The sequence below is a fragment of the Moheibacter stercoris genome (genome assembly GCF_040545805.1).
Lineage (GTDB): Bacteria > Bacteroidota > Bacteroidia > Flavobacteriales > Weeksellaceae > Moheibacter > Moheibacter stercoris.
On the sequence record NZ_JBEPMO010000011.1, the window covers coordinates 1 to 57,671 of the forward strand.

The 57,671-nt window shown below is 34.8% G+C and carries 52 protein-coding genes (1 of these 52 running past the window's edge); 26 read left to right on the plus strand and 26 right to left on the minus strand.

Features of this window, described 5'->3' with window-relative positions:
* Positions 1–93 precede the first annotated feature (93 nt).
* Positions 94–615, minus strand: a complete 522-nt coding sequence (locus tag ABID46_RS09405) for a gamma carbonic anhydrase family protein (RefSeq protein ID WP_354509412.1) — start codon at positions 613–615, stop codon at positions 94–96.
* A gap of 57 nt (positions 616–672) precedes the next feature.
* Here ABID46_RS09405 and ABID46_RS09410 point away from each other — a divergent pair, with 57 nt between their 5' ends.
* Together ABID46_RS09410 and ABID46_RS09415 are read left to right on the plus strand one after the other, a co-directional pair.
* Positions 673–1,551 carry a NifU family protein gene (locus ABID46_RS09410; RefSeq protein ID WP_354509546.1) on the plus strand — a complete coding sequence of 293 codons (879 nt, stop codon included), beginning with the start codon at positions 673–675 and terminating at the stop codon, positions 1,549–1,551.
* 91 nt (positions 1,552–1,642) lie between these two features.
* The gene (locus ABID46_RS09415; RefSeq protein ID WP_354509414.1) at positions 1,643–2,941 is read left to right on the plus strand and encodes a M28 family metallopeptidase; all 1,299 of its coding nucleotides are present in this window, start codon (positions 1,643–1,645) and stop codon (positions 2,939–2,941) included.
* Here the strand turns inward: ABID46_RS09415 and ABID46_RS09420 are convergent.
* From ABID46_RS09420 to ABID46_RS09435, 4 genes are read right to left on the minus strand one after another with little or no spacing between them, the layout of a single operon-like run.
* Positions 2,925–3,722 (minus strand): class I SAM-dependent methyltransferase, encoded by a 798-nt coding sequence (locus ABID46_RS09420; protein ID WP_354509416.1) that lies wholly within the window; start codon positions 3,720–3,722, stop codon positions 2,925–2,927. The two genes, ABID46_RS09415 and ABID46_RS09420, sit on opposite strands and share 17 nt — an antisense overlap.
* A gap of 6 nt (positions 3,723–3,728) precedes the next feature.
* Positions 3,729–4,454 carry a lipoyl(octanoyl) transferase LipB gene (lipB, locus tag ABID46_RS09425; protein WP_354509418.1) on the minus strand — a complete coding sequence of 242 codons (726 nt, stop codon included), beginning with the start codon at positions 4,452–4,454 and terminating at the stop codon, positions 3,729–3,731.
* The gene (locus ABID46_RS09430) at positions 4,451–4,840 is read right to left on the minus strand and encodes a putative signal transducing protein (protein ID WP_354509420.1); all 390 of its coding nucleotides are present in this window, start codon (positions 4,838–4,840) and stop codon (positions 4,451–4,453) included. Before ABID46_RS09430 ends, lipB begins: the two co-directional genes overlap by 4 nt.
* A gap of 3 nt (positions 4,841–4,843) precedes the next feature.
* Entirely contained in the window at positions 4,844–5,581 is a 738-nt protein-coding gene (locus tag ABID46_RS09435; protein ID WP_354509422.1) for a hypothetical protein, read from the minus strand.
* Positions 5,582–5,689: 108 nt separating this feature from the next.
* Here ABID46_RS09435 and ABID46_RS09440 point away from each other — a divergent pair, with 108 nt between their 5' ends.
* The 5 genes from ABID46_RS09440 (at position 5,690) to ABID46_RS09460 (ending at position 14,519) form a co-directional block, all read left to right on the plus strand.
* Positions 5,690–7,735: an Ig-like domain-containing protein gene (locus ABID46_RS09440; RefSeq protein WP_354509424.1), complete on the plus strand. Its 2,046-nt coding sequence runs from the start codon at positions 5,690–5,692 to the stop codon at positions 7,733–7,735.
* Positions 7,736–7,836: 101 nt separating this feature from the next.
* Positions 7,837–9,990 carry a S46 family peptidase gene (locus tag ABID46_RS09445; RefSeq protein ID WP_354509426.1) on the plus strand — a complete coding sequence of 718 codons (2,154 nt, stop codon included), beginning with the start codon at positions 7,837–7,839 and terminating at the stop codon, positions 9,988–9,990.
* A 73-nt stretch (positions 9,991–10,063) separates the two neighbouring features.
* The gene (locus ABID46_RS09450; protein WP_354509428.1) at positions 10,064–11,920 is read left to right on the plus strand and encodes a hypothetical protein; all 1,857 of its coding nucleotides are present in this window, start codon (positions 10,064–10,066) and stop codon (positions 11,918–11,920) included.
* Between the two features lie 6 nt (positions 11,921–11,926).
* Entirely contained in the window at positions 11,927–13,816 is a 1,890-nt protein-coding gene (locus ABID46_RS09455) for a tetratricopeptide repeat protein (protein WP_354509430.1), read from the plus strand.
* Positions 13,817–13,844: 28 nt separating this feature from the next.
* Positions 13,845–14,519, plus strand: coding sequence for a DNA-binding response regulator (locus ABID46_RS09460; protein ID WP_354509432.1), 675 nt, complete (start codon positions 13,845–13,847; stop codon positions 14,517–14,519).
* A gap of 312 nt (positions 14,520–14,831) precedes the next feature.
* Here ABID46_RS09460 and ABID46_RS09465 read toward each other — a convergent pair whose 3' ends face one another.
* The 3 genes from ABID46_RS09465 to ABID46_RS09475 all read right to left on the minus strand — a co-directional run bounded on the left by ABID46_RS09465 (position 14,832) and on the right by ABID46_RS09475 (position 17,700).
* Positions 14,832–15,230, minus strand: a complete 399-nt coding sequence (locus ABID46_RS09465; protein ID WP_354509434.1) for a 2-dehydro-3-deoxyphosphooctonate aldolase — start codon at positions 15,228–15,230, stop codon at positions 14,832–14,834.
* A 67-nt stretch (positions 15,231–15,297) separates the two neighbouring features.
* Positions 15,298–16,272 (minus strand): deoxyhypusine synthase family protein, encoded by a 975-nt coding sequence (locus ABID46_RS09470; RefSeq protein WP_354509436.1) that lies wholly within the window; start codon positions 16,270–16,272, stop codon positions 15,298–15,300.
* A gap of 6 nt (positions 16,273–16,278) precedes the next feature.
* Positions 16,279–17,700, minus strand: a complete 1,422-nt coding sequence (locus ABID46_RS09475) for a type III PLP-dependent enzyme domain-containing protein (RefSeq protein ID WP_354509438.1) — start codon at positions 17,698–17,700, stop codon at positions 16,279–16,281.
* A 279-nt stretch (positions 17,701–17,979) separates the two neighbouring features.
* Between ABID46_RS09475 and ABID46_RS09480 the strand changes: the two genes are divergently transcribed.
* A complete protein-coding gene (locus tag ABID46_RS09480; protein WP_354509440.1) occupies positions 17,980–18,468 on the plus strand; it encodes a thioredoxin family protein in 489 nt (162 codons plus the stop codon).
* A gap of 79 nt (positions 18,469–18,547) precedes the next feature.
* On the opposite strand, the gene ABID46_RS09485 is transcribed toward ABID46_RS09480, so the two are convergent.
* Positions 18,548–19,498 carry an NAD(P)H-dependent flavin oxidoreductase gene (locus ABID46_RS09485; protein ID WP_354509442.1) on the minus strand — a complete coding sequence of 317 codons (951 nt, stop codon included), beginning with the start codon at positions 19,496–19,498 and terminating at the stop codon, positions 18,548–18,550.
* A 155-nt stretch (positions 19,499–19,653) separates the two neighbouring features.
* On the opposite strand from ABID46_RS09485, the gene ABID46_RS09490 reads away from it, so the two are divergent.
* The 4 genes from ABID46_RS09490 (at position 19,654) to ABID46_RS09505 (ending at position 27,176) form a co-directional block, all read left to right on the plus strand.
* Complete coding sequence (locus ABID46_RS09490) at positions 19,654–19,875, plus strand: DUF2795 domain-containing protein (RefSeq protein WP_084016193.1); 222 nt, start codon at positions 19,654–19,656, stop codon at positions 19,873–19,875.
* A gap of 103 nt (positions 19,876–19,978) precedes the next feature.
* Positions 19,979–23,362, plus strand: coding sequence for a preprotein translocase subunit SecA (secA, locus tag ABID46_RS09495; protein ID WP_354509445.1), 3,384 nt, complete (start codon positions 19,979–19,981; stop codon positions 23,360–23,362).
* A gap of 339 nt (positions 23,363–23,701) precedes the next feature.
* On the plus strand, positions 23,702–26,440 hold the full coding sequence (locus ABID46_RS09500) for a S8 family serine peptidase (protein ID WP_354509447.1): 2,739 nt from the start codon (positions 23,702–23,704) through the stop codon (positions 26,438–26,440).
* 4 nt (positions 26,441–26,444) lie between these two features.
* The gene (locus ABID46_RS09505; protein WP_354509449.1) at positions 26,445–27,176 is read left to right on the plus strand and encodes a T9SS type A sorting domain-containing protein; all 732 of its coding nucleotides are present in this window, start codon (positions 26,445–26,447) and stop codon (positions 27,174–27,176) included.
* Positions 27,177–27,286: 110 nt separating this feature from the next.
* Here ABID46_RS09505 and ABID46_RS09510 read toward each other — a convergent pair whose 3' ends face one another.
* On the minus strand, positions 27,287–27,697 hold the full coding sequence (locus ABID46_RS09510) for a DUF1573 domain-containing protein (RefSeq protein ID WP_354509450.1): 411 nt from the start codon (positions 27,695–27,697) through the stop codon (positions 27,287–27,289).
* 188 nt (positions 27,698–27,885) lie between these two features.
* Between ABID46_RS09510 and ABID46_RS09515 the strand changes: the two genes are divergently transcribed.
* The 3 genes from ABID46_RS09515 (at position 27,886) to ABID46_RS09525 (ending at position 31,111) form a co-directional block, all read left to right on the plus strand.
* Positions 27,886–29,151, plus strand: coding sequence for a sensor histidine kinase (locus ABID46_RS09515; protein ID WP_354509452.1), 1,266 nt, complete (start codon positions 27,886–27,888; stop codon positions 29,149–29,151).
* Positions 29,144–29,830 carry a response regulator transcription factor gene (locus ABID46_RS09520; RefSeq protein ID WP_354509454.1) on the plus strand — a complete coding sequence of 229 codons (687 nt, stop codon included), beginning with the start codon at positions 29,144–29,146 and terminating at the stop codon, positions 29,828–29,830. The genes ABID46_RS09515 and ABID46_RS09520 overlap by 8 nt, the downstream gene beginning before the upstream one ends.
* 90 nt (positions 29,831–29,920) lie before the next feature.
* Positions 29,921–31,111, plus strand: coding sequence for a putative outer membrane beta-barrel protein (locus tag ABID46_RS09525; RefSeq protein WP_354509456.1), 1,191 nt, complete (start codon positions 29,921–29,923; stop codon positions 31,109–31,111).
* A 144-nt stretch (positions 31,112–31,255) separates the two neighbouring features.
* On the opposite strand, the gene ABID46_RS09530 is transcribed toward ABID46_RS09525, so the two are convergent.
* The 6 genes from ABID46_RS09530 to ABID46_RS09555 form a co-directional block, all read right to left on the minus strand.
* Complete coding sequence (locus ABID46_RS09530; RefSeq protein WP_354509458.1) at positions 31,256–32,422, minus strand: vWA domain-containing protein; 1,167 nt, start codon at positions 32,420–32,422, stop codon at positions 31,256–31,258.
* 288 nt (positions 32,423–32,710) lie between these two features.
* On the minus strand, positions 32,711–33,346 hold the full coding sequence (locus ABID46_RS09535; protein WP_354509460.1) for a response regulator: 636 nt from the start codon (positions 33,344–33,346) through the stop codon (positions 32,711–32,713).
* Positions 33,339–34,100, minus strand: coding sequence for a sensor histidine kinase (locus tag ABID46_RS09540; protein WP_354509462.1), 762 nt, complete (start codon positions 34,098–34,100; stop codon positions 33,339–33,341). Before ABID46_RS09540 ends, ABID46_RS09535 begins: the two co-directional genes overlap by 8 nt.
* Entirely contained in the window at positions 34,081–34,692 is a 612-nt protein-coding gene (locus ABID46_RS09545) for a hypothetical protein (RefSeq protein WP_354509464.1), read from the minus strand. The genes ABID46_RS09540 and ABID46_RS09545 overlap by 20 nt, the downstream gene beginning before the upstream one ends.
* An 18-nt stretch (positions 34,693–34,710) precedes the next feature.
* Positions 34,711–35,256 carry a hypothetical protein gene (locus ABID46_RS09550; protein ID WP_354509466.1) on the minus strand — a complete coding sequence of 182 codons (546 nt, stop codon included), beginning with the start codon at positions 35,254–35,256 and terminating at the stop codon, positions 34,711–34,713.
* Positions 35,257–35,431: 175 nt separating this feature from the next.
* A complete protein-coding gene (locus ABID46_RS09555; RefSeq protein WP_354509468.1) occupies positions 35,432–36,253 on the minus strand; it encodes a LamG domain-containing protein in 822 nt (273 codons plus the stop codon).
* Positions 36,254–36,397: 144 nt separating this feature from the next.
* Between ABID46_RS09555 and mtaB the strand changes: the two genes are divergently transcribed.
* Both mtaB and ABID46_RS09565 read left to right on the plus strand, forming a co-directional pair.
* Positions 36,398–37,732: a tRNA (N(6)-L-threonylcarbamoyladenosine(37)-C(2))-methylthiotransferase MtaB gene (gene mtaB / locus ABID46_RS09560; RefSeq protein ID WP_354509470.1), complete on the plus strand. Its 1,335-nt coding sequence runs from the start codon at positions 36,398–36,400 to the stop codon at positions 37,730–37,732.
* 3 nt (positions 37,733–37,735) lie between these two features.
* A complete protein-coding gene (locus ABID46_RS09565; protein WP_354509472.1) occupies positions 37,736–38,386 on the plus strand; it encodes an alpha/beta hydrolase in 651 nt (216 codons plus the stop codon).
* Here ABID46_RS09565 and mnhG read toward each other — a convergent pair.
* The 8 genes from mnhG to ABID46_RS09605 all read right to left on the minus strand — a co-directional run bounded on the left by mnhG (position 38,383) and on the right by ABID46_RS09605 (position 46,969).
* Positions 38,383–38,763, minus strand: coding sequence for a monovalent cation/H(+) antiporter subunit G (mnhG, locus tag ABID46_RS09570; protein WP_354509474.1), 381 nt, complete (start codon positions 38,761–38,763; stop codon positions 38,383–38,385). The two genes, ABID46_RS09565 and mnhG, sit on opposite strands and share 4 nt — an antisense overlap.
* Positions 38,756–39,040, minus strand: a complete 285-nt coding sequence (locus tag ABID46_RS09575) for an MrpF/PhaF family protein (protein WP_354509476.1) — start codon at positions 39,038–39,040, stop codon at positions 38,756–38,758. The genes mnhG and ABID46_RS09575 overlap by 8 nt, the downstream gene beginning before the upstream one ends.
* Positions 39,040–39,522: a Na+/H+ antiporter subunit E gene (locus tag ABID46_RS09580; RefSeq protein ID WP_354509478.1), complete on the minus strand. Its 483-nt coding sequence runs from the start codon at positions 39,520–39,522 to the stop codon at positions 39,040–39,042. Before ABID46_RS09580 ends, ABID46_RS09575 begins: the two co-directional genes overlap by 1 nt.
* Entirely contained in the window at positions 39,519–41,036 is a 1,518-nt protein-coding gene (locus ABID46_RS09585; RefSeq protein WP_354509480.1) for a proton-conducting transporter transmembrane domain-containing protein, read from the minus strand. The genes ABID46_RS09580 and ABID46_RS09585 overlap by 4 nt, the downstream gene beginning before the upstream one ends.
* Positions 41,033–41,386: a Na+/H+ antiporter subunit C gene (locus ABID46_RS09590; RefSeq protein WP_354509482.1), complete on the minus strand. Its 354-nt coding sequence runs from the start codon at positions 41,384–41,386 to the stop codon at positions 41,033–41,035. Before ABID46_RS09590 ends, ABID46_RS09585 begins: the two co-directional genes overlap by 4 nt.
* Positions 41,387–41,845: a Na+/H+ antiporter subunit B gene (locus ABID46_RS09595; RefSeq protein ID WP_354509484.1), complete on the minus strand. Its 459-nt coding sequence runs from the start codon at positions 41,843–41,845 to the stop codon at positions 41,387–41,389.
* Positions 41,829–44,135, minus strand: a complete 2,307-nt coding sequence (locus tag ABID46_RS09600; protein ID WP_354509486.1) for a putative monovalent cation/H+ antiporter subunit A — start codon at positions 44,133–44,135, stop codon at positions 41,829–41,831. Before ABID46_RS09600 ends, ABID46_RS09595 begins: the two co-directional genes overlap by 17 nt.
* Positions 44,136–44,347: 212 nt before the next feature.
* Complete coding sequence (locus tag ABID46_RS09605; RefSeq protein ID WP_354509488.1) at positions 44,348–46,969, minus strand: valine--tRNA ligase; 2,622 nt, start codon at positions 46,967–46,969, stop codon at positions 44,348–44,350.
* A gap of 103 nt (positions 46,970–47,072) precedes the next feature.
* Here ABID46_RS09605 and ABID46_RS09610 point away from each other — a divergent pair, with 103 nt between their 5' ends.
* The 4 genes from ABID46_RS09610 (at position 47,073) to ABID46_RS09625 (ending at position 51,030) form a co-directional block, all read left to right on the plus strand.
* Positions 47,073–47,492 carry a DUF1573 domain-containing protein gene (locus tag ABID46_RS09610; protein WP_354509490.1) on the plus strand — a complete coding sequence of 140 codons (420 nt, stop codon included), beginning with the start codon at positions 47,073–47,075 and terminating at the stop codon, positions 47,490–47,492.
* A gap of 70 nt (positions 47,493–47,562) precedes the next feature.
* On the plus strand, positions 47,563–48,984 hold the full coding sequence (locus ABID46_RS09615) for an MATE family efflux transporter (RefSeq protein WP_354509492.1): 1,422 nt from the start codon (positions 47,563–47,565) through the stop codon (positions 48,982–48,984).
* Complete coding sequence (locus ABID46_RS09620; RefSeq protein ID WP_354509494.1) at positions 48,956–49,189, plus strand: DUF8828 family protein; 234 nt, start codon at positions 48,956–48,958, stop codon at positions 49,187–49,189. Before ABID46_RS09615 ends, ABID46_RS09620 begins: the two co-directional genes overlap by 29 nt.
* 53 nt (positions 49,190–49,242) lie before the next feature.
* A complete protein-coding gene (locus ABID46_RS09625) occupies positions 49,243–51,030 on the plus strand; it encodes an AMP-dependent synthetase/ligase (RefSeq protein WP_354509496.1) in 1,788 nt (595 codons plus the stop codon).
* A 171-nt stretch (positions 51,031–51,201) separates the two neighbouring features.
* Here ABID46_RS09625 and ABID46_RS09630 read toward each other — a convergent pair whose 3' ends face one another.
* Complete coding sequence (locus tag ABID46_RS09630; protein WP_354509498.1) at positions 51,202–51,453, minus strand: type B 50S ribosomal protein L31; 252 nt, start codon at positions 51,451–51,453, stop codon at positions 51,202–51,204.
* Positions 51,454–51,702: 249 nt separating this feature from the next.
* Here ABID46_RS09630 and ABID46_RS09635 point away from each other — a divergent pair, with 249 nt between their 5' ends.
* Positions 51,703–53,082 carry a hypothetical protein gene (locus ABID46_RS09635; RefSeq protein ID WP_354509500.1) on the plus strand — a complete coding sequence of 460 codons (1,380 nt, stop codon included), beginning with the start codon at positions 51,703–51,705 and terminating at the stop codon, positions 53,080–53,082.
* Positions 53,083–53,158: 76 nt separating this feature from the next.
* Here ABID46_RS09635 and ABID46_RS09640 read toward each other — a convergent pair whose 3' ends face one another.
* Positions 53,159–54,244 carry a M42 family metallopeptidase gene (locus tag ABID46_RS09640; RefSeq protein WP_354509502.1) on the minus strand — a complete coding sequence of 362 codons (1,086 nt, stop codon included), beginning with the start codon at positions 54,242–54,244 and terminating at the stop codon, positions 53,159–53,161.
* A 61-nt stretch (positions 54,245–54,305) separates the two neighbouring features.
* Here ABID46_RS09640 and ABID46_RS09645 point away from each other — a divergent pair, with 61 nt between their 5' ends.
* The 4 genes from ABID46_RS09645 to ABID46_RS09660 all read left to right on the plus strand — a co-directional run.
* The gene (locus tag ABID46_RS09645; protein WP_354509504.1) at positions 54,306–54,935 is read left to right on the plus strand and encodes a DUF4294 domain-containing protein; all 630 of its coding nucleotides are present in this window, start codon (positions 54,306–54,308) and stop codon (positions 54,933–54,935) included.
* Positions 54,936–55,007: 72 nt separating this feature from the next.
* Positions 55,008–56,000, plus strand: coding sequence for a 6-phosphofructokinase (gene pfkA, locus ABID46_RS09650; protein ID WP_354509506.1), 993 nt, complete (start codon positions 55,008–55,010; stop codon positions 55,998–56,000).
* Between the two features lie 21 nt (positions 56,001–56,021).
* On the plus strand, positions 56,022–57,026 hold the full coding sequence (gene gap, locus ABID46_RS09655) for a type I glyceraldehyde-3-phosphate dehydrogenase (protein ID WP_354509508.1): 1,005 nt from the start codon (positions 56,022–56,024) through the stop codon (positions 57,024–57,026).
* Between the two features lie 171 nt (positions 57,027–57,197).
* On the plus strand, positions 57,198–57,671 hold the 5' portion of the coding sequence (locus ABID46_RS09660; protein ID WP_354509510.1) for an RNA polymerase sigma factor. The gene runs 117 nt beyond the window's last position; the window shows 474 of its 591 coding nt (coding positions 1–474); the start codon lies at positions 57,198–57,200; the stop codon falls past the right edge of the window.

A 57,671-nucleotide genomic window follows, 5' to 3' on the forward strand; every position in this document is an offset into this window, starting at 1 on the left:
TACTTAATACTTAATACTTAATACTTAATACTTAATACTTAATACTTAATACTTAATACTTAATACTTAATACTTAATACTTAATACTTAATACTAATTCTCTTCCTTGTACCAACCACTATATTTCACGTAATTATTAGCGATTCGTTCGATTTCACCTTCTTTCAAATTTTGAGAAACCATCCCAATTTTTTTCGCAGGAATTCCCGCCCATAATTCACCTTCTTTGATATGTGTATTTTGCGTTACTACAGCTCCAGCAGCAACAATGGCATAGGATTCAACCACACAATCATCCATCACAATAGAACCCATTCCGATCAAAACATTATCATGAATCGTACATCCGTGAACCACTGCATTATGCCCGATGGAAACATTGTTCCCGATGTTTGTTGGACATTTCAAATAGGTACAATGAATCATTGCATTGTCTTGAACATTCACTTTATTGCCCATTTTGATGTAATGCACATCGCCTCGTAAAACAGCATTGTACCATATGCTACAATCATCGCCCATCTGAACATCACCCACAATAACAGCCGTTTCAGCAACAAAACAATTCTCACCAAATACGGGTTTTTTCCCTTGTAATTCTCTCACTATCGCCATAAAATATAACTATCAATTTAAGAAGCTAAATATACAAACTTGACGTATTTTTGCAGCATGTTAAGAGTATATTTAGAAAATACAACCAATCCACATATTATGAAATTTGTCTGCGATGAAACCTTGACCGCAGGCAGTTTGGAATTGGATCGAAATGGATCATTAGAAGATTCATTGTTAGCGCAAGAATTATTGGATTTTCCTTTTATTTCCAAAGTTTATATAACCGCAAATTTTGTTGCCATTCAAAAAACCGATGTGGTTGATTGGGAAATGGTGGCAGATGATTTGAAAGCAATCGTAGACAAACATTTAAAAGATGGAACCATTGTGATGCGTGCACAATCTCAAGATCCATTGACCATGTATGCCGAAATGACACCCAATCCAGCCGTAATGAAATTTGTGACCAATAAATTATTATTTGATGGAATGGCAGAGGCGAAATCTATAGATGAAGCGACTCAAATTCCAGTTGCAGAAGCTTTGTTTTCTTTTCCTTATGTGAAAGAAGTCTTTGTGGCAGATAATTATATTTCAATTACAAAGGTAGCCGATGCCGATTGGAATGAAATTGCATTGGAATTGCGTTATTTCCTATTGGAATTTATTCAAGCAGATAAGAAATTGGTCGAGGATAATTTTGTTCCGATTCATAGAAATACTGAAAATCCTTATGTAAAGGAAAGTTTCACGGATATCGAAGTAGAAATCAAAAATATCATTGCGGAATACATTCAACCTGCCGTTGCGGGAGACGGAGGAAACATTGAATTAATTGAATTTGATGAATCATCCAAAACAGCCAAAATGTTACTACAAGGAGCTTGTTCAGGATGTCCATCTTCAACCATTACGTTGAAAAACGGAATTGAAACCATGTTGAAAGAAATGCTTCCAGGAAGAATTGAAAGCGTTGAAGCAATCAATGGATAAATGATCTACACAATAAACGAAATGCTCATAAGAAATTATGGGCATTTTTTTTGCGAGTTATATGTAATTTAGACCTAAAATTTGAAATTGAATGATGCAAAAACATTTTCTAGTATTTATTGGATTCTTTCTTAGCTTCCTAGGAAACGCCCAAAATATTGACAAGCAATATGCGCGAAAAATTGTGGATGAATTGACTTCTGAAAAATTTTCAGGACGCGGATACGTAGATGATGGGATGCGTAAATCAGCTGAATTCATTGCTGAAGAATTTCAAAAAATGAGCGTACAACCTTTGAATAATTCATATTTTCAGGAATTCGAAATGTCCATCAACATCATTCAAAAAGCCGAATTGAAACTCAACGGGAAGAACTTAGTCTATGGAATCGATTTCTTGGTCGATCCAAGTTCCAATGGGCAAATATTTCAGCAAAAGGAAATCTATAATTTCAATCCGAAGAACTATCAAAAAGCTTTAGAATCTGAAAAATCCTTCCAGGAATTTATTTATCAGGATATGGTGGGACAACATCAAAAACACATTGTCTTTCCGCCGCATCATTTCGAAGTAGATTCTTTGAACCAATATTATAAGCATTGGGCAAATTTTTATCGACCAGAAGAAAACAAGGATCGCGCAATTTTTTACTTTTCTAAGGAAAAATTAACGGCTTCATTATCTCAACAACCCAAAGAAATCAATCGATTTTTCATCAAAGACCATTACTATTCGGAAAATCTGAAAATTGATCATTATCAAATCGAATCAGAATTCAATCCTGCTTATAAAGTTTCCAACGTTATAGGATTTATTCCTGGTAAAAACTCAGATTCCTTGGTGGTAATCACGGCGCATTACGACCATTTAGGAAAAGTCGGAAATACGATTTTCCCTGGAGCCAATGACAATGCGAGCGGAACCGCTTTCATGTTAAGTATGGCGAAACATTATACAGAAAACCAACCCGAACATGATATGGTTTTCATTGCTTTTGCGGCAGAGGAAGCTGGACTTTTGGGTTCCCAATATTTCGTGGATAATCCGTTAATCGATTTAAATAAAATCAAATTCTTACTAAATTTTGACATTATGGGCGCTGGCGAAGAAGGAATTCAAATTGTCAATAGCGCAATTTTCACCAAAGAATATGATGTATTAAATGAAATCAATTCCCAACATCAATATGTAAAACAAATTAAGAAACGAGGTGAAGCTTGTAATTCCGATCATTGTCCGTTTTATCTGAAAGGGGTTCCCTCCTTTTTCATCTATACCTTGGGCGGAAAAGGTCATTATCATGATCCTTTGGATACGGGAGAATCTATTGATTTGATTGAATTCCATGATATTCAACATTTGTTCATTCAGTTTATTGACCAACTTTAGTCGCAGTCAAACTATAAACTAAAGGAATTTTAGTTCCCAAAGGCTCGATGATGAATTTCCCTTTTTCGATTTCTTTTGTTTTGTTGAAACAATCATAGGGCGAATAATCCAATTCTTCAAAAGAATCGATTCTCATTCCATTGTCCAACAAGGCTTGAAAGACTTCACTTAAACTATGATTCCAAGAGACATCTTCAATTGGTGAATCTAATTCACCATCTGAATAAGTTGAATCAGCAATTTCATGAATGGGTTCGTCCTTGAAATACGGATATTTAACATGGGTAAAATCATCGTCAAACATCCAAACAAACGGATGAAATTCCACAAACACAAACTTTCCATTTGGTAGAAGAAAGTCTTGAATCAATTTTGCCCATTTATCTAAATCGGGCAACCAACCAATCGTTCCATAAGATGTGTAGACGATGTCAAACTTTTTGTTCAAATGCTTCGGAATATCATATACATCGCAACAAATAAATTCGGCATCAAGACCTAATTTAGTGTTTAATTCATTCGCATAATCAATTGCCTTATCCGACAAATCGACTCCCGTCACCTTGGCTCCCATCCTACTTAAAGAAAGAGAATCTTGACCAAAATGACATTGCAAATGCAAGATCGATTTCCCAGAAACATCACCCAACAAATCCAATTCTATGGAATTCAAAGAAGATTTTCCCTTGAGAAAACCTTCCACATCATAAAATTCTGACGTGAAATGAACTTCGGCTCTTTTGTTCCAAGAATCTCGGTTTAGGTTGATGTAATCGGTCATATTTCGTTAGGATTGGTAAGGGATAATAGTTGCCTCAAAAACTTCTTCGAAAGCTTTTTGAGTAAAGTTTTTCACTTCTTCCATGGAAACCTTTCGATCTAATTCTCGTTCCAAGGAAGTGACCATTTTGTCTTTGATCCCACAAGGAATGATGTATTCGAAATATTTCATGTCGGTATTAACATTCAACGCAAATCCATGCATGGTTACCCATCTTGAAGCTTTCACGCCCATGGCACAAATCTTACGCGCATAGGGTTTTCCGACATCCAACCAAACGCCCGTTTCGCCTTTGGATCGTTCGCCTTTCAATCCATATTGCTCCAAAACTTTGATGATGACTTCCTCCAAATTTCGCATATACAAATGAATGTCTGGTTTGAAATTATCCAAATCCAAAATCGGATAGCCGACCAATTGTTCTGGACCGTGATAAGTAATATCTCCTCCCCGATTGGTTTTCACAAAACTTGCTTGAATTTTTTGGAGAAAATCTTGATTGGCCAAAAGGTTTTCGATATGTCCACTTTTCCCCAAGGTATACACATGAGGATGCTCCACAAAAAACAAATAATTGGGCGTATCCAAAAAATCAGATTGACCCAATTTTTCTTTTTCTCTGTTTTGAGATTTTATAGCTACAGTTTTGGCTAATAAGGATTCCTGAAAATCCCAAGTTGTTTGATAATCTTGTTGTATTCCTAAATCTTTGAATTGAATATCTCTGCTCATTTCTTCATTTTAAATCCGCAATCCTTGCAAAAATACTGTCTTTGTAGGTTCCCGAAGGGCAAAACCAATAAAATTGCTGATAAAATTGAAAACATTATTATAGAAATCTTGTTTTTGCCATAAGAGAAATCCAAATTGGTCGATTGACATTCTGGACATTTTAAGCTTTCTGACTGTTCAATGGCCAAAATTTCCATGGCTTTGTCGTAATCCTCTTCTTTTACTCTCAACTCAATACCAGCATTTAAAATACCCGTAAAATAAGGAGCTGCATTCATGAAATTTTCCCCAAACAAAAAAGATTCAATTCCATTTTCGCTCAAAACGCCTTTGTGAATATGAGCCAAATGAAGTTGGGAATATCTACCCAATAATTTGGTGTTCATAATTTATTCAAATTCGACAGTGAAATTATACTTTTCCATGTTTGAAATTGCTTCGCTTAAAGGAACTTCTACCCACATGGTTTTACGATCCAAACTAAAGGTTGCATTTTCAATAGAGGTTTTCTTCACAGGTTTCGGAAAATGATATTCCATTTTATACGTTAGAAAATTTAGCATTTCTTCTCCGCCAAAGATTTCGCTATCTTGAGTAAGATATTTGGTGGAAACCGGATTGGTAATTCGTTGAAAAGATTTCCCATCATATTTGACGTTGATGGATGTAAACTTTGCTCCATCTGCAACTTTCTTTGCCAATTCTGGATCATTTTTTTCCATCTCTAGAACTTTAGAATCAAATCTGTTCCAATAGGCATTAAAATCTTTGACATTCATTTGTTGTGTAACAAACTTTATTAAGCCTTTATTGTCATCAACTTTGATGTTGACAAAGGATTTGTCCATCACCTTGAAAAAATCCTTTTCAGCATCTGACATTTCTTCCCTGTTCGATTGAAAGAATTTATCGGCATCTACATAATTAAACGTAGAGTCAATTGGGAATTGGCCAATCTCTGTCAAAGAATCTTTTACATGTTGTGGATACATCAACCCTATCATTTCCGAAATATTGATTTCTGATTCATAATCGATCATTCCCGTTTCGGAAACAACCATACGTTCGGTGACGGTACATGATTGAAGGATGAAAAAACTAAAAAATGCAATAAAGATAGCTTTCATGAGCTAATTATTTGAGTAATTAATACAGTTGTTAAAGTATAGCAAAATTAGTTGAAACAGTGAAAATCATGTAACTTTAGGAATCAAAATATTTAAAAACTTTATCAAATGAAAAAACTTTTATTTTTTTTAGGAATTTTCCTATTTGTACAAATTCATTTACTTGCACAAGAAAAAATTCTTGTCATACAAGATCCTTATGTATTGCTTTTAAATGAACAAACTGGAGAAATTGAAGATCCTCAATTCATTGACCTAAACGCTCTCAATCCTGGAACTCCAAAGGGAATAGCGCAAATTGGAAATGAAATTTGGATTACGGATCAAAATACAGATGCCATTTATCGTTTTGATTTAGAAGGAAACTATTTAAGCAGTTTGACCAATGGTATGGATAATATCAAAGGTTTAAATTTAATTAATGAATCAGAGGTTTGGGTGACCAATGCTGATTCAGGTGGAGGTGCGCCTGGCAATGCAATTGTGAGATTTGACACCAATGGAACTCCTTTGGGAAATTTCACCACAGGAGGAAAATCAAGCTTTGATGTGTTAGATGATGGAAATGGTTCTGTCTATATATCCTATATTTCAGGAGGATCACCCATTGAAATTAGAGATTATTCAGGGAATTTTGTGAGCAATTTTGTTGCACCCAATGTATTAAACTTTGCGCAACAAATAAATTTCAATTCAGATGGTAATCTTTTGGTAGCCAATTTTAGTTCACCTGCAGGAATCTACTTATTTAATATTGAAACGGGTGTACAAATGGACTATTGGTCCAAAGATAGTCCAAGAGGTGTTATCGAATTGGGAGACGGTAGCATTCTTTTCACAAACGGATCAGGAATCCATAAAATGAATCCCGCAACTGGAGCAAGCACGGTAATCAAAACGGGAAGTTCACAATATTTTACAAGGTTGAATTTATCACCGTCAGAAGGATGTACAACACCAACCCTATCTGTAGCTGCAGTTGACCCTATTTGTGAAGGTTCTACAGCAACTTTAGTGGCAACTTCCAATGGAGATGAAGTCTATTGGTACGATTCGGCAACATCCACAACTCCTATTTTTACTGGATCAAGTTTCACAACACCTGCTTTAGCTTCCAATACTTCTTATTGGGTACAGGCAGTTTCATTTGGGGAGTCTGAAGGAGAAATTATTGAAGGTGGTGCACGAGTAGCTCCAAGTTCTACTAGCAATTCTTCTGTTGTTGCCGGAACCTCGCCTTGGGGATTGTCTTTTACAACCACTGAAGCTTTCACGATAAATTCTGTTGATGTTTATTTAGCTTCTGCCACACCAGGAAATTTGGTTATGAAACTTTTAGATGAAAGTTGGAATGTTATAGAGGAAACTACGGTAGCTTGTCCTGCTGGAAATTCTTCAACTCCCGTACAATTTGAAGTTCCTTTGAACTTCTCAGTTGAAGCAGGAAACACCTATCGCTTGGTTGCATCTCAAAGTCCAATTATGGTGAGAGAATTTTCAAGTTCACATCCTGGATTTCCTTATCCAATTGGGGATGTTGGAACGGTAACAGGTGGAACTATTAATAACTCCAATACCAATTCTGATGTTTATTACTTCTTTTACAATTGGACTGTACAAACAGGATCTAGTACAAATTGTGAATCCGAAAAAATTCAAGTAGATGTTACCGTAAACGAAGCTCCAGATGCTCCAACGGGCGTAGAGATTCAATTTGTAGATCCAGGTACAACTTTAGCAGATCTTGAGGTGAATTATACAGGTACCCTAGTTTGGTATGCAGATCCTGAAGGAACCATTGTATTGGACTCTTCCACTCTTGTAGAAGATGAAACTACGTATTATGTTAGTCAGATTGTTGATGGATGTGAAAGTGAATTATTTGGCGTGACGGTATATTTCGAATTAGGCATCCATGATCAGTTTGCGAATCAATTCCTGATTTATCCGAATCCAGTTCGCGATATACTCCATATTTCGGGCGGACACACAATCCAATCCGTTCAAGTATTTGATTTGTCTGGTAAATTAATTCAAACCTACCAAAATGTTCAACAAGGAAAAATTGATGTTCGTTCAATTGCTCAAGGAACTTATTTGGTAAGAATTCAAACCAATAAAGAAATCAAAACAGTAAAAATGATCAAGCAGTAAAAACTTGATACGTTAAATATGTAAGGGTTTCCGCAATGGAAACCCTTTTTTATTGAGTGATTCTGATAATTTTAGTAGTTTTGAAAAAACGATTAAATAAAATGACAAAAATTAAACTTTTAGTATTCGTTGCACTTTTGTGGACCGGATTTCTCAATGCCCAACAGCAAGGGGGCGGTATGTGGATTCCCACAGAACTAAATGAAGCTGAAATGACCGCAATGGGAATGAAAATTAGTGCCAATGATATATTCAAACCAGACGGTTCGGGTATTAATGGTGCGATTGCCCATTTTGGAGGAGGCTGTACGTCTGAAGTGATTTCTTCTCAAGGTTTATTGTTGACCAATCATCATTGTGGTTATGGTCAAATTCAATCTCATTCCAGTTTAGAAAATGATTATTTAAAAAATGGTTTTTGGGCCAAAAATAATTCAGAAGAACTTCCCAATAAAGGTTTGACAGCTACTTTCATTATCAATATCGTAGACGTTACATCCAAAATTTTACATGGAGTGGATGATTCAATGACGATTGAACAAAGAAATGCTTTGGTGAAAGCCAATACAGAAAAAGAAATTGAAAATACAAGCAAACAACCATTTCAATCGGTTTTTATTCGTCCATTTTACAAAGGCAACAAATACTATTTATTTGTCACAGAAACGTTCAAAGATGTTCGTTTGGTAGGAGCTCCACCGAGCAGCATTGGGAATTTCGGGATGGACACAGACAATTGGTCTTGGCCAAGACATACAGGTGATTTTGCTTTGTTCAGAATTTATGCAGATGCCAACAATCAACCTGCTGAATATTCCGAAAACAACGTTCCTTACAAACCAAAACACTTCTTACCGATTTCAATCAAAGGTGTAAAAGAAGGTGATTTCACATTTGTGTATGGTTTTCCAGGGGTGACAGATGAATATTTACCAGCCATTGCCTTGGAGCAAGCAGTAAATTCCATCAATCCAGCACGTGTAGGAATTCGCGATGTTGCCATCAAAATTTTGAGCGATAAAATGAAAACAGATGATGCGACTCGTATTAAATATGCATCTAAATATGCTCGAATTTCCAATGCTTGGAAAAAATGGAGAGGAGAAAGTTTAGGACTTCAAAAATCGGGTGCTGCAGATCTTCGTAAAAAATATGAAGAGGAATTTATCAATCGTTTGAAAAACAATTCGGAACATTTAGAAAAATACGCTCATGTTTTACCAGTATTGTACAAATTGTATGAAGATTTAGAATCCTATAAAATCGCTGATATTTATTTTGATGAAGTAATTTTCAGAAATTCAGAAACCTTCCGCATGGCGTATCAATTGAGTAATTTATTGGATACGTATGGAAGCGAAAAATTCGCAGAAAACAAAAATAGAATTGCCAATGCCTTGAAAAATCTATACAAGGATTACGATGCTGATTTGGATCAAGAAGTATCATTGGCTTTGATGGATTTGTATATGAAAAAACTTCCATCGGAATTCTTACCAGACCAAAAAATTCAACTAAATGCTTCAACCTTTCAAAATTCAATTTTGACTGGAAAAAAATCAATCAATGGTTTGAATTTGGTTCAAAATACTCAGGAAATTTTTGAGAATGAAGTAGAATTAATCAAAGCTTTGGAAGAAGATCCATTGATTCAAGAAATCAAAAAAATCAGAGATGCTTACGAAACCAAAGTGGAACCAACATTGGCTGCGAGTGTAGAACAGATGAACGAATTGCAACGCATTTATATGCAAGGACAATTGGAAATGTTTCCAGACAAGAAAATTTTCCCAGATGCCAATTCAACACTTCGTGTTACCTATGGTAAGGTCAATGGTTACCAACCTTCTGACCGTCCAAACAGATACGAGCATCAAACCTATTTAGATGGTGTGATTGCGAAATATGTTCCAGGAGATTATGAATTTGATTTGCCTCAGAAACTAATTGATTTAGAAAAATCAAAAGACTATGGCGTCTATGGTATCGGAAAAGGCAAAAAAGCGCAAATGCCTGTTAACTTTATCGCATCCAATCATACAACTGGAGGAAACTCAGGAAGTCCAGCTTTGGATAAAGACGGAAATTTAATCGGATTGAATTTTGACCGTGTATGGGAAGGAACGATGAGTGATTTGCACTATGATTCGGAGATTTGCCGAAACATCATGGTAGATGCTCGCTACATTTTATTTATCATTGATAAGTTTGCTGGAGCCGGATATCTATTGGATGAAATGAAAATCGTCAAATAAAATAAAGGACTTAAAAACTCTACCGATTGGTAGAGTTTTTTTTGACCTAAATTTGTCCTTTCTTTCCAATCGTATGAAGAACTTTTACCTATATGTTTTGTTCATCTTCTTTATTTTCAGTTGTCAGGATTCAAATCCCGATCTGGAAAGAAAAAAAACTATTCAAATAAGTGTTGATTCATCCAGTTTAAAAATTCAACAGAATTACATTAAAAAATATGTAAAGGTTAATCAATTTGATTCCGTTTATTCTTACTCTTCCCAATTGGAAAGTTTAAGTCAAGCGAAAAAAAATCCTTATTATTTTGCCGAATCCCAATTCTACAAAGGGATTTATCATTATGTAAACATCAACAATGATACTGCGTATTATTATTTCAACCGCGCCAGAAAAAGTTTTTTAGAATTTTCAGATAGTGCGGGAATTGTGAAGACGATGCGTGGAATGGCACTGATACAAACCCAAGTAGGAGATTTTATCGGTGCTCGTAAAACTGCCAATGCCATATTGGATTTCATACCGACAGATGCGTATAAAAAAAGAGCTGATATTTATTCGATATTGGGTTATACCGCAACCATTCAGAAAGATTATGAAGATGCCATCCGTTGGTATCAAGAATCCATTTCAGATTCGATTCAATCAGAAGATCGATACGGCATCATGAACAATTTGGTGTACAACTACACAAAATTAGGAGAAAAAAATCCAGAAAATTATCAAAAAGCTCGAGCTGTATTGAACCAGATGGAAGAAGAACTTTACAAACTTGTCCGAGAAAAGCAATACACATCCTATTTGGACAATCGAGCTTATTTGGATTTTAAAGAAAATCCAAGGAACGCAAATTCTGATATGTTTTATCAGGCATTACGAATTCGTAAAAACACAAAGGATATACGTGGATTACTTGGTTCCTATTCAAGCTTGACAGAATTTTATGAGCATAGAGACAATTCAAAAGCCATACAATATGCGGACTCCTTGTTGAGTGTTGCAACCCAATTAAAAGACCATAGAAACCGATTGGAAGCGCTTCAGTATTTGATACAATATGATCAATCTTCCAAAGTTAAAGAGTATGCGATTGCCTATAAGAATCTTCGCGATAGTTTGGATAATGTCAGAGATCATCATATCGCTGAGTTTGCAACGATTCGATTTGAAATCAACGAAAAACGAAAAGAAAATGCGCAATTGCAAAAGGAAATTTTAACCCATGATGCAGCATTAAAATGGAATCAAAATATTATCATATTATTGCTCTTATTTGGATTATTAAGCATATTTCTACTCCTAAATTATGTTCGTTCCATACGCATTCAAAACAAAAAGAAATTAATTGTCGAAATTCAAAATGCGGAACAGAAATTGGCTCGGAAAGTTCATGATGAATTGGCCAATTCCCTCTACCAAACCATTTCATTCATCGATGGAAATCAGATCATTCAAAACCAAGAAAACAAGGAAAAATTGATTGATAAAATTGATAAAATTTACAAACTCTCCAAAGACATTTCGCGCGAAAGTCAAGCCATCAATACAGATGAAAATTATGCCAACGAAATCTTCAGTTTGGTTTCGTACTATAAAAATGAATCAACCAACATCATCTTTGTGGGCTTTGAAGAAGATGCTTGGAAAGAATATTCCTCTGATGTGAAATTGCATTTTTACAAAATTCTGCAAGAATTATTGACCAATATGCGCAAACATAGTCAAGCGAGCCTTGTTTCCTTACGATTTAATTTTCAGGAATATAGCATGATTTTTAACTATTCCGATAATGGAATAGGGATCCATGATAAACAACCTCAAAATGCCAATGGAATGATCAACATTCAAAAACGATTGGAAATCATCAAAGGAAAAGGTCAAATCATTCCATCTGAAAAAGGTTTTAAATATGAATTGGAAATTGGAAAATAATTGGCGATGAAATTAGGTTCAATCATATCAACTTTTATATTGCTTACTTTGGTGGCTTTCCTACTCATACAATGTAAAAAGGAAAATAAAATTGGCCAATCTTCCAACAAAAATTTAGTAGAGTTTAATGAAGATTCGCTACAATTAAAAAAACAACATGAAAAAGGCAAAAAATTTCTAAGTGATTTGAATTACGATAGTTTAATTCAGGCAGATACCAAACAAATTCGTGATGCAAACTTAAAAAACAATAAATATTATTCAGCTTCTGCCTATTTCAGAATTGGAAATGTTCACATGCGTGAGATGAGAGAAAATTTAGCGCATTCCTATTTTGAGAAGGCTTTACAAGATTTTAAATCTTTAGGCGATACAACCATGGTTGTTCGAACCTTACGACAATTAGCTATGATGTATGCAGAGTTTGGAGATTTTAATTACGCAGATCAATATTTGCATGAAGCGTCTAAATATGTACCAAAAAATGATAAGGATAGCTTAAAAAACTTCATTCAATTAACTTACGGCTATTTCGCAACCTTACAAAAGGATAATCAACGTGCAATTGAATGGTTTGAAAAAGTGGCGAAGGATTCCTTAAGCTTTCACAATTATACAGTAGCAAAATCAAACATAGCGCATATACGATCTGAAGATCAAGAATTTGACAAAGCAGAAAAAATCTATGAAGAATTATTTGGGATCATTAAATTAAAAGAAGATAGTTCGTTTTATTCCTATCTCATGAATGCCAAACAAAGCATGTTGTTGCAAAAACAAAGCGACATGGTTGATTCCTCACAGATTTTGGAAGCATTAAAAATTAGAAAAATCATTAAAAACAATATAGGCATCCTTCAATCCTTGGAAACCTTGACTCGTTATTACCTAAGTCAAAACAACACCAAAATGGCCATTGAAACTGGAAATGAATTATTGAGGCTAGCCAAAATTCACAATTCAAATCGATACCTACAACTAGCTTATGATCATTTAATTCGAATAGAAAATCCGAAAAAAGCCAAACAATATACCCTTGAATTCATTGCATACAAAGATCAATTAGAATTGGCACAAAATGAAAAAACAAATTCTTTTTCTAGATCTGCTTACGAACTTGAACTAAATAAGCATGAAAATGAACTACTACTCATTCAATCCAAGGCTGAAAAAGAAAAAATCTTGTTCTCAAGATTGTATTTGATTCTTTTAATAGTCGGAATTTTGGCGTTTATATTTTATATATTCCACTATTCCAAACTGCAGAAAATCAAACATGAAAACTTTTTATTTGAACAAATTAGTCAAACGGAAAAAAACATTTCGGAGAAAGTAAGTAAGGAAATATCCAAAGGATTGGACAAAATTATCAATTATATAGAAACCTATTTGACTGAAGAAAACCCTTCCAACAAGGAACTTTTACTCAAACGCATGCAAAAAGTGTATCGCATGTCTAGAAATATTTCTAGAGAGAATAGTTTCTTTATGCATAGCAATAATTTTGGTATAGAATTGCAAAAATTAATTCATTCTCACCAAACGGAAAAAGTCAGCATAAATGTCAATCCTTTCAGATTTAAACATTGGAAAAAAATTAATCTGGACAAGCGAATCGATATTTACAAAGCGGTAGATGAATTCCTAACGTCTATGAAAAAACCCAATGATGTTTCAGAAATGGATATATTCATAGAAATTAATAAATTTGAAATGAAAATCAATTATAATGACAATGGATTTATAAGTGAACCCAATAGGAAACTTGATTTAAGTGGACTAAATTTGTTTACGAATCGAATTCAAAAGTTAAAAGGCGAATGGATGATGGACAAGAACAGCCAAAATGGAACTCATATCACTATCAAAATTCCTTTGAACTCGTCTGAATTCTAATCTGCCTAAACCATCACAACTAACGCGTATGAAATCTTTACAAAAAATACTTATTTCAGAAGACATTGATAGTATAAGCAAAGGAATTGAAAATACGATCAAAAGTTTTTTAGATGCTAATTTTGTTCATACAAGATATTGTGATGATGCTTTGTTAAAATTGAAAAAAGCAGAATTAGACCAAGAACCTTTTGATTTATTGATTACAGATTTATCCTTCCAAACCGATTACAGAGAAGTGAAATTGGCCAATGGGGAAGATTTAATAAAAGCCATCAGAGAGGCAGAAATACCCGTGAAAATCTTGGTTTTTACCGTGGAAGATAAGCCGATGCGCGTAGAAAGCTTTTTTGAAAATTTCCAAATTGATGCGTATGTGCAAAAAGGAAGAAATGATAGCAATGAATTGCACAATGCATTGAAAGCAATTGAAAATGGAACGCATTATATCTCCTATGATGTTCAACAAAGAATGAAACAAAACAAAGAAATTTCTAGTTTTGATGCGTATGATGTCAATTTGGTTAAGTATTTATGTGAAGGAAAAACCCAAGAAGAAATTAGTGTCATTCTTACCCAGAATAATATCAAACCCAATAGTATCAGTACCATTGAAAAAAGATTAAAAGTTTTAAGAGAAAATTTTTCGGCTAACACCAATATTGAACTTGCAGTGATTTTCAAAGACTTAGGTTTGGTCTAGAAATCTTTTTCAAATAAAAAAGTAAATTTTACGGAAATCCTCAATAGCGCGATAGTTTTTCATTATAGATTTGTCAATGAAAATCGAGGTAGTTATAATAAAACCTAATTTATTTTTTAGTAATTGAGATGTAGAGTGTATTTCCCCTAACCTGCTTAAAAGCAAGATAACTAATACTATAATTCCATTTAACCAGCTAAATTGACCAATTAAGTCCCTAAATTAATTGGAAAGTTTATCTAACCAAACAAAGAAACGTAATTACCGAGATTTATCATAAAAACTCCTTTATTTAAAGGAGTTTTTTTTCTTTTACATTCTAAATTTGAAACCTTCTGGCGCATACAATACATCTTCGTCGTACATATTGAGATACAAGGTTACGGTGTCTCCCTTTCCTTCATAGGTAACAGAATATTTATCCAACAAAGCATTATCTCCAAAAGGACTATTTTCTGTTTTAAATGCGCAACAACTACCTTGCCTAGAGAACCAAATTTTCTCACCACTTGGTCCAGAAAGTGAATACAAATAATCACGTTCTCGAGCAGGTCCATCTGTGACACCTCCAACTTTTATAGGATTCGATGCAGAATATCCATATCGTAGATCTTTATTTTTTTCAGAAAAATTTTTTGTGGTTGTCGATTCTTTTGCAGTGGTACAAGCCATCACAATCAAAAGACAAGAACTAAATAGTGCTATTTTCATAATTAGGGGATAAAAAAACTCTTCCTAAAATAAGAAGAGTTTTCTATATCTCAATGATTATCAACAATTATTGCCCCAAAATCCAAGCGAAAATCAAAGGCGCTACGATTGTAGCATCTGATTCAATCATGAATTTAGGTGTGTCGATATCCAATTTCCCCCAAGTGATTTTCTCATTTGGAACTGCTCCTGAATACGATCCATAAGAAGTCGTAGAATCAGAAATCTGACAGAAATAAGACCAGAAAGGTACATCTGTCCATTCCAAATCTTGGTACATCATCGGCACAACACAAATTGGGAAATCTCCAGAAATTCCTCCAGCGATTTGGAAGAACCCTACTCCTTTTCCATCTGAATTGGCACGATACCATTCTGTCAAGTAAATCATGTACTCAATTCCAGACTTAACAGTAGAAGCTTTCAAATTTCCTTTGATCACATTGGAAGCGAAAATATTTCCGGTTGTAGAATCTTCCCATCCTGGACAAACAATCGGTAAATTCTTCTCAGCAGCTGCAACAATCCATGAATCTTTTGGATCGATTTCGTAGTATTGTTCCAAAACGCCAGAGTTTACCACTTGATACAAAAATTCATGTGGCAAATAACGCTCACCTTTTTCTTCAGCAGCATGCCATACATCTTCTAAATGTTTTTGCAAGCGACGGAAAGCTTCTTCCTCAGGAATACACGTATCGGTTACACGGTTAAAATGCGTATCCAATAACTCACGTTCTTGTTCAGGAGTTAAATCTCTCCAGTTTGGAATTCTTTTGTAATGAGAATGGGCAACCAAATTCATCACATCTTCTTCCAAATTAGCTCCTGTACAGGAAATGATATGAACTTTGTCTTGACGAATCATCTCTGCCAAAGAAACTCCTAGTTCGGCAGTTGACATAGCTCCGCCCAAAGAGATCAACATCTTTCCTCCTTCTGCTAAATGCGATTCATATCCTTTTGCCGCATCCATTAAAGCCGCAGCATTGAAATGTCTGTAGTTATGTTCAATGAACTTACTGATTGGTCCTTTGCTCATTTCTTATTATTTTTTGTTTTGTTTATTTACTTTCGATTTATTGTATTGGTTGTATCCCAAAATATCCAAGACTTCTTCATGCGTTTGTTGTTCCGAGAAAACTTCTACCTCATGGTTTTCGTCGATCAAAATGTATTTCGGTTGAGGAATTAAACAATGGTGAATTCCGCCAAATCCACCAATGTTATCCTGATAAGCACCTGTATTGAAAAATCCTACATACAAGGGTTTATTCGGATTGAATTTCGGAAGATAAATGGCGTTAACATGCTGTTCCGAATTGTAATAATCATCGGAATCACACGTTAAACCTCCCAACAATACGCGTTCGTAGCGATCATTCCAACGATTGACTGGAAACATCACAAAACGTTTCGAAATCGCCCATGCATCTGGCAAAGTGGTCATGAAGGAAGAATCAATCATATTCCAAGATTCACGGTCATTTTGCTTTTTCTGTTGCAAAACTTTGTAGATAACCGCTCCACTTTCTCCAACTGTAAAACTTCCAAACTCTGTGAAAATATGCGGAACTGGAACTTCCCAATCATCACAAATGATTTTGATCTGATTCAAAATTTCCTCCACCATATAGGCATAGTCAAATTGAAATCCAGGTGAATTCTTAATTGGAAATCCTCCTCCAATGTTCAAACTATCCAATGTCGGACAAATCTCACGCAATTTCACATAGACTTGTAAACATTTGTTCAATTCGTTCCAATAATAAGAATTGTCTTTAATTCCCGTATTGATGAAGAAATGCAACATTTTCAACTTCACATTCTTCTCATCGCGAATGTAATTGTTGTAAAAAGGAACAATGTCTTTGTACCCAATTCCTAAACGAGAGGTATAAAATTCAAATTTTGGTTCCTCTTCCGATGCAATACGTATTCCGACTTCAAATTTCTTATCAGTCGATTCCAACAACAAAGGAAGCTCCTCATAATTATCAATGATAGGAATCACTTTTTTATGGCCATTGTTCAATAATCTCGCAATGTTTTCAATGTATTGCGCACGTTTGAATCCATTACAGATCACATAATTATCGGTCGTCAACAAACCTTCTTCCAATAAATTCTCGACGATGTTGATGTCATAGGCAGAAGAAGTTTCGATGTGAATATCGTTTTTCAACGCTTCTTCCAAAACATGATGAAAATGTGAGCTTTTGGTACAGTAACAATAGTTATACTTCCCTTTGTAACCAACATTTTTACGTGCGGTTTCAAACCAACTTTTGGCTTTTTGGATGTTTTGTGAAATTTTTGGAAGATAGGTCAACTTTAAGGGCGTACCATGTTCTTCTATTAGTTTCATCAAATCAATACCATGGAATTGCAAATTGCCATCTTCCATCGTAAATTCTTCGGTTGGGAAGTAAAAGGATTGTTCAATTAAATCTACATATCTAGTGTTCATTCTCTAATTTTCTTAATTAATTGCTTGTAAAAGTTTAAAATTCCGGAAGTGTGGAATCTTTAAACTCTTAATGAACACTGAACTTTGCGAATGATTCCTTCAAAGGGTTTCAATTCTTTCGACCATAAATTTCTCAATTCAAAATCTGTATTTAAACTATTTTAATAAAGTAATTTTTCGATTAAATCAAGCTACAAATATACAGAAAATTCAATCTTAGGAGTAATTTATCGAGCATTTATTAAATTATGTCCTAATTTTGTTTCAAAATAAATAATCATGAAAAATTTTGCATTTCTATTCTTTGTAAGCTTGTTCTTTCAAATTGGTTTATCGCAAGAAAAATTTTCGGTTTACAATCCCGAAGCCGATGCCAAGAAAGACATCGAAAATGCGGTTCAATTAGCCAAATCAAGCAACAAACATGTATTGATTCAGTTGGGTGGAAATTGGTGCAGCTGGTGCAAATTGTTTCATGATTTGACAACAACCGATGAAGAAATTAGGAGTTTTCTAGATGAAAATTATGTGGTTTATCATTTGAATTATTCCAAAGAAAATAAAAATCTAGATGTGTTGGCATCATTGGATTATCCGCAACGATTTGGTTTTCCTGTGTTCGTCATATTAGATGCAGATGGAAAACGAATTCATACCCAAAATTCCGGATATTTAGAAGAAGGAAAAGGTCATAGCAAGAAATTGGTAATGGATTTTTTTAGAAATTGGTCGCCTGCAGCCTTAAATCCAGAGTTGTATACCAAATAACAATAAATTCACAAAAAGAAATTCTGCAAAACCCAACGAAACGAAAGGTCTTGCAGAATCTATTTCTATCTGAATTGAATTAAGCTTGAAAAGAATCTTTGAAATGAAAATTCATTTGATTGATTCCGCCAACCAATTCTTCCATTACTTCTTTTACAGATTTCACTTCATCAATCAAAGCAGAAACTTGTCCGATTTCCAATTCACCTTCGACCAAATCACCTTCAAACATTCCACGTTTCGCTCTTGCTCTACCCAATAACTCAATTAAATCTTCCTTAGTAGCACAATTTTGATATGCCGCTTGAACTTCTTGAAAAAATGGATTTTTCAACAATCTCACAGGTGCTAATTCTTTTAAGGTTAACAAAGTATCTCCTTCTTTTGCCTTGACAATTTCATTTTTGAACAAATCATGTGCAGAAGATTCTTTTGTTGCAGCAAAACGAGATCCGATTTGAACACCATCTGCTCCCAAAATCATAGCTGCTGCAATTTGATTGGCAGTTCCAATTCCTCCTGCGGCAATTAATGGTATATCAATCTGACGTCTGACATCGGGAATCAGACAAAAAGTCGTAGTCTCATCTCTGCCATTATGACCGCCTGCCTCAAAACCTTCTGCCACAACTGCATCTACTCCCGCTTCTTGTGCTTTTTGGGCAAATTTCACACTACTCACAACATGCACAACCATAATTCCTTCATTTTTAAGAATTTCCGTCCATGTTTTAGGGTTCCCGGCAGATGTAAATACAACAGGAACTTTATGGGAAATGATCGTTTCAATATGACTCTCTATATCGGGATACAACATAGGAAGGTTGACACCAAATGGTTTGTCAGTCGCTTTTTGTGCTTTTAAGATGTGCTCCTTCAGCACATCGGGATACATACTTCCAGCCCCTATAAGGCCTAAACCTCCCTGATTACTAACGGCTGACGCTAATTTCCATCCGCTACACCAAATCATTCCACCTTGGATAATTGGATATTTAATTTTGAATAAATTACTTATTTTATTTGTCATTTTTTTCGATACATTTGCCCAAAATTAATTATTTGCATGAAAAGACTGACAAGTATTTTTTTGGCAAATTTTTTGATTTCGCAAAAGCACCTGACTCTTAAACCAGTAAGGTGATCAAAAAAATGTAATATATTAACAGTATAAAGTTTAAAAATATGTATTGGACTTTAGAATTAGCATCTTATTTAAGTGATGCACCATGGCCTGCAACAAAGGATGAATTAATCGATTATGCGATCCGTACGGGTGCGCCTTTAGAAGTTGTAGAAAACTTGCAATCAATTGAAGATGAAGGAGATTCATATGAAAGCATCGAGGAAATCTGGTCAGATTATCCAACCGATGATGATTTCCTTTGGAATGAAGATGAATACTAAAAATCAAAGCCCGAATTGGGCTTTTTTACTTAAAATATAACACGATTCAATCTTTAATAAGTGGTACTTATACTAGATGGTAATCGGGTAGAAAAGAAGAATTATGAGTTTAATCGAAAAAGTCTTAAAAGGTTTTTTGGGTGACAAAAACCTAAAAGATGTAAAAGAATTACGAAAATACGCTGACAAAACATTGGAAGCTGAAAAGCAAATAGATAGCTTTTCTAACGATCAATTGAGAGCGAAATCGGAAGAATTCAAATCCAAATTGGCCGATGCTACCAAATCACAAAAAGATAAAATTGCAGAATTAAAAGCAGAAGCAGAATCCATTCAAAACTTTGATCAAAAAGAAGGTTTGTTTGAACAAATCGACCGTTTGAACAAAGAAGCTTATGAAATCGAAGAGAAAATCTTGATGGATATTTTACCAGAAGCTTTCGCTGTGATGAAAGTAACTGGAAAACGATTCAAAGATAATCCAGAGATTGAAGTAACCGCTACTCCATTTGATCGAATTTTGGCTGCAACAAAATCTTACGTAGTAATTCAAGGGGAAGACAAAGTAATTTGGAAAAACACTTGGGATGCAGCTGGGAAAGAAGTCGTTTGGGACATGGTTCACTACGATGTTCAGTTAATTGGTGGTACAGCTTTACACCAAGGTAAAATCGCTGAGATGCAAACTGGGGAAGGAAAAACCTTGGTAGCAACACTTCCTGTTTACTTAAATGCTTTAACAGGACGCGGTGTTCACTTGGTTACGGTCAATGATTATTTGGCAAAACGTGACTCGGCTTGGATGGCTCCAATTTTTGAATTCCATGGATTACGTGTAGATTGTATCGACAATCACCAACCCAATTCAGAAGGTAGAAGAAATGCTTATCGTGCCGATATTGTATATGGAACCAATAATGAATTTGGTTTCGACTACTTGCGTGACAATATGGCCAATTCACCAGAAAGTTTGGTTCAACGCGAATTAAACTTTGCCATTGTCGATGAGGTAGACTCGGTATTGATTGACGATGCGCGTACGCCTTTGATTATTTCTGGTCCAGTTCCACAAGGAGATCGTCAAGAATTTGACGCTTTGCGTCCAAAAGTGGAACAATTGTTCAACATCCAACGTGAAGAATTAGGGAAAACCTTAAACAAAGCCAAAAAATTATTTGAGGAAGGCGATAAAAAAGAAGGTGGATTCAATTTGTTCCAAGTATTTAGAGGTTTACCGAAATACAAACCATTGATCAAATTCTTGAGTCAAGAAGGTGTTCGTACCCAATTGCAAAAAACAGAAGCGATTTACATTGCCGATAACAACCGTGAGATGCCTCAGGTAGATCAGCATTTGTATTTCGTGATCGATGAAAAAAATAATCAAGTTGATTTGACCGATAAAGGAATTGAGTATTTATCCAAAGGAATGGATGATCCAAATTTCTTTATTTTACCAGACGTTTCTACAACCATTGGTGAAATCGAATCTAAAAAACTTTCGAAAGAAGACGAATACAAAGAAAAAGAAGAATTCTTCCGTGAATTCTCCATCAAATCTGAACGTATTCATACCTTGACTCAATTGTTGAAAGCCTATACCCTATTTGAAAAAGACATCGAATATGTGGTGATGGATGGTCAAGTGAAAATCGTTGATGAACAAACAGGGCGTATCATGGATGGACGTCGTTATTCAGACGGTTTACACCAAGCGATTGAGGCAAAAGAAAATGTAAAAATTGAAGCTGCAACCCAAACATTTGCAACCATTACCTTGCAGAACTACTTCCGTATGTACAACAAATTGGCTGGTATGACAGGTACTGCAGAAACGGAAGCTGGTGAGTTTTGGGAAATTTACAAATTGGACGTGGTTGCAATTCCAACCAATCGACCAATTGCACGTCAAGATTTACAAGACAAAGTATACAAAACGAATCGCGAAAAATTCAATGCCGTTATTGAGGATGTAGTGGATTTGGCTCAAAATCAAAAAAGACCGGTATTGGTGGGAACAACCAATGTCGAAATGTCAGAGTTATTGAGCCGTGCTCTACAATTGAGAAAAATCCCTCACAATGTATTGAACGCGAAATTGCATAAAAAAGAGGCAGACATTGTAACCGAAGCGGGGCGTCCAGGTGTTGTAACAATTGCAACCAATATGGCGGGGCGTGGTACCGATATTAAATTAACCGAAGAAGTGAAAAACTCTGGTGGTTTGGCTATTATCGGAACAGAACGTCACGATTCTCGTCGCGTTGACCGTCAGTTAAGAGGTCGTGCAGGTCGTCAAGGTGATCCAGGAAGTTCATTGTTTTATGTTTCTTTGGAAGATAATTTGATGCGTTTGTTTGGATCGGAAAGAATTTCCAAATTGATGGACCGTATGGGACATAAAGAAGGAGATATGATTCAACACTCGATGATTTCAAAATCCATTGAGCGTGCCCAACGAAAAGTAGAAGAAAACAATTTTGGGGTTCGTAAACGTTTGTTGGAATACGATGACGTGATGAACAAACAACGTGAAGTTATTTATCGTCGTAGAAAAAATGCTTTGTTCGGAGAACGTCTAGACGTTGATATTGCGAACATGATTTATGATACGACAGCTTCTATCGTTCGTGATGCCAAAAACAATGAGAATTTCAAAGAATTCGAATTTGATTTGATCAAATTCTTCACAATGGATTCTCCAGTTTCTGAAGCAGAATTTAAATCAACGTCTGTAAGAGATTTGACTGAAAAAGTTTATCAAGCTGCTTTATTGGATTATCAAAAACATGTCAATGGTCAAGCAGAAATTGCGTATCCGATTATTGCAAGTGTGTATGAAAATCCTGCGAACCAATTCTCAAGAATCCAAGTTCCTTTCACTGATGGTATTCGTTCTTTGATGGTCGTAACCGATTTAAAAGAAGCTTATGAATCGCAAGGAAAATCATTGGTAAAAGATTTCGAAAAAGGAATCATCTTAAGTTTGATCGATGAGCATTGGAAAGAGCACTTACGTGATGTGGATGATTTACGTCGTTCAGTTCAGAATGCAGTTTACGAACAAAAAGATCCGTTGGTTATTTACAAACAAGAATCTTTCCATATTTTCCAAAGAATGTTGGATCGTGTGAACAAGGAAATCATTTCTTTCTTGTACAAAGGACAATTGCCAACTCCAGATCCAGAGCAAATTCAACAAGCTCGTCAGCAAGTGAAACAAGAAAAAGTGGAAACCAATCGTGGCGAAGAACCAGTTCAACAGGCTCAACAACCGAGACAATCTTCTGGTAACAACGGTTATTTCACATCTACTTCTACTGCTGAACCAAGAGGTGAAGTTACGGCACCAAGAAATGTGACGAAGATTTTGCCAAATGATAAAGTGAGCATCCGAAACACGCAAACAGGTGAAAAACAAGAAATGAAATTCAAACAAGCCAAACCAATGATCGAATCAGGTGAATGGGTTTTGGTGGAAGAATAAATAAAATTTCAACAACATATAAAAAAGGATATCTTTACTAGGTATCCTTTTTTTGTCCATAAAACCAAATAAAACAACGGAACTATATATGAATCCGTTTTTTTGACCATTCAGATAAAATTAATTGATAAATATAATAATGGAAAATACTTATTTTTATAAAGTATTTTTCCCTGTATTTAAAATGTTATTATAAATTTCTTAACCATTATATGAAATTTTAACATTTAATTTCCTAAATTTATTAAAACTTTTAAAGCCTCTTCTCATGAAATCAATCAATCAATCAATCAAAATTTAAATCACCCAACAAAAATAACTAAAAATTTTATTCTATTTATGTTTTTGGCTACTTTGGGAACTTTTGTTTTTGCACAAAATCAATATTCTTATTATGTGGTTGAAAATGTAGATCATTCACTTGAACCCCAATCTAAAACTACAAATTCTAATGGGACATTAAATTTGAGTTTTGCCAATTCGTCTTTAAATTCTTTTTTTCAAGGGAAAATAATTTTTGAGTATGAGAAAGCTTTTCCACTTTCAAGTTCTGCGTATTTACAAAGAGTATATTTGGTCAAAACGAATACTGACAATGATGTTACATCTTTTAGTAATAGATTAGAAATTGAATATGCAGAAAAAGTCCCAATAGAAGAATTAATGCTTGAACCAAATGATTTTTATTATGTTGAAGGTGGGCAAGCTAAAACTCAATTAACTTTGGTAAGAGCCAATAAAGCGTGGGACATTACTATTGGTAATAATCCTCTAATTATAGTTGGTATTGCTGATACAAAATATGAAGATAATCATGAAGATTTGGTTGGAAAAGCGGTCAGTTTTGTGCCTGGCACTGTTTTAAATATTGAACATGAAACATCAGTTGCTGGGACTGTTTCTGCAAATACTAACAATAATGATGGTATAGCAGGAATTGGGTATAACACAAAATTAGCTATAAGCCAAACATATAGTGTGCAAAAGCTTTATGAATTGGCAGAAATTCCAAATGTTAGAATCCTCAATGCTAGTTGGGGTGGATGTACTTACAGTCCAATAAATGCTGAGGCTTATAAAGATTTACGTTTAAATAAAAATGTTTTGGTAGTTGCCTCTGCAGGAAATGGATCATGTGGAGATTCAAATAATTATGTATACCCAGCTTCTTATGATTATGTACTTTCTGTTTCATCTGTCGGGCATACAAATCCAGTAGATTATTACGATCCAGTTTATGGAGCTTTTAGTTGGCGTGATGTCCATCAAAATGTGATAGACCCACTTAATCCAGAAGAAAGCACACACCAACATAATGATAAAGTAGACATTGTTGCACCTGGATACCATATTAGAATTTTAAAAGATAATAATCAATATGGAACAGCATGGGGTACATCTTACTCTTCTCCAATGGTTGCCGGAGCGGCAGCACTTGTTTTGTCTGTAAAACCAAGTTTAACACCAAATCAAGTGGAAAATATTCTAAAATCTACAGCAGATGATATATTTTGGATTCCATACAATCAACCTTATATTGGAAAATTAGGTTCAGGAAGATTAAATGTTTTTCGAGCTGTAAAAACAGTTGAGTGTTTGGATGAGGATAACCCTAAATTAAATTTAGTGGTTAGGGATACAGAGACAGATTTAGGAAATGAGCCAAACAATATTTCTACGTATTACTGGAATAGTCAAGATATTTGGGTCAGAAATCAAGATGATGGACGATACAATGAAGTGCACCAATCTGTAGAATACAGTGCAACTCAACCAAATTTTGTTTATGTTAGAGTTACTAATTATGATTGTCAGAACTCTTCTGGTGAAGATGAATTAAAACTTTATTGGAGTTATGCTGGGACAGCACAATCTTGGCCAACAGCGTGGGATGGAAGTTTAGGAACACCAAGTAATCCCTCGGGAGGATTAATTGGAACCTTAAATATTCCTCAATTAGGTCCTGGACAAGAAACAATTCTTAAATTTGAATGGTTTCCTCCTAACCCTGCAAATTACCCTGGTGCAATATCGTTGAGTGGAAATTTTGGATTATTAGCAAGAATAATTTCAGATGATGATCCAATTAATTATATAAATGGATTAAACATCACCAATTACGTGAAAAATAATAATAATGTTGCTTGGAAAAATTTTAACATTGTTGATTTGATTGACTCTCCTATAACTTCTGCCTCTTTCATGATAGCAAATCTTACGGAGGAGACTAAAACATATTCTTTAGAATTAAATGAAGAAAATGCTGCCTATCAAAAATCTATTTACGAAGAAGCGGAAGTCAGAATTGTAATGGATGAATTCCTTCATAGTAAATGGCTTGCAGGTGGTAGTTCTATCTTTGATGCTGATCCTACAAGAGATACTTACTCTAAACATATAAGCGGTAATAATCCCAAATTAAGCAATATTACACTAGCACCAGGCGAAAGTGGAACAGTTGAAATCACATTTAACTTCCTGACCAAAGAACTTATCGACAAACAATTATATGAATATAATATTATTCAAAAAGACGTTTCAAATAGTGAAATCATAGGAGGTGCAACCATACAAATTATTAAAGAAAATCGAAACGATGTTCTTGCAGATGCTGAAGTAATTGAAAATTCCAATTCCTCCACAATTATTGCCGAAAACATAAATGAATCAGCTACTTACAACTGGTATGATTCGGAGGGAAATCTTATTCACAGCGGAACAGAATTAACGGTAAGTCCTGAAATAGCCAAAACCTATAAATTGGAAATCATTTCAGATCTTGATGGTTTGAAAGACTATAAAGAAATAGAAGTTATAGGCAATAACCCTTATTCATTAGGAACAATTATTCCTAATCCAGTAAGCTCACAAGTTACGATTTCTTATGATGCCTCGTCTGCTTCTTCTGCTTATTTAATGATAACAAATACCATTACATCTGGAAGTGAGAATTATATATTAAATACAACAAATAATCAGATTAATTTAAATCTCTCAAATTATTCTTCTGGAATATTTACAGTTACATTGATTTGTAACGATGCAATAGTTGATTCTAAAAACATAATTAAAAATTGATATTATGAAATTTTTTAAAATAATTTATTTCATCGCTTTTTCAAGTATATTCTCACTAGTATATTCACAAGATGAATTGGTAGAAAACACTTGGTATCTTGAAAAATTAGTAATAAACAATAATGAGATATTTCCTCCCATTAGTGATGAGTTTGACCATGTTAAACTTAGTTTTCAAGAATTTGTAATTGAAGAGGGAACTACTTATTTTTTTGATTCAAAAGTATGCTCACCTATAACTGGGACTATCATAAATATGGATCCTACTTTATTTTCATTTTTTGACATAAGTTGTTGTAATGATGGTGAAACTTGTTCTGAGATAGAAAATATAAACTTTGAAAATCTGTATGTTAATTTCTATGTTAATTATTTTGAACATGATTTTTTATATTCTATAAATCCAAACGAAGATGGAAGTAAAATACTCATAATACAAAATGAAGTTAATGATCAAGCAATTTATACAAATAATTTAATGACTGTTTCGTATATTGATAAATTGAATTTCAAATTTTATCCAAACCCCGTAAAAGACAAATTAACCTTTGAAAATCCTAATTTAAAAATTACATCTGTAAAACTCAGAGACTCATCGGGAAAATTGGTTTTAACAGAAAAAATTTCAACAACACGAGCAGAACTGAATTTAAGTTCTATACCAACAGGTAATTATTTTATTTCGTTTGAGGAAAATGGAAAAACAATTGAAACGAAAAAGATTATTAAAAAGTAAGTTAATTCTGAATTAATTTCATAAAAAAGGAAGCCAAAACAGCTTCCTTTTATTGTTACATAAATTTAGAATAAAAATGGAAAATAGAATCAAAAGATCCTATTTATATATTATTTAGGATTTACTTTTCCTTTAAATGTCAATACTTTGGGTTGATTGGTATCAGACGTTGTTACGGTAACTGATTTTGTAAATGCACCTTGAGCTGCAGCATTGTAGGTAGCGTTCACATATCCCATTTTCCCTGGAGCAATCGCCGTTTTTGAATAATCAGTTGCTGTACAACCGCAAGCAGCTTTCACATTGGTGATCAATACAGGTTTTGAGGTTGTATTGGTAAATTCAAATTTAATGGCGTGTGGTTTTCCTTGAGGAATTTCTCCAACATCTATGGTTTCAGATTTCCAGCTTATAGCATCAGCAATTTTTTCAATAATCTCTGTTCCATTCATGGCTACGGCTGCAGAAAATGGTACTGCAGATAAGGTAAGCGCAAGCAGAGTTGTTTTAATGATTTTCATATTGTTATTTTTAGCGTTATCAAATGATTTGAACAAATGTAACTTGCTTTTCCCTATGCTGTTGTTAATCGCTTTCAAAGGTTTGTTAATGAGTTGTTAATAGACAACTGCTTCCCTTCAAAATAATGTAATATTGTGCATCTAATAAGATTTCAAATGGAAATCAACCAAAATTTGATAGGAGCATTTTGAAAATAAATCGTTTAAATATTCTCATCCTTTTAGGACTTTTGGCAACCATCGGATTGTTGATTGCACAATGTATTTGGACCTATCAAGCCTATAAATTAGAAGAAAAAAAGTTTTCCCAAAAAACCCATGTCGCACTTTTGGAAGTTGCGCGAAAAATATACGAACACAATGGTCATGAATTTTCTGCCAAAGACCTAATTCAAAAAGTTTCGCATGATTATTACGTAGTCAATGTAAACGATGACATCGAACCTGCTGTGTTGGAACATTATTTAAAATCAGAATTTTCCAAACAAAATATTTTTACGGATTACGAATACGCCATTTACAATTGTGAAAGCGATGATATGATGTATGGAAAGCTGATTTCCATACAAGATGAACCTACTCCCCAAGAAAAAATAGAATTCACGCCTTATAAAGATTTGGTGTATTATTTTGCGATTCGTTTTCCAGATGAAAGTTCCTATTTAATTGGAAATTTGAAATTTTGGTTCATTTTATCTGGAGCATTAATTTTCATTCTAAGCATTTATGTCTATTCGATTTATACCTTGATTCAACATAAAAAATATTCGGAACTGCAGCGAGATTTCATCAACAATATGACGCATGAATTCAAAACTCCCCTATCCTCTATTTTACTTGCTTCGAATTCTTTAACCAAACATGAAACCATCAAATCCAATTCAAAATTGGAACAATTGGCAGGAATCATTACATCCCAAGGAAATAAATTGAATCAACATGTAGACAAAATCTTGAATATTGCTCGAAATGATGAATTTGCCATTAAAATTCAGCCGAAAAAAATTCTCCTTCAATCCACTATTGAATCCATTGTTGAAAATTTTCAAACCAAAAATCCTAAGGCAAAATTCAATCTACAACTCAATCCAGAAATTCAGATTATGGCAGATGAATTTCATTTTGAAAATTTGGTTCAAAATCTGATCGATAATTCCATTAAATACAGTGAAACAAGTCCGAAAATCGACATTATTTCCCATCTCAAACGAAAACATGTTTTGTTGGAATTCATTGATGAAAGCTGTGGTGTTGAAGATAAAAAAATAGCGCAGATATTTGATAAATTTTACCGAGTTCCCAATTCTAAATCAGCTGAAGTTACGGGATTTGGTTTAGGTTTGTTTTATGTAAAGAAAATCGTTCAACAACATAACTGGAAAGTTGAAGCCAAACAAAATCCTAAAGGAGGTTTGATTATCCAGCTAGAAATTCCGATTAAGAATCATGACTAAATACAAAATTCTATACGCAGAAGACGACGAAACCATCGCGTTTCTCACCCAAGACAATTTGGAAACGCATTATGATGTCGTGCATTGCGCCAATGGTGAAGATGCATTTCAGTGTTTTCAATCACAAGAATTTGATATTTGTTTGTTGGATATCATGATGCCCAAAATGGACGGATTTGAATTGGCAGAAAACATTCGTAAAATCAATTCCGAAATTCCCATTATTTTTCTTTCAGCCAAAACCTTAAAAGAAGATCGCATAAAAGGATTGAAAATTGGTGCAGATGATTATTTGGTTAAACCTTTTAGTATAGAGGAATTGATGCTAAAAATCGAAATCTTTTTGAAGCGCTCCCAAAAAAGAACCATATCTGAAAACCTCAAAATTTCCATAGGAGAATTTCAATTTGATTCCAAAAATTATAAAGTAACTAAAAATGGTACCGAAATAAAACTAACCCAGCGCGAATCGGAACTTTTGAAATTTTTCGTGGAAAACCAAAACAAAGTAGTCAAACGAGAAGAAATTTTAAAAGCCGTTTGGGGCGATGATGATTATTTTATGGGAAGAAGTTTGGATGTTTTTATTTCTAGACTTCGCAAAATCTTTACAGGTGAAACCAATATTTCCATCGAAAATCTACATGGAATCGGATTTAAATTTCGAGTAGATTTCTAAAAACATGAATTTTAGACGATTATTGGGTTAAATATTTTTTTCTCATGCTAATTTTCCCTTGATTTGTCATCTTAATGAAACATACCAAACATGAGAAAAATTTTACCCATTTTACTGATTTTCTTTTCTGCAATTGCCATGGCTCAAATAAAATACGAACCAGGTTATTACATCAATCCGATGAATCAAAAAATCACTGGATTTATTAAAAATTTAGATTGGAACCAAAATCCTTCTACAATTGAGTTTAAAGAGAATTTGGATAGTGATGTTCAAATCAAAACCATTCATGATATGAAGGAATTTGGAATCGATCAAAAGTCTAAATATATCAAAGCGACAATTAAAATGGATCGCTCTTCCGAAGAAATGAGCAATTTGAGTCATCAAAAAAATCCAGAATTCAAAACTGAAACGGTTTTCTTAGAAACGATGGTCGAGGGAAAATCTACTTTGTTTTCCTACAAAGAGCCTCAATTTACCCGATTTTTCTTTCAAAATGAAGGCGGTGAAATTACGCAGTTGATTTACAAGCGATATTTTGTTGATGTAAATAAAATCGCTACCAATGATCAATTTAAAAATCAATTACGTGCCAATGTCAATTGCAATTTCAAGAATGATCAGTTTTTACGATTGAATTATTCCAGAAGTTCCTTGGTGAATCATTTTGAAAAGTATAATGAATGTAATAATTCAACTGGATCAAATTACGTTGTTTCAAAAACAAAATCTGACTTTAATTTATACATCAAACCAGGTGTTAGCTTCACGAATTTAGATGTTGTGAATACTGCATTAAATAATTCGTATATCGATTTTGGAAGTAAAACCATTTTTAAAATTGGGGTTGAATTTGAATATCTATTGCCGTTCCATAAAAACAAATGGGGATTGTTTGTTTCTCCTACCTATAAAGCTTACAAAGCAGAAGGAATGAATGAAATAAGACAACATGGTTCTACGATTGAATACAATTCCATTGAATTGCCATTGGGCGTAAGGCATTATTTCTTGTTGAGTTCAAGTTCCAGAATATTCACACATGGTGCGATTTTATGGGATTTGAATGTTGGAGGAGATTTTAAATTTGAACATCATGTCGATACAATGGATATAAAATCTGGTAACAATTTTATGTTTGGAATTGGGTATTCTTTCAATTCGAAATTTTCGGTAGAATTTAATGTGTACACCAAACGAAAAATTTTGTCAGATTATTACAATTGGAATTCTAATTACTCCAATATGGGAATTAGTGTAGGATATAATTTCTTATAATATAAAATGAACCCCGACGAGTTTTCACTCAATCGGAGTTCAAAGAAAAAAGTGGATTTTTCAATTCGGTGCTGGTGAAAGAACGAGCACCGAATTTTTATTTTAAAGAAATTCCTAAATTATATTCTTAATTCTTACTACCAATTACTTCTCCTGCACATATCCTTTTTGGTTGGCAAATTTCAGGACCGCTTGTGTAATGGCTGCACCCAAATCGGTTTCTTGATCACCTGATTTAGCGAGTTCTGATTGGATGAATTTTTCACGTTCTTGGTTGAGTTCCAAAATTTCTTTCTGAATCAATTTTCGTTCAGCTTGTAATTTTTCTACTTCTTTTTTCAAGGCTTCATTCGAAAGATTTCGGTATTTTTCTGGCAAAGTGGATTTGTCCAAATTCTTCCAATCCATATCTTTCTGATCCAATGCATCCACCAAATCCCAAGAAGCATTTGAATAGCTATAATTTGCTTTGGCAGCAGTTCTGGTTACTTTGTTCTCCATACTAACACCTTCTGCCATGACATCTTGCTGCACCTGACGCTCTTTCATCACAGCACCTTGCGCACCATAATAGATGTAGGTTTGGTTTAGTCGCGTATTGCACTCATCAATTCTCACATCATAAGGCGTTGGGATGTAGCGAATTTTTTGGTTATGGTCAATGAAAAAATATTCGCCTTTCCCCTTCTCTGCTCCATCTTTCCATTTTCCATTTATACCTGCATAATCATCACCACAATGAATGGTATTCACATAAATTCCTTGTTTTACAGCTTCTGAAATTGCTTCAATGTAATTTACTTTCCCTTGATCAAAAGTTTCGTTTCCTGCAATGTAAATCAATTTCATGCTTTTGGAATCTTTGGACCATTTCAATTCATCAGTTGAAACTTGGATAACTTGCCCACAATATTCCGATCCGCCATTGGTACGAAGAGCAAATAATTTTTCGGACAGCAAATCCAAATCAGAAGTTAAGGGTGTAACTTGACGTATGTATCCGTTTTCAGCTGAAAGTCCATCGTTTCCATATTCGTATAAACTGATTTCAATCGATGGTTTCTTTCCTTGGTAACGCAAAGTTGTCAAGGTATTGACGATGTTCCAAAGGCGTGATTTGGCTTGGTCAATCAAACCGTCCATACTACTGGAAGTATCCAATAAAATGGCGACTTGGATTTTTTGATCTGCTAAATTCTCATTCATAATTTGAAGAGAGGGTTTCGATTGAGTATCGTTTTGAATGGAATTTGCCAACGTTGTATTTCCCATTGCGAAAATAGTTGCTAAAGAAAAAAGGAATGTTTTCATAATGTCTATCATTTCGTTTTATTAATGACCAATTGAAAAATTGGTTTCTATAGACATTGATGCGAAGGAAATCAAAAAGGTTGGACGAGGAAGAAAATTAAAAATGTAAAATGGCGAATTTTAAATTGTAAAATACTGATTATCGATACTTTAATGTTTTTTTTTTTTTTTTGAAACATTAAGAAATTAAGGGTTTTAAGAAGATTAAACTTAATTAATTTTAAACTTCGACATTTCCTTCAAAAATCTCCCTTAAACATTTTACATTTTACTTTTTACATAGTAAAATCAAACTTTATAAATCCCAGATTTGATCGCAAACAAAACCAACCCCACTCGATTTTTAATGTTGAGTTTGGCAAATACCGCATCCCGATAATTATCGATAGTTTTTGGGCTCAGAAACATTTTATCAGCTATTTCTTTGTAAGTCATGTCAGTACAAGCCAATTGAATGAATTCGATTTCGCGTTCTTTCAATTCATCCAATTCATTATTTTTCTTGGTCATATTGCCCAAAAGTGCTTGGGTAACATTAGGCGAATGATAAAAGCCCGTATCCAAAGTAGTTTTCAAGGCATGCCATAAAACATCTTTTTGAATATCCTTGCTCAAATAACCACGTGCGCCCGCTTTGAGCATTTGGATGATGGTGGTTTCCTCCTCTTCGACTGACAAGGCCAAAACTTTAATAGTTGGATAGTCAGTGGTTAGTGTTTTAGTAGTTTCGATTCCATTGAGCACAGGCATATTGACATCCATCAAAATGATTTCAGGATTGATTTTTTCTCCTTTCAATGCAGTAAGCAAATCTTGACCATTTTTAAAAATTCCTTCGGTCTGAAATTCCTCAAATCCATCCACCAAATTCCCAATGGCTTGTGACAATAAAGTATGGTCATCTACTAAAGCGACTTTATGCATTTATATACTGTTTTTCAATGGTTAATTTCGTTCCTTTTTGGGATTCTGACGTGATTTTTAATTCGGAATGAACCAATTTCGCACGTGTTTTCATATTTTTCAATCCGATACCTTTAAAATCTTCCGAAGTTTCAAATCCAATCCCATTGTCTTCAATTTCGATTTTCAATTTCATATCCTGGAAATGAAATACCACATTTAAGATGGTTGCTCGCGAATGCCGAATGGTATTGGAAAAGAATTCTTGAATGATGCGGAAAAAAATAATTTCGTCCTTGGCAGGAAGATCAAAAGGCTGACCTTTGATCTCAAATTTCGACTCGATGAAATTCATCCGTTCAAATCGATCCATTTCATTGTGAACAGCTTCCAGCAAACTCATGTTTTTCAAACTTTCAGGATTGATGGATTTCGAAAGCGCTTTTAATTCTTTCAAAGCATTGCCCAATATTTCGACTGATTCTTCTATTTTGGTTGGTTCATAATCAGAATTTTGCAAATGTATTTTCGCCAAGGTAACCAATTGCCCAATGTTATCATGCAGTTCCCAACTGATGTTTCGAAGCGTTTCTTCACGAATTTCGATTTGAGATTCTGCCAATTCATTTTCAAATCGCTTTTTCTCCAATTCTTGTTCTTGAATCAATTTATTTTTTCGGTTGTTGAATACGACAAATAGAAGCACCATTGCCAAAGGCACCAACAGCATGATACCCAAAACCACCCACAATATGTTATCGCTTTCCTGAAACATAGAATCCAATCATATATCCGCCGTATAAAATAAAGTTCAAAGGAATGATGGCATAGGCATACAATTCCTGAACATTGTATCCCATGCCAATAACCAATGACAAAGGCACAAATCCTATGTAAAATAACAAGATTCCCGTAACTATCCAAAATTCAGGGAGTTTCTGGTATTCCACCACTTCCTTTTTACCTAATAATTTCGCAAAAAACAAAAAGGAAAATCCCAAAACAACAATCGATTGAAAATTGATCGCCGTTTTCAATAAGGGAATTACAAATCCTTTGGATTCAATATCATAAAAAACCACGAAACCAAAGATCCCTAGAATCATCCATTTCCAAAATTTCAAACCAATCAAACGATCAAACCAATACAAAAAGACCAAAAAGGAAAGGATAATGTAAACATTGTACAAGATTCGATTTTGATATTGAATCGCTACATAAGTAGCCGCAATTTCATTTAGAAAGGTATAAATCAGAAAAGGTAAAAATATCCACAAGGAAGTATGTTTGTATTTTGGCCAATAATAAATGGCAAAAACACAAGCAAGAAATTCCAATCCTAAATACAAATAGTTTTGAATACCCATATGGATGAATTTCAGCTATTAATTTCCGATTCCAACGTTTGAATTTGTGCCATCTGGAATTCCGGCACCACCTAAATTCAAACGTTCAGATGAAACAATGTTTAAATTATCTTCCAAATCGGTTCCCCCAGATGGATTAACAGTAGGAACAAAATAAACCGTTTGTCTTGGCTCTGGATCTCCTGTAACGGAATTGTTTTGCATTTTGGCGCCCATGTACACACGAAGCCCTAAATTCCCATTGTATCCTCGTTCATCTGCATGTTTTTCAACATAGACAATGAATTTTTTCACTTCCTCCAAATCAAACCAAACATAACGTCCAGCACCTTCGTAATTTGGATAGGTACCTGAAGTAAACTCATTTATAAGATTGTAAAATTGGTTGCGATAATCTTCTTCCATCAGACTTGCTTCCGCAACAGAAATCAGTCCTTCAGGATCACCACAAGGAACCTCAATTGTGCAAAAGTTGGAAGAATTTCCAGAAGAATTATCATCATTGGTACAGCCGCAAATCCAAAGCGAAACAAAAAATGCAAAAAGTAAATAATTTGAATTCATAGTATTGATTTTAGTTATTAAAAATAAGGAAGCTAATTAACTCTTTGGTAAAATTTTAAGTATTTATTTAGAGTACGATTAATAAATCTTTGAGAGAGCTAATTCGGTAGACTAAATTTGGCTAAAAAAGTCTACCGAATTCTATAAGCAAAAGGACAATTAAAATTGTTTTAAACTATTCTTGACAACAAGGCTCTATGTCATTTAATTGAATGATTTCCGCAGTAGTTAAAACCCGATCAAAAATTGCTACATCATCCAATAATCCTGTGAATTGCTTGCCTAGGAATAAATCCCCAACATTGTTTGTTCCTAAAGGATTTGAACAACCAGTTCCTGGAACACTTGTAGTAGCAATTCCATCGATGAACATGTTTATGCCTCCACCCGTTCCATCAGACGTCACGACGATATGATGCCAAACATTTAGGCTGGGGTTATTGGAACAATTCGTATCTCCTAAAAAATTAGGGAATCCACCTGCCCAAAGGCTATAATCATTGATACCAAACACTCCATTTCGACAATCTGATAAACTTATGGACCATTGTCCATAGGTATCAGGACAATGTATTCCTGTATCGCGACCTATCATTTGTTCATACATGCCGCCATCTCTCGTACCAATGGTTTGAAACCAAAATGAAATTGTAATCGGATTGGAATCCAAATCATTCAAAAAACCAGGATTGACATAGGTTAAAAATTCATTTTGAGAAGCATTAAATTCAAATGCACAATTGGGATTTCCTCCACGATCGGTTCCTGGGGAAGCTGAAGTTGGATTGGTCAAATGATAGCCATTTCCAGAAAAATCATCCAAAGAACCATTGGAAAACGAATAAAAAGCAATCAAGTCTGGTAATAATGCATCTGGAATACAGCTCAAAACTGGATCTTCATTAGGATCGGAATCAGAATTATCATCGTCGTTACATGCCAAAAAGAAAGCACATAAAGAAAAGAAAGCAAGGAATTTAATTGTAAATGTTTTCATAATGAATTATTTAAATGGTTATGATTAAAATTCTTAAGGCAAAGATCCTCCAAGAAAAATCTACAGATATTAGGTGTTCCATCCTTTCCAAAGGGTGAAATCACCCTTTCTTTTTAAAATCCAAATAATTCGTACTTTTGCACTATGTTTTCAGAACAAAAAACCGTTGCTTTTCACACCCTTGGATGTAAATTAAATTTCTCCGAAACGTCTACCATTGCCCGAAACCTTTTGGACAATGGCTATCAGCGTGTGGAATTCAATCAGCCATCAGATGTTTATGTCATCAATACATGTTCGGTGACAGCCAATGCCGACAAAGAATGCCGCACCATTGTCAAAAATGCCATGAAAGCCAATCCAAACGGATTTGTTGTGGTTGTGGGTTGTTATGCCCAATTAAAACCACAAGAAATTGCAGAAATGGAAGGCGTAGACTTGGTATTGGGCGCAACGGAAAAATTCAACATTGTCGAATATTTGGACGATTTGAACAAACAAGAAGATACCATCATCCATTCTTGCGAAATTGAAGATGCCGATTTTTATGTTGGTTCTTATTCGATTGGTGACAGAACGCGTGCTTTCTTGAAAGTTCAAGACGGTTGTGATTACAAATGTACCTATTGCACCATTCCATTGGCGAGAGGAATTTCTCGTTCAGATACCATGGAAAATGTCATCAAAAATGCGCGTGAAATTGCAGAAAAAGGGATCAAAGAAATCGTTTTAACCGGAGTCAACATTGGAGATTATGGGAAAGGTGAATTTGGCAATAAAAAGCACGAACATACCTTTTTGGAATTGGTTCAAGAATTAGACAAAGTTGAAAACATCGAACGAATTCGTATTTCTTCAATTGAACCGAATTTATTACGAAATGAAATCATTGAATTCGTTTCAAATTCCGATCGTTTTGTACCTCATTTTCATATTCCGTTGCAATCGGGATCTGATGTGATTTTGAAGAAAATGAAACGTCGTTATTTGACGAAATTGTACCAAGATCGAATCGGTAAAATCCGTGAAGTGATGCCCAATGCTTGTATTGGTGTAGATGTAATTGTTGGATTCCCTGGTGAAACAGACGAATTGTTTTTGGAAACCTATAATTTCTTGAATAGTTTACCTATCTCTTATTTACACGTCTTTACCTATTCAGAACGTGACAATACCGAAGCGATTGAATTTGATGGCGTTGTTCCGCATCATGTACGAAAAGAACGCAACAAAATGCTTCGAATCTTATCGGAAAAGAAACGATTGGCTTTTTACCAAACCCAATTGGGTTCAACGCATAAAGTCTTATGGGAATCTGACCAGAAAAATGGAAAAATCCATGGATTCACTGAAAATTATGTAAAAGTGGAAACCGAATTTTCGGAAGAATTAATCAACCAAACGGAAATCGTGGATTTGGTCATGATCAGTCCCGATGGAAATGTACAAGTTGCAAAGAAACCAGTATTAGCATTTTAACTCATGAAAATTTATCAGGTTAGTGGATTAGGAGCTAATCAAAATGCTTTCAAATACTTGAAATTTGACGCCGAACATGAAGTCATTTATTTACCTTGGTTACAACCAGAATCTCATGAAACCTTAGAGCATTATGCTCAAAGAATGTCTGAAAACATCCAAACAGATGAAGATTTTATTTTAATGGGTCTTTCCTTTGGTGGTTTGGTCGTTCAAGAAATGAATCGGTTTTTGGACCCGAAATTGAATGTGCTGATTTCTACTGTAAAAAGCAGATCGGAATTGCCTAGTTTCATGCGATTGTCAGCAACAACTCGTGCGCACAAATTGATTCCTCCATCCTTTTTATCTTCAGATAAAGGACTTTCGTATGCATTTTTTAGAAAGTTATATTCGTCCAAAATGCCCGATTTACAAGAGTTTTTTGACTATCGAGATCCTGAATATCTTACGTGGTCCATTGATCAAATTGTAAATTGGAAAAATCATGTTGATTTAAAACCTTTTGTGCATATTCACGGAGACAAAGACATTGTGTTTCCTATCTCCAATATTCAAGATGCAATCAAAATTGAAGGTGGAAATCATTTAATGGTTTTGCATAAAGCCCGAAAAATTAGTGAAATAATTAATGAAAGAATTCTTTCTATTTAATCTTCATTCACCGCTTTGCTTTTAGGCGTTTCGTCTCTATTCAACTGGTCCAAAATTCCAGAATCTTTCAATTCATCGATTTCCGTTTTCTTCCATAATTTCACACCACTTACATAAGCAGTTCTTGCAATCATAAAGGCAGCAACTGGAGAGGTCAACAAAAGAAAGAATATAATGGCAAAAACTTTGGTCGAAACCGAAAAGTCAAAAAAGTAAAAAGCAACTGAACAAAGAATACAGCCTACACCAATTGTACTGGCTTTTACTGTAACCGACAATCGCGTATAAAAATCGGGCATTCTATATATACCAATTGCCGCCACTAGAATAAATAAGGCGCCAATTGTACAAAAAGTCATTATCAATATATCACTCATCTTTATCGCTTTTATCTCCTTGTTCAATATAATACGAAAATGCAATGGTACTCAAAAAGGCAATTAGTGCCAAAATGGTTGCAACGTCCAAAAAGGATGGGTCGTTGTACAAAATACAAAATACACCAATCACCCCCACACCAGACGTGATGATCAAGTCAATCGCTACTACTCGATCTACAATTTGCGGACCTTTTAGAAAACGAATGAAAATAATGATAAACGCCACACAAATGATGGGAATAATCACATAGGATATGTATTGTTCAACTGTCATTATCGGATTACTTCTATTAATTTTTTCTCTAAACCATTGCGCATACGCTCTTTAAACTTCTCCTTATCCTTCACATAAAAACTATGAATAAACAAATATTTTTTATCGGGACTAATTTTCAACACCATGGTTCCAGGTGTTAATGCAATCAAGTTCGTTAGCATCGTAATTTCAAAATCAGATTTTAAACGATGCTCATATTGAATGATGGCAGGTTTCATATTCAATTTGGGCGTGATAATTTCTTTGGTTACTTCCAAATTCGCCTTTAGCATATCATACAACAAGAACACAAAAAACAATAATAATTTGGGTACTTTGTAGAAATATTGTTTTTCTTGGGAATTTCCTGTTCTAGCTAAAACCCATAAAACACCAAATCCTAAAAAGAATCCAAAAAAGAAATTCGGATAGTTCAAATGCCCTGTCAAAGCCACCCAAACCAATGATAATAATATATTTAAGAGAAAATTCTTTATCATTTTTCAAAATTTCCGTTTAAAACTGCTTCTATATATCCGTTAGGATTCATCAAATCTTTGGCTGTTTCTTCTGCCAATCCATAGATGCTTCCCGCATTTAAACCAATAAACAAAGAAACCAAAGTCAAAAATACAACTGGCGCTACCAAAGCCAATTTTTGCATATAAGGTAAATTAGCGAAGGCATCTGTTTCTTCTGTCAAAGGTTTCGGAGATTCCTTCCAAAATACCTCTGACCACATTTTCGCAATAACAAATAAGGTGATAAAACTAGCAAACAAAATCGCTAATAATAAGATATAATGACCCGATTTTAAAGACTCTCCAAATAATTGAATTTTAGGCCAAAACCCTGACAAAGGCGGAATCCCGACTAAGGAAAACATGATTACAGCCATCATCAAAGAAAGTTTCGGATAATCTTTGTACAATCCTCCGAGACGACTCATATCAATTGTATTTCGGATTTTCTGAATCAATCCCGTCATCATCAAAATATTACTTTTCACAACCACATCATGAATCAAATAAAAAATAACTCCTATAAATGCTATTTCGGTGTACAAACCAATTCCAGCAATTAAATATCCGATATGACACACAATTAAATAGGAAATCATCCTTCTAACACTCTTCTTATTTACCGCACCCAATGCTCCAGTAATCAAGGTCATGATAGCAATTCCAATGAATAAATTCTTGGTAAATTCATCGGGTTGAAAAATCAACGTAAACATACGGATCATGGCATAAATCCCCATTTTGGTCAACAATCCACCAAAGATTGCTGCAATGGCAGAAGGCGGTGTATGATAGGAAGAAGGCAACCAAAAGTACATTGGGAAAACTGCAGATTTGATTCCAAATCCAGCAAAAAACAATAATCCCGTTACGGAAACAAGTCCTTCGTTTTCAACGCTTTTAATTTTCACTGCCAAATCGGCCATGTTCAAAGTTCCGGTGATTCCATACAAAATTCCAATCGCTGTTAAGAAGATGATGGAAGCCAACATATTCATCGCCACATACTTTATGGAACCTTCCATTTGTAGCTTCTTTCCTCCTAGCGTCAATAATACGAAGGAAGAAATAATGACCACTTCGAACCAAACATACAAATTGAACAAATCTCCTGTCAAGAAAGCTCCTAAAAGCCCCATTACAAGGAAATGGAAGATGAAAAAGTAGCCGTATTTAATTCGACTTAAATTCAAGGCGAACGTGGAATAAATCCCAACAGCCAAACTCACAATGGCTGTGAGCATGACCATAATCGAACTAAAGGTGTCAGAAACGAATATGATTCCAAAAGGCGCTTCCCAGTTTCCAACTTGCAAAATCAAATAATTGTAGGTGTCTGTCGCAACAAATAATCGGATGCAACAAATGAACGCAAATACATTTCCAATGATGCTGATAATTCTTTGCGCAGAAACTTTTTGCCAAAAGAACAGCAATAAGATTGCTGTAATCAAATGGACAATAATTGGTGCCAAGATAAAATTCGTCATCATATATCTAAATCCTGTATGTTCATAGAATCCAAATCATCAGATCCTGTAGTTTCGTATACTTTTTTCAATAAAATAATCGCAAATGCCGTCAAAGCGAAACTGATGACAATCGCGGTCAAAATCAATGCTTGCGGAACGGGATCCGCATATACATCTAAAAAAGTTTTGTTTGCTTCTTTGATAATCGGTGGTTTACCCTTGGTCAAACCTCCAGTCAAGAAAATGAGAATATTCGCTCCATTTCCCAACAAGAGCAATCCCAATAATAATTTCACCATACTTCTACGCAACATCATATAGATGCCCGCAGAGTACAAAATTCCTACTAATAACACCAATAATAGCTCCATCTACACATTGTCTTTTATGGTGAATAAAATCGTTAAGGTTACCCCAATCACGACCACATAAACTCCAATATCAAAAAATAATGCAGTTCCTATAGAACCAATGACTGCTATGGGTTTTTCCATCCAAACACCTGTCAAAAAGGGTTTCCCAATAAAAACAGGAATTAATGCACTAATTAAGGATATGGATAAACCAATTGGAATCAATGTTTTGGGCGAAAATCGGAACAATGCCAATGTTTCCTTTGTCGAGTGGGCAAATGAATGCAGCACAAATGCAATCGAAGCAATCAATCCACCAACAAATCCACCACCCGATAAATAATGTCCGCGTAGCAATACAAATATGGAAAACATTAACAACAACGGAATCAGATAATTGGTTGCTGTTTTGAGAATGATCAAGTCGAATTTTCGAGCTTGCATCCTACTTCTATAACTTTTAATCTGCTTCTTCATTGATACTTCTATATTTTAATAGCCCAAAAACTCCCAAAGCTGCAATTGACAAAACAATGGTTTCAATCATGGTATCAAAACCACGGAAATCTACCAATATAACATTCACAACATTTTTACCTTTTGCCAAAACATAGGCGTTGTCAGCATAAAACTTACTGATGTCCTTGTTTGCTGGATAAATTAATGATTGTAACGTAATGATCATGATTAACAATCCAAACGAAATGGAAATTACAGCATCACGAAAACGGATTTTTTTATTTCTCATAATCATGAACGATGGCAACTTGAACAATACTAGTACAAATAAGACAACCGTCAAGGTGTCGATGGTAAATTGAGTCATCGCCAAATCGGGCGCGCCATAGAATACGAAAATCAAACAGATGCCGTATCCTACAATTCCAATACTTGAAATGGCTGCCAATCTCGATCTCGTTCGTATTGTATAAAAAATGGCCACGACAATGATCACAAAAATGGTCAATTCATACACACGAAACTCCGACAAATCACTTGTATTGACTTCAAGCGAAACTGTCGTTAACAATCTATAACCAACTAATAAAGTGATGAATACGATAATCGAAATAATATAATTTCGCAAATATCCATTATGCATTAAACGCGTATAAATAAAAGCGAATTTTCGAAATCCTTCCGAAATGGATTCTGTTATTGCTTTCGGTGAGATGGATTCTAATTTCAGTACATTTTGCAAGGAAGGGCGCAAAAATCGATTGAACAAAAACAAGATGAATCCCAACAAAATTGTCAATGCACTTACCATCAAAACTTCATTGAATCCATGCCAAATTTTCAAATACAAAGAAGTGGATTCTTGAGCTACCGCTTCAAAAGAATATTTCAAAATCCCTAAATCAGCAATCGAAGGAAGCAATCCAAACAATAATGTCAAACTACTTAAGATTACGACTGGTAACCATAAAAAGATTCCAGAAGATTTTAGTTCACTATGATTCGGTAAAGTTTTTCCAACAAAAGGTTTAATTCCCGCTAAAAATCCTGAACAAGCCAGAAAAACATTGGTCACAAAGGCCAATCCCGTCAACCACAATCCCCATTGAGGTACGTCCAAGGTTGATTCATACACCAAATCTTTGCTAATAAACCCAAAAGTAAGCGGAATTCCCGCACTTGATAAGGCAGCAATTAAAGAGGCAATCGCCACCAAAGGCATGGTTTTCCATAAACCTTGGATTTTGGTTATATCTCGCGTATGAACCGTATGGTCCACGATTCCTGTTACCAAAAATAGTGTTGCTTTGTAAAGTGCATGAACCAAAATAAAGGTTACGGCAGCATAAATTGCGTAATCGGTTCCAATTCCCAACAGGAATACTATAATTCCCAAAGCTGAAATCGTGGAATACGCCAAAATCGATTTCATATCGGTTCTGAAAATGCTATGAAACGCACCATAAATCATCGTAATTCCTCCTACAATCATCAAGGTGTTGTTCCAAATATATCCGTCAGACAAAATCGGTGAAAATCTTGCTAAAATATAAATACCCGCCTTGACCATCGTGGCAGAATGCAGATAGGCTGAAACAGGCGTTGGCGCTTGCATGGCTCCCGGTAACCAAAAATGAAACGGAAATTGAGCGGATTTTGTAAATGCCCCCGCAAAAATCATCACCAAAATTCCAATATACAATGGACTTGATTGAATCGCTTCCGATGAATTCAACAATGCATCAACGGAATAGGTACCTGTAAGATTGGAAATCAATAAAAATCCAGACAATAAGAAAAATCCTCCCAAACCGGTGATTCCCAATGCGGTTAAAGCACTTTTTCGCGAAGCTTCATCTTCATTGTTAAATCCGATGAGGAAAAACGAACTGATACTTGTTAATTCCCAAAATATAAAGATCGTAATCAGATTATCAGACAATACCAAACCGAGCATTGCACCCAAAAACATCGTCAAATAACAATAAAAACGACTTTGATTGGGGTAATTTTTCAGATAATAGGAAGCATAGAAATAGATTAAGGTACCAATACCCGTTATTAACAAGGCAAAAAGCAAGGACAATCCATCGACTTTAAAATCCAAATTGATGCCCAAATTCGGAATCCATTTATTCAATAGTAGGATTTTTTTCTCCCAATGAACGGGAAAAATAAAACTACAGAAATAAACGAATAACAATAAGGGAAATATTGCTAAAAACTTAAAGAATTTCGGACGCAAATATTGACCCGAAAAAAGAATCAGAAATGCAACAAGAAATACTGAAATTAGGATGCCTAACATATAAAAGGTATGATTTTCAGGATGCGTAAAAATACAAAATTCATTTTAAATAGAAGATTCTAAATTTTTCAATAATTTACAGCCTAATTTATTTGATTTTCAGCAATTATACGCCACTAAATTTCAGATAAATAGAAAGTCAAATTTTAAAATTTATTTCTAAAAAAAAATCCCTGACGAGCAGGGATTCTATTTTGTTTCAATTAAATGAATTAAGCAAAACTCTTCAATTGCTCCTCAATTTGAGCAATTTTCGCTACAGCATCTGCCTCTTTTTGTTTTTCAGCATTTACTACAGCTTCTGGAGCTCCACTCACAAATTTCTCATTGGATAATTTCTTGCGAACGGAATTTAAAAACCCTTCCAAATACTCTTTTTCCTTGGTTAATTTTTCCTTTTCAGCTTCCATATCAATGTTCTCATTCACTGGAATCATAAACTCAAAGGTTCCTACTCGGAAACTAAATCCTTTCTCAGGAAAATTTGACGTAAAGTGAAGCGTTACATTAGATAACTTTTCCACTGAATTACAATTCAAAGAATTAGCTGAATTTTCAACAGCAAATAATTCCAATTTCTCTTTTGGTGAAATTCCTTTTTCATTACGAATGGCTCTCACTCCTGAAATGGTTTCTGAAGTAACCTCAAATGCTTTTAAAATCGCTTCATCAAAATCTCCACCTTTTGGATATTCAGATACAATGATGGCATTTTCCTTCGTTCTTGGTTCGATCAATTGCCAAATTTCTTCCGTTAAGAATGGCATAAACGGATGCAATACTTTTAAACAGTCCTCTAAATAATTAACGGTTTTTTCAAAAGTCTTGCGATCAATTGGTTTTCCGAATTCAGGTTTTACCGCTTCCAAATACCATGAACAGAAATCATCCCAAATCAATTTGTAGGTAGACATCAAAACGTCAGAAATTCTGTATTTCTCATAATTTCCTTCCATTTCATCTAAAGTTGAATTGAATTTAGACTGGAACCAATTCATGGCAAATTCAGACGATTCAGGTGTTTCCAAATTCTCATCAATTTCCCATCCTTTGATCAAACGGAATGCATTCCAAATTTTATTGGCGAAATTTCTTCCTTGTAAACACAAATCGGTATCAAATGGTAAATCATTTCCTGCAGGTGCCGTTAACAACATCCCAACACGAACTCCATCTGCTCCATATTCTTGGATCAATTCCAATGGATCTGGAGAATTCCCCAAAGATTTTGACATTTTACGACCTTGTTTGTCGCGAACCAATCCGGTGAAATATACATTTTCAAACGGCATCTCGTTGCGGTATTCGTATCCGGCCATAATCATTCTAGCCACCCAGAAGAAAATAATATCGGGACCTGTTACCAAATCTTGTGTCGGATAATAATATTGAATCTCTTCGTTTTCAGGCTCATTGATTCCATTGAAAACCGAAATCGGCCATAACCAAGAAGAAAACCATGTATCCAAAGCATCTTCGTCTTGTCGTAAATCATCTTCTGTCAAGACCAAATTACGTTCTCTCGCAATAATCTCAAGTGCTTCTTGTTTGTTCAAAGCCACTACGAAATCTTCGTTTCCTTCTCCGTAATAATAAGCTGGAATTTGATGTCCCCACCACAATTGACGAGAAATGTTCCAATCATGAACATTTTCCATCCAGTGTTTGTAGGTGTTTTTGAATTTCGCTGGATGAAACTGAATCGAATCATCCATCACATAATCCAAAGCTGGTTTTGCCAATTCTTTCATACGTAAGAACCATTGAACCGATAGTTTCGGCTCAATCACAACGCCCGTACGTTCAGAAGTTCCAACTTTGTTGGTATAATTTTCTACTTTTTCCAAAAGTCCTTTGGCATCCAATTCAATTTCGATTTCTTTGCGAACTTTAAATCTGTCCATACCTGCATAATGCAAAGCATGCTGATTCAAGGTTGCATCATCATTAATCGAATCAATGATTTCCAAATTATGTTTTTTTCCTAATTCATAATCGTTGGTATCATGAGCAGGGGTAACTTTTAAACAACCAGTTCCAAATTCGATATCCACATATTCATCTTCAATAATGGGAATAGAACGATTGGCAATCGGAACAATCACACGTTTTCCTTTCAAAAACGAATAACGATCATCATTTGGATTGATACAAACTGCCGTATCACCAAAAATGGTTTCAGGACGCGTGGTTGCCACCACAATATATTCGTCCGAACCTTCAATCATATAGCGCAAGAAATACAATTTCCCTTGCTTTTCTTTGAAAATTACTTCTTCATCTGAAATATTGGTTTTCGCCTCTGGATCCCAATTGACCATACGATAACCACGATAAATCATTCCTTTGTTGTATAAATCCACAAAAACTTTTGTTACAGATTCAGACAAATCTGGATCCATGGTAAATTTTGTACGGTTCCAATCGCAAGAACAACCTAGGGTTTTTAATTGCTCCAAAATGATTCCGCCATGCTTATGCGTCCATTCCCAAGCATGTTCCAAAAATTTCTCTCTTCCGATTTCAAATTTTGAAACACCTTCTTCTTTCAACTTGGCTACAACTTTAGCTTCAGTAGCAATCGAAGCATGATCGGTACCAGGAACCCAACAAGCATTGAAACCCATCATGCGAGCACGACGGATCAATACATCTTGAATGGTATTATTCAACATATGTCCCATATGAAGAACCCCTGTGACGTTTGGTGGAGGAATTACAATAGTATATGCTTTTCTTTGGTCTGGAGTCGAGAAAAAATATTCGTTTTTCATCCAGTATTCGTACCATTTACTTTCTACTTCCGCAGGATTGTATTTCGTTTGTAATTCCATTTTTATTTGGTATGTTATTTGAATATATCGTTTGCAAATTTAACACTAGATTTAAGTTAATTTGGTTTTATTTTATAATTTTGTTTAATAAAATTACATCGTAATGAAAAAATTATTTATGATTGGTGCTTTTTTAATAGGGGGATTTAGCCTTTCATTAGCACAAGAAATTGAACTTAGCGAATCAAACGTTGATTTAGGAAATATCGCTTATGGCGGAAAAGCTGTGACAACCATTCAAGTAAAAAACACGGGAACAAAACCGTTGGTAATTTCAAAAGCAGATGCTTCTTGTGGGTGTACAGTACCTAAAGTTCCAAAAGATCCGATTATGCCAGGAAAATCTGCTGATATGACGATTGAATATACCACTACAACAAAGCCAGGAGCTTTTAATAAAACAGTTACCATCAATTCTAATGCCATTACAGAAGGTCGTAAGATTTTCCGTATCAAAGGTGTAGTTGCTGATAATCCTAATGCTCCTAAGGCAGCTCCAGCTGCTGCTTCGGTAAAAAAATAAATTGACTATCAATACTTGAAAAATCCTTCAATGTATTGGAGGATTTTTTTTGTTAAAAAAAATTAGAGATTTGACCTACAAAGAACATTTCAGAAAGAATCTAAAACTTGCAGTACCCGTGATGATTACCCAAGCTGGCCAAATTATGGTCAATTTGGTTGATAACTTTATGGTGGGTGGTCTAGGTGGAAAATATGATTATATCGTTGATGATCAATTAGGGAAAACAGCTCTTGGTGCGGTATCCTTAGGAAATGCTGTATTTGTAACAGCATTGGTTTTGGCATTTGGATTTAGTTTTGCTATTTCTCCACTCGTTGCAGCAGCAGATGCCGGAAAAGATAAAAAAGGTGCAGCAAAAATTTTCTCACATGGTTTTGTTCTAAACCTTTCATTGGCAATTATTCTCTTGGTAATATTAGAGAGTATACGACCTCTCCTCTATTATATGGGACAACCAAAAGATGTCATAGACATGGCCATTCCATTTCTATCCATTATGGCTTGGTCCCTTATTCCAATTATGATTTTTCAATCCTTCCGACAATTTTCAGAAGGTTTATCTTTAACTATACCGGTAACGGTTGCCACTATCATAGGAAATTTGGTTAATGTGGCGATGAATTATGGTTGGATTTACGGTTATTGGGGATTTCCAAGATTGGAAGTAGAAGGAGCTGGATGGGGAACCTTCGTTGCACGAATCAGTATGGTTATAGTTTTGGTTGTAACTCTATTGAATTTCAAAAAAACGAGAGAATATTTAAAGGAAGTGAATTTCAAAAAATTTGAAAAAGCCATCTTTGCCAAAATCTCCAAAATGGGCATTCCAACTGCTTTAACATCCTTCTTTGAAGTAACAGCTTTCACCATCGCAGCATTTGTTTGTGGGTACGCGCTAACACAAGATGCCATTGGTTTGCATGACGCAAAAGTCAATTTAGCAGCCCATCAAATCGCCATAAGTTTGGCTTCCACTACATTTATGATGTGTATGGGGTTGGGCGTTGCAGCAACGGTGAGAGTCGGATACCAAAATGGCCTAAAGGATTATGTAACCTTACGACAAGCTGGACTTTCAGCAATATACATGGTCATTGGATTTATGATTGTGTTTGGAATTGGGATGGTTTTGTTACGCTACCAGCTTCCAACTTTCTATTTGGATAATCAAGAAGTAATCAATCTCGCCGCACAATTATTAATCATTGCATCGTTGTTTCAATTATCAGATGGCATTCAATTGGTCGTTCTTGGAGCCTTAAGAGGCATGCAAGATGTAGTAATTCCTTCTATAATTACATTCATTTCTTATTGGCTGATTGCGATACCATTAGGAATTTTACTTGCCATTTATTTCGAATGGAAAGCATATGGTATGTGGATTGGTTTACTTATTGGTTTGACGATTGCAGCAATTATGTTACTTTTACGCTTTCACAATCAAACAAAAAAATTAATAAATGGAAGCACCAAAGTTTTTAATAGCTGACAATTCTGAGTTTCCCGATAAACTTTTTATTTTACATACCGATTTCCCAAGATTTCTTTTAGATGTTGAAACGGAAGACATTGAATGGTTCGACGAATTGGAAGATGATCCAGATGTAGAATTGGAAACCGAAATCGCAGAACTTCTAGAACTTGCTTATGAATTTTTTGACAAAGAAATGGATTCCTACGAAGGGGAAGAATAATCTTTGAAACAAACTATTTTTTTACTAATTTGTACAAGTTTTAGATACATTATATGAAAATAACACGTTTATTCGATTTTTTAGATTATCAACTTAAAAATTCTCCTAGACCCGATTGTTTGGTTACAAAACGTCATGGAGAATGGATCAATACATCTACAGAAGAATTCGTCAATAAAGCAAATGCCATCAGTAGAGGATTCCTAAATTTAGGAGTTAAACATGGCGACAAAATTGCTATTTCCACTACAACCAATCGAACAGAATGGAATTTATTGGATATCGGTTTGCAACAAATAGGTTGTATAAGTGTACCTGTATATCCAACGATTTCACCCGCAGATTATGCTTATATTTTCAATGATTCAGAAGTGAAATTTGCTTTTGTTTCAGACGCTGAATTATTCCAAAAAATTCAATCCATCAAGGATCAAGTTCCTTCATTGGTTTCTGTCTATACGTTTGACAAAGTAGATGGTGCTCCCAATATGAATGAAATTCTGGACTTAGGTTCAGACGCAGGAAATCAGCATGAAGTGGAGGCAGTAAAAGAGCAGGTGAAACCAGAAGATTTAGTGACAATAATCTATACTTCTGGAACTACTGGAAAACCAAAGGGTGTTATGCTAAGCCACAACAATATTGTTTCAGATGTATTAAATAGTGATCCGCGCGTACCTAAATTCCCATCAGAAAAACCAAAAGCATTAAGTTTCTTGCCTGTTTGTCATATTTTCGAACGTATGTTGTTGTATTTGTACATCTACAATGGTATCGGAATTTACTATGCTGAAAATATGGAAACCATTGGTGACAACTTAAAAGAAGTTCATCCAGACGTGATGACAGTTGTTCCAAGGTTGGTTGAAAAAGTTTACGCAAAAATTTACGACAAAGGAGCTTCTGCTGGAGGAATCAAAACCAAAATTTTCATGTGGGCTCTTGGCTTGGTTGAAAATTACGAACCTTTTGGAGAACAAAGTTTCATTTGGAAATTGAAACATAAAATTGCAGATGCCATCGTCTTTAAAAAATGGCGAGAAGGTGTCGGAGGAAACTTAACCTGCATGGTTTCTGGAAGTGCTGCCCTTTCTCCTCGATTGAATCGAATGTTTTGGGGTGCTGGAATTCCGATTTTAGAAGGATATGGTTTAACTGAAACTTCTCCTGTAATTTCCGTCAATTCGATGGATAAAGATGGATTCGGAATTGGAATGGTTGGGAAACCAATTTCCAATGTGGAAGTTAAATTAGCCGAAGATGGAGAAATCCTTGTAAAAGGACCAAACGTCATGATGGGCTACTACAACAATCCAGAAATGACCAAAGAAGTGATGACCGAAGATGGATATTTCAAAACGGGAGATATTGGGATTTTCGTCAATGGAAATTTAAAAATCACCGACCGTAAAAAAGAAATTTTCAAAACTTCTGGCGGAAAATACATCGCTCCACAAAATATCGAGAACGACTTCAAACAATCTCGATTCATTGAACAAATCATGGTAGTTGGTGAAAACGAGAAAATGCCATGTGCCATTCTTCAACCAAGTTTCGAAAATATCGAAGCATGGGCAAAAGCTGAAAATATTACTTTGCCTTCTTCTCGAGAAGAATTAGTAAAAAATGCTGAAGTAAATGAATTAATTCAAAAAGACATCAGTCAATACAACAAATCGCTGGGGCATTGGGAACAAATCAAAATGTTCAAATTAACTCCAACGGAATGGACAATTGATGGAGGAGAATTGACACCCACTCTAAAATTGAAACGTAAAGTCGTTTTGGAGAAATACAAAGATTTATACAAAGAAATGTACGGAAGATTTCCTGGAGAATAACATCAACCTACATTCAAATCAAATAGTCTCGTCATGAAAATGGCGAGATTTTTTATGCTTAAAAGATTGGAATGTAAATTTTAAGAATCTAATTTGACCTATATACATGCAGAAAAAGTCCCGAAATTTCTTTCGGGACTTATAATCTTAAATTATGAACAAATTAAAATTTTATTTTTTGAATTTCGCGTATTTGTTTTTAAACTTGTCAATACGTCCTGCCGTATCAACCAATTTAACTTTCCCTGTATAAAAAGGGTGAGAACTACTTGAAATCTCCATTTTTACCAACGGATATTCTACACCATCAACTTCAATTGTATCCTTAGTGTCAGCAGCTGAACGAGTGATAAATACTTCTTCATTACTCATATCTTTGAACGCTACTAAACGATAATTTTCTGGATGAATTCCTTTTTTCATGCGAATATTTTTTTCTATTTTTAAATCCCTTTCCTAGTGAAACCCTTTTCATTTCCACATCAAAAAGGTGTAAATTTTTCTTCCTTATTTGAGTGTGCAAAGATAGATAATTTTTAAAAACAAAAAACTTTTTCTTTAATTTATTTAGGTTAATCCAAGAAATTTACGAATTCAATAAATTCATTCTTTAAACGTTCTATTTGTACATTCTATAGATTTACTTAGTTTTGTTCCTTAAAACTTCTTTGTATGAAAATACGTAACCTGATTGTAATGAGTTTCATCGCCTTAATTATTGGATTGGCTTCTTGCCGAGATGATTTTGATTTTGATGTAGCTTCCAATAATTTAGAATTCTCAAAAGACACCTTGGATTTAGATACGATTTTCAATCACACGAATTCGCAAACCTATAAACTAACAATTCACAACAAAGAAAACAAAGACATCCAAGTTCCTAGGATTTCCTTAGCAAGAGGAGAATCTTCTTTTTACAAAATCAATGTAGATGGAATGTCGGGTACCGAATTTGAAAATGTTGCCATCCGATCCAAAGACAGTATTTTTATTTTCGTAGAAATTGCCGCAGGAAATGTTGAATCCAATGCTTTGTACGAAGATGAAATCAAATTTCAAACTTCTAGTGGTGAACAACACATCAAACTTCTCTCCTATTTAGAAAGAGCTCAATTCTACAATACCAATTTAGAGTCAAACTTTGATTTGGGCAATGTGAATTGGGACAACCAATATGCGAGAGTGATTTTTGGAGATGTAAAAGCGAACAATGTTTCGATTTCAGCTGGAACACGAATCTATTTTCATGACAATGCAAGCTTGACGATTAATGGAACCTTGAATGTTGAAGGAAACATCAATCAAAAAGTAGTTTTCAGAACCGATCGTCACGATGAATATTCTGAATCTCTTCCAAAAACATGGAATAAAATTGTTTTAAAATCCAATGATCCCAACGCACAATCAACCGTTAATTACGCCTACTTCAAAGGGATGAATGAAGGAATTATTGTCGAAAATTCAAAATTGGACATCAACAACTCTTATATCTACAACAATGAAAAATTTGGTTTAAGAGGTTATGGCGCAACCATCAACGGCCGAAATTTAGTAATCGCACAAAGTGATCAAGCTGCTTTGGGTCTTGAAGGTGGATGGTACGATTTCAGACATTGTACGATTGCGAATTATTTTGGAATTGGTTCTGGTTCTGGAATGAATTACGCCATCATCTTAAGCAACGATGGTTCTGCTTTGAATCTAGCAAATTTTTACAACAATGTAATCTTTAGCAGCCACCAAGATGCTGTTGCGTTTGACAACGTTGGAGGAAGTTTCAACCATGATTTCAAACACAATGTTTTGAAAAACAATTCAGGAACCCTAACTTTTGATGCATCCAATAAAAATGTGGATCCTTTATTTGTCGCTACAGATTACGATGAAAACGATTTCCGTTTATTATTGGAGTCAGAAGCAGTTGGTGTTCCAAATGCAACCTATAACACAGGAATTGGTGTATTAGCATTGGATATCTTAGGAGCGCCTCGAAATGCGCCTTTGACTGCTGGAGCTTATCAAGTTTTGGTTGATCCCAATACCTTAGATTAAGAATTCAATTTATACAAACATAAAAAAACGCAGAACTTAAAAGCTCTGCGTTTTTTGTTTCCGCTATGATTTCAACTTAATAATATTTAAAATCATGGTTGTTCTTTATGTTTTTAAGAGTTTCATACATCAATTTGGTAGCATTTTCCACATCATTCTTATGAACCATTTCTACCGTAGTATGCATATAACGCAATGGCAAAGAAATCAAAGCCGATGGCACTCCCCCATTACTGTAGGCAAATGCATCGGTATCGGTTCCCGTCACACGACTACTCACTGCGCGTTGAAAAGGAATTTTACTTTTCTCTGCCGTTTCAATGATCAATTCTCTTAAATTATTTTGTACAGCAGGCGAATACGTAATAACGGGTCCGTCACCACAATTCAATTCACCATCTTTTGCTTTGCTCATTTTTGGCGTAGATGTATCATGGGTAACATCGGTTACGATTGCTACATCGGGTTGTATGGTTTGGGTAATCATTTCTGCTCCTCTTAATCCAACTTCTTCCTGAACAGAATTGGTAAAATAAACCCCAAAATCAATTTTATCTTTGTTTTCATGAAGCAATCTTGCGACTTCGGCCACCATAAAACCACCAATACGATTGTCCAAGGCGCGACAAACAAAATAATTCTCATTCAAAACCATAAACTGATCAGGATAAGTAACCACACAGCCAACATGAACACCCAATTTTTCTAATTCTTCTTTGGAACTCACGCCACAATCAATCCAAATGGTATCCAATCTTGGCGCTTCGTCTTTCTCATGAATTCGGGTATGAATAGCTGGCCAACCAAATACTCCTTGAACGATTCCTTTTTTCGTATGAATGTTCACTCGTTTAGAAGGTGCAATAACAGCATCGGAACCACCATTACGAACGACGTAGATCATTCCTTCTTTTGTAATGTAATTGACATACCAAGAAATTTCATCGGCATGTGCTTCGACTACAACTTTAAACTTTGCCTTTGGATTGATAATTCCATAAGCAGTTCCATAATGATCAGATCGGATTTCATCTACATAAGGCGCAATGTATTTCGTCCATATCAATTGACCTTCTGTTTCATATCCGGTGGGTGATGTAGCATTTAAATAAGTCTCTAAGAAATCCATTGATTTCTTGGTATAAAATTTAGTTTTTGACATTTCAATATGAATTTCCGTAAAAGTAATTAATTTTAGGAACAATATTTGATAACCTGCCCATATGCATTGGAAACTATTTTTAATACTGTTAACCGCTTTTACCTTTGTTGTTGGACAAGAAACAGAAAAAGAAAAAGAACTAAAACAAGAATTATCGGAAATGGACAACATAGAAACCGGTGATCTTGTTATTTTCGACACCATCGAACTCCACAACGCCGATGTCCTGCATTTGCAATTGAAAACGGACATGGAGAAAAAATACTATTTATGGTTACGTAAAAGGGTACGTGATGTATGGCCATACGTTAAAATTGCGGTTGAAGAGTATAATTCCATTCAAGATACTGCACAATATTTGAGTAAAAATCAACGTAAATCCTATATCAAAGAGCGCCAAAAAATTCTGGCCGATCAATTTGAAAACAAACTAAAAGATCTATCGCTTTCTCGCGGACAGATTTTGATTAAACTTATTCATAGAGAAACAGATTTCACTGCCTTTGAAATCATCAAACAGCTTCGAGGAGGAATGAATGCCTTTTTGTGGAATTCAGCTGGAGGGGCTTTTAATTTGGATTTAAAAACCAAATTTGATCCGCATAAAACCCGAGAAGATTTATACATCGAAGTGATTTTAAAGAAAGATTTTGCGTCGGGTAGATTGGAAAGAATCAAGGAATTTGATTAGAAATAAACTTTCCTCAATTTAGTTTCAAATTCACTTGTTGATGCTTATATTTGCACAAGAAAAATTTCGAATTTGACACAGCCAACCACAAGCATTCAAAAAATCGGAGTCCTAACATCAGGAGGAGATTCCCCTGGTATGAATTCTGCCATCCGCGCTGTCGTGAGAGCATGTGCGTACTACAACATCAAATGTGTCGGAATACGTCAAGGATATGAAGGTTTGATTCATAATCAAATGTCAGAATTAGGAGCTCGATCTGTCAAACATATCATTAACAAAGGAGGAACCTTTCTTCAAACCGCACGTTCCGAAGAATTCCGCACTCCAGAAGGTCGACAAAAAGCATTTGATCATTTTAAGAAAAATGAATTGGATGCTTTAATTGTTATTGGTGGTGATGGTTCCTTTACAGGTGCCAATGTTTTTCACAAGGAATTCAATGTTCCGTTTATTGGAATTCCAGGCACAATCGACAACGATATTTTTGGAACAGACTTTACCATTGGCTACGATACAGCCTTGAATACTTGTATTGAAGCAATTGATAAAATCCGTGATTCTGCAACTTCTCACAACCGTGTGTTTTTTGTAGAAGTCATGGGCCGTGACGCAGGTTTCATCGCGTTAAGCAGTGGAATTGCTTCTGGAGCTACCAATATTTTAATTCCCGAAGAAAAAGATAGCTTAGAGGAATTATTTGAATCCTTGCAAAAATCAGAACAAGCGGGTAAAAATTCTAGCATCATTGTGGTAGCTGAAGGCGAAGAATTGGGAAATGTTTACGATTTAGCCAAAGCCACAGAAAAAAGATTTCCAGAATATGATGTTCGAGTAACCGTTTTGGGGCACATTCAACGTGGGGGAAATCCAACCTGTATGGATCGTGTTTTGGCAAGTCGATTGGGTGTAGCTGCTGTGGAAGGGCTTTTGGAGAATAAAACCAATGTGATGGCAGGTTCCAGAGCCAATAAAATTGTGTATACTCCCATTGAAGAGGCAATCAAAAAACACAATGAAATAGACAAAGAATTAATAAAAGTCGCTAAAATTTTAGCAATATAATAACCTTTAAAAAATCAAATAATGTCAACAATCAAAGTAGGAATTAACGGTTTTGGACGAATTGGAAGCCTTGTTTTCGGTGCAATGCTTGAAAGAGACAACGTAGAAGTTGTGGCAATCAATGACTTGATCGACGCAAACTATATGGCATACATGATTAAGTATGATTCAGTTCACGGTGGTTTCAAAGGAGAAGTGAAAGTAGAAGGAAACAATTTAGTAGTAAACGGAAAAACAATCCGTGTTACTTCTGAAAGAGATCCAAACAACTTGAAATGGGACGAAGTGGGTGCTGAATATATCGTTGAATCAACTGGTTTATTCTTATCAAAAGACACAGCTCAAGCGCACATCAATGCAGGAGCAAAAAAAGTAATCCTTTCTGCACCATCCAAAGATGATACTCCAATGTTCGTAATGGGAGTTAATCACATGGAATTGACAGATGATATCAAAATTTTCTCCAATGCTTCTTGTACAACGAACTGTTTGGCTCCATTGGCTAAAGTTATTCATGACAACTTCGGAATCGTAGAAGGATTGATGACAACTGTACATGCTACAACAGCTACTCAAAGAACAGTTGACGGACCTTCAGCAAAAGATTGGAGAGGTGGACGTTCTGCTTTGTTGAACATTATCCCTTCTTCTACTGGTGCTGCAAAAGCAGTAGGTAAAGTAATTCCTTCATTGAATGGTAAATTAACGGGTATGTCTTTCCGCGTTCCAACTGCTGACGTATCAGTTGTTGACTTAACCGTTCGCTTGGAAAAAGGAACTACCTATGATGAAATCTGTGCTGCTATCAAAAATGCTTCAGAAGGAGATTTGAAAGGAATTTTAGGATATACAGAAGATTTAGTGGTTTCTCAAGATTTCATTGGAGATAAAAGAACTTCTATTTTCGACAAAGACGCTGGTATCATGTTATCACCAAACTTTGTAAAATTGGTTTCTTGGTATGACAATGAAATGGGATATTCTAACAAATTAACCGATATGTTAATCCATTCTGCTTCTTTATAAGAATCTAGATTTTTCATAATTTCAAAAGCTGCAATCAAAAATATTGCAGCTTTTTTTTATGAAATAAATCATCATTTCATGAAATATTTCTATATTTGTTTTTAGTAACATTAACAATTCACGCCTATAGATAGAATTTTATCCTTTTTAACACAAGTAAAAATTGAGGATATGGAGTTCATAGATGATTCTAAATTGGTTGATTCCTATGTAATGGGAAATGAATCAGCTTTGGCAGAATTAATTGATAGGCACAAAAATAAAGTTTACGGCTTTATTTTTTCCAAAGTACTAGACAAATCAATAGCAGAAGATATTTTCCAAGATACATTTGTAAAGGTGATTTTAACACTCAAAGAAGGAAAATATAGCGAAGAAGGTAAATTCCTACCTTGGGTAATGCGTATTGCACATAATTTATCAATCGATTATTTTCGAAATAAAACAAGAATGCCTATCATAGGCGAAACTTTTGTTGATGAAGACTTTAGCATATTTGATTTCTTAGCAGATCCAGAAGACTGTTCCGAAACCAAAATCATCAAATTGCAAATTGAAGAGGAATTACGATTAATCATTCAATATTTACCAGACGATCAACGTGAGGTCTTGCAATTAAGAATTTTCAAAGGCTTAAGTTTCAAA

What these genes read in the sequence shown, in the direction of transcription:
- ABID46_RS09405 (WP_354509412.1), bottom strand. Translation starts at nt 615, where the DNA reads ATGGCGATAGTGAGAGAATTACAAGGGAAAAAACCCGTATTTGGTGAG.
- ABID46_RS09410 (WP_354509546.1), top strand. Translation starts at nt 673, where the DNA reads ATGTTAAGAGTATATTTAGAAAATACAACCAATCCACATATTATGAAA.
- ABID46_RS09415 (WP_354509414.1), top strand. Translation starts at nt 1,643, where the DNA reads ATGATGCAAAAACATTTTCTAGTATTTATTGGATTCTTTCTTAGCTTC.
- ABID46_RS09420 (WP_354509416.1), bottom strand. Translation starts at nt 3,722, where the DNA reads ATGACCGATTACATCAACCTAAACCGAGATTCTTGGAACAAAAGAGCC.
- lipB (WP_354509418.1), bottom strand. Translation starts at nt 4,454, where the DNA reads ATGAGCAGAGATATTCAATTCAAAGATTTAGGAATACAACAAGATTAT.
- ABID46_RS09430 (WP_354509420.1), bottom strand. Translation starts at nt 4,840, where the DNA reads ATGAACACCAAATTATTGGGTAGATATTCCCAACTTCATTTGGCTCAT.
- ABID46_RS09435 (WP_354509422.1), bottom strand. Translation starts at nt 5,581, where the DNA reads ATGAAAGCTATCTTTATTGCATTTTTTAGTTTTTTCATCCTTCAATCA.
- ABID46_RS09440 (WP_354509424.1), top strand. Translation starts at nt 5,690, where the DNA reads ATGAAAAAACTTTTATTTTTTTTAGGAATTTTCCTATTTGTACAAATT.
- ABID46_RS09445 (WP_354509426.1), top strand. Translation starts at nt 7,837, where the DNA reads ATGACAAAAATTAAACTTTTAGTATTCGTTGCACTTTTGTGGACCGGA.
- ABID46_RS09450 (WP_354509428.1), top strand. Translation starts at nt 10,064, where the DNA reads ATGAAGAACTTTTACCTATATGTTTTGTTCATCTTCTTTATTTTCAGT.
- ABID46_RS09455 (WP_354509430.1), top strand. Translation starts at nt 11,927, where the DNA reads ATGAAATTAGGTTCAATCATATCAACTTTTATATTGCTTACTTTGGTG.
- ABID46_RS09460 (WP_354509432.1), top strand. Translation starts at nt 13,845, where the DNA reads ATGAAATCTTTACAAAAAATACTTATTTCAGAAGACATTGATAGTATA.
- ABID46_RS09465 (WP_354509434.1), bottom strand. Translation starts at nt 15,230, where the DNA reads ATGAAAATAGCACTATTTAGTTCTTGTCTTTTGATTGTGATGGCTTGT.
- ABID46_RS09470 (WP_354509436.1), bottom strand. Translation starts at nt 16,272, where the DNA reads ATGAGCAAAGGACCAATCAGTAAGTTCATTGAACATAACTACAGACAT.
- ABID46_RS09475 (WP_354509438.1), bottom strand. Translation starts at nt 17,700, where the DNA reads ATGAACACTAGATATGTAGATTTAATTGAACAATCCTTTTACTTCCCA.
- ABID46_RS09480 (WP_354509440.1), top strand. Translation starts at nt 17,980, where the DNA reads ATGAAAAATTTTGCATTTCTATTCTTTGTAAGCTTGTTCTTTCAAATT.
- ABID46_RS09485 (WP_354509442.1), bottom strand. Translation starts at nt 19,498, where the DNA reads ATGACAAATAAAATAAGTAATTTATTCAAAATTAAATATCCAATTATC.
- ABID46_RS09490 (WP_084016193.1), top strand. Translation starts at nt 19,654, where the DNA reads ATGTATTGGACTTTAGAATTAGCATCTTATTTAAGTGATGCACCATGG.
- secA (WP_354509445.1), top strand. Translation starts at nt 19,979, where the DNA reads ATGAGTTTAATCGAAAAAGTCTTAAAAGGTTTTTTGGGTGACAAAAAC.
- ABID46_RS09500 (WP_354509447.1), top strand. Translation starts at nt 23,702, where the DNA reads ATGTTTTTGGCTACTTTGGGAACTTTTGTTTTTGCACAAAATCAATAT.
- ABID46_RS09505 (WP_354509449.1), top strand. Translation starts at nt 26,445, where the DNA reads ATGAAATTTTTTAAAATAATTTATTTCATCGCTTTTTCAAGTATATTC.
- ABID46_RS09510 (WP_354509450.1), bottom strand. Translation starts at nt 27,697, where the DNA reads ATGAAAATCATTAAAACAACTCTGCTTGCGCTTACCTTATCTGCAGTA.
- ABID46_RS09520 (WP_354509454.1), top strand. Translation starts at nt 29,144, where the DNA reads ATGACTAAATACAAAATTCTATACGCAGAAGACGACGAAACCATCGCG.
- ABID46_RS09525 (WP_354509456.1), top strand. Translation starts at nt 29,921, where the DNA reads ATGAGAAAAATTTTACCCATTTTACTGATTTTCTTTTCTGCAATTGCC.
- ABID46_RS09530 (WP_354509458.1), bottom strand. Translation starts at nt 32,422, where the DNA reads ATGAAAACATTCCTTTTTTCTTTAGCAACTATTTTCGCAATGGGAAAT.
- ABID46_RS09535 (WP_354509460.1), bottom strand. Translation starts at nt 33,346, where the DNA reads ATGCATAAAGTCGCTTTAGTAGATGACCATACTTTATTGTCACAAGCC.
- ABID46_RS09540 (WP_354509462.1), bottom strand. Translation starts at nt 34,100, where the DNA reads ATGTTTCAGGAAAGCGATAACATATTGTGGGTGGTTTTGGGTATCATG.
- ABID46_RS09545 (WP_354509464.1), bottom strand. Translation starts at nt 34,692, where the DNA reads ATGGGTATTCAAAACTATTTGTATTTAGGATTGGAATTTCTTGCTTGT.
- ABID46_RS09550 (WP_354509466.1), bottom strand. Translation starts at nt 35,256, where the DNA reads ATGAATTCAAATTATTTACTTTTTGCATTTTTTGTTTCGCTTTGGATT.
- ABID46_RS09555 (WP_354509468.1), bottom strand. Translation starts at nt 36,253, where the DNA reads ATGAAAACATTTACAATTAAATTCCTTGCTTTCTTTTCTTTATGTGCT.
- mtaB (WP_354509470.1), top strand. Translation starts at nt 36,398, where the DNA reads ATGTTTTCAGAACAAAAAACCGTTGCTTTTCACACCCTTGGATGTAAA.
- ABID46_RS09565 (WP_354509472.1), top strand. Translation starts at nt 37,736, where the DNA reads ATGAAAATTTATCAGGTTAGTGGATTAGGAGCTAATCAAAATGCTTTC.
- mnhG (WP_354509474.1), bottom strand. Translation starts at nt 38,763, where the DNA reads ATGAGTGATATATTGATAATGACTTTTTGTACAATTGGCGCCTTATTT.
- ABID46_RS09575 (WP_354509476.1), bottom strand. Translation starts at nt 39,040, where the DNA reads ATGACAGTTGAACAATACATATCCTATGTGATTATTCCCATCATTTGT.
- ABID46_RS09580 (WP_354509478.1), bottom strand. Translation starts at nt 39,522, where the DNA reads ATGATAAAGAATTTTCTCTTAAATATATTATTATCATTGGTTTGGGTG.
- ABID46_RS09585 (WP_354509480.1), bottom strand. Translation starts at nt 41,036, where the DNA reads ATGATGACGAATTTTATCTTGGCACCAATTATTGTCCATTTGATTACA.
- ABID46_RS09590 (WP_354509482.1), bottom strand. Translation starts at nt 41,386, where the DNA reads ATGGAGCTATTATTGGTGTTATTAGTAGGAATTTTGTACTCTGCGGGC.
- ABID46_RS09595 (WP_354509484.1), bottom strand. Translation starts at nt 41,845, where the DNA reads ATGAAGAAGCAGATTAAAAGTTATAGAAGTAGGATGCAAGCTCGAAAA.
- ABID46_RS09600 (WP_354509486.1), bottom strand. Translation starts at nt 44,135, where the DNA reads ATGTTAGGCATCCTAATTTCAGTATTTCTTGTTGCATTTCTGATTCTT.
- ABID46_RS09605 (WP_354509488.1), bottom strand. Translation starts at nt 46,969, where the DNA reads ATGGAATTACAAACGAAATACAATCCTGCGGAAGTAGAAAGTAAATGG.
- ABID46_RS09610 (WP_354509490.1), top strand. Translation starts at nt 47,073, where the DNA reads ATGAAAAAATTATTTATGATTGGTGCTTTTTTAATAGGGGGATTTAGC.
- ABID46_RS09620 (WP_354509494.1), top strand. Translation starts at nt 48,956, where the DNA reads ATGGAAGCACCAAAGTTTTTAATAGCTGACAATTCTGAGTTTCCCGAT.
- ABID46_RS09625 (WP_354509496.1), top strand. Translation starts at nt 49,243, where the DNA reads ATGAAAATAACACGTTTATTCGATTTTTTAGATTATCAACTTAAAAAT.
- ABID46_RS09630 (WP_354509498.1), bottom strand. Translation starts at nt 51,453, where the DNA reads ATGAAAAAAGGAATTCATCCAGAAAATTATCGTTTAGTAGCGTTCAAA.
- ABID46_RS09635 (WP_354509500.1), top strand. Translation starts at nt 51,703, where the DNA reads ATGAAAATACGTAACCTGATTGTAATGAGTTTCATCGCCTTAATTATT.
- ABID46_RS09640 (WP_354509502.1), bottom strand. Translation starts at nt 54,244, where the DNA reads ATGTCAAAAACTAAATTTTATACCAAGAAATCAATGGATTTCTTAGAG.
- ABID46_RS09645 (WP_354509504.1), top strand. Translation starts at nt 54,306, where the DNA reads ATGCATTGGAAACTATTTTTAATACTGTTAACCGCTTTTACCTTTGTT.
- gap (WP_354509508.1), top strand. Translation starts at nt 56,022, where the DNA reads ATGTCAACAATCAAAGTAGGAATTAACGGTTTTGGACGAATTGGAAGC.